Origin of the sequence: Actinoallomurus vinaceus (genome assembly GCF_039542055.1) — a bacterium.
GTDB lineage: Bacteria > Actinomycetota > Actinomycetes > Streptosporangiales > Streptosporangiaceae > Actinoallomurus > Actinoallomurus vinaceus.
On the sequence record NZ_BAABHK010000009.1, the window covers coordinates 396,900 to 449,588 of the forward strand.

The window sequence follows — 52,689 nt, forward strand, 5'->3', positions numbered from 1 at the left end:
AGCGCGACGACGCGGCGCCCGGCACCCGCCAGGGTCTGCAGCACCGCGATGAAATCCTCTTTGCTGCCGGTGAACCCGGGGACGAGCAGCGCCGGAGCCCGCTCACAGACGCCAGAGCCCGGAAGCGCCTCGAGAACGGCGAATGTGCCGCGCGACGTGTCGATCTCCGTGCGGCGGACGCCGGGAGGCAGGGTAAGGAACCGGGGCGTACTCACTGGCAGGAGCTTACTTGCCCATGGTGCTATCGACACCATCATAGCGATTTGGGTGGTACTTCGCTGGGTGTTGCAAAGGTACTCTCGTGGCATGACGGCTGCCGTCTCCGCCCACAAGGGCGGGTCCGAGGTCGCCCGGGCCGCCACCTGGGAAGCGTACGAGAGTGCCCTCACCACCGGTGCGGAGTACGTCGAGTTCGACATCCGCCGCACACGCGACGGCGAGTTCGTCGTATTCCACGACCCCCGGGTCGCGAACCACCCCGTGGCCGGACTGACCTATGACGAGCTGTGCGCCGTCGCCGGTCACCGCGTCCCCCGGGTCCGCGACGTGATGGCCCTGATCGCGGGCCGCGCGAAAGGCCATCTCGACCTGAAGGAGGTCGGCGACGAGGACGAGATCATCACGCTCGCCCTCGATCTCCTCGGTCCGGACGGTTTCGTCGCCACCACGCTCGAGGACTCCTCGATCGCCCGGATCAAACGGGAGTTCCCCCAGGTCACCGCCGCCCTCTCGCTGGGACGCAGCCTCCGCGAGGTCTCCTGGCTCTCGAAGGCGCCGACGCGGATCCAGGAGCTGTACCCGCTGCGCCGCATGCGCGAGTGCGGCGCCGACTGGCTCGCCGTGCACCGCAGGCTCGCCCGCGCGACCGTACTGCGCATGTGCGGCCGGCTCGGCGTCCCGGCCATGGTGTGGACGGTCAACGACGAGCCGCGCATGCGCCGCTTCCTCCGCGACGAACGGGTGACGGTCCTCATCACCGACCGCCCGCGCCACGCCCTGCGCCTGCGCCAGGCGGGCCAGGCAGGCCTCAACCCGGCCTGATTCGGCGGCCGGCGGCCGGTATCTCCACTAACCTGCATGATCGCAGGGTTCGGGGGATGCGGAGGACCGGAAGACCATGTCGCTCGACGACCGGATCGGCCCTCTACGCGCGAGTGAGCCGACGGAGCTGGGCCCGTATCGTCTCCTCGGGGTGATCGGCCGGGGCGGAATGGGCACGGTGTACCTCGCCGAGCCGGCCTCCGGCGAGCGGGTGGCCGTCAAGGTGATCAATGCCGACTTCGCGGACGACCCTTCCTTCCGCGACCGGTTCCGCCGCGAGGTCGCGGCGGCCCGGCGTGTCCGCAGGTTCTCCACCGCGCCCGTGCTGGACGCCCAGGTCGACGGCGAGCCGCTCTACATCGTCACCGAGTACGTGGCCGGGCCCGACCTCTCGGCGTTCGTACGGGAGTCCGGCCCGATGAGCGGATCGAGCCTCGACCACCTCGCCGTCGGGGTGGCGACCGCCCTGGGCGCGATCCACGGGGCGGGGATCGTGCACCGCGATCTGAAGCCCGCCAACGTGCTGCTGTCCCCGATGGGGCCCCGCGTGATCGACTTCGGGATCGCCCGTGCCCTCGACAGCCTGACCGAGGCCACCGGCACCGGCGAGATCATCGGCACTCCCGCGTACATGGCGCCCGAGGTGATCCAGGGCGAGCGGGCGACGACGGCGTCCGACGTGTTCGCCTGGGGCGCCGTCGTCGCCTTCGCCGGAACGGGCGCCGCGCCCTTCCCCGGCGCGATCCTGCCCGCGGTGCTCTACCGGATCACGCACGGAGAACCCCTCCTCGACGGCCTGGACGACGCCGTACGGCCGCTGGTGGAACAGGCCCTGGACAAGGACCCGGCCCGCCGCCCGACCGCACAGGAGCTCCTCGCCGGGCTCGTCGGCCCCGCGCGAACCCCGACCACGCAGCCGCGGCCCGGCTCGGGCGTCCGGGACACGGCCGGCGGTACCGGTCTCGACCTTCATCGCGCGGACCCGGCCGGTCGCGCCGGTGTGGCCGGCCTGTCGTCGGGCGGTCCCGGTTCAATGGGGGAGAGCGCGGACACGGCCGGTCCGGCCGCGGTGGCCGGCCGGTCGCCGGGTGATCCCGGTTCCGTCGCCGAGAGTGCGGAGACCGCCGTTCCCGTGAATGCGACCGGCCCGTCCCCGGGCGATCCCGGGGGCTCGGAGGCCGCCGGTTCGGCGGGTGCGACCCGCCCGTACCCGGGCGGCCCCGGGGGCTCGGAGGCCGCCGTTTCCGCCACGACGGCCCGTGCATCGGCGACGCTCATCGCGACCGACGCGACCGACGCGACCGACGCGACCGACGCGACCGACGCGGGCGACGCGGGCGACGCGGCCCGCACCGGACCGGCGGTTCCGGAAGCCGTACGGGGCCGGTCGGGGTCCCGGCGCCTCGCCTGGATCGGCGCGGCCGGTGTGGTGGTCGCTGCCGCCACGGTCGGGTCGGTCATCGCGCTCCGGGGGTCCTCCGACGATCCGCCCGAGGGAGGAGGCCGAAACGTCTTCGGTGTCTACAGCAGCGAGTTCGCGCCGAACGTGCGGACCTGGGACGTCGACAGGTACACCTCCTACGTCGGCGGCCGCTATCGCATGGAGGCCGAGGGCAAGGGCCGGACCGGCAACGATTCCAAGCCGGCGCCGTTCCAGACGGCGAACCTGCCCGACCACATGCAGGTGGACGCCGACGTGGCCGTGGTCTCCGGACCCCGCGACGGCATGATGGGCCTGTGGTGCCGGGGGCCGAACGACAAGATCCTTGACGGCTATGTGTTCCTCGTTCGGCGTGATGGACGCGGCGCGTTCATTCGCAAGCTGACCGCCGCGGGCTCCCAGACGCTCGCTCAGGTTCCGGTGGCTACAGGCCTCGACGCGAACGACGGCCCGGACGCCCGCCCACCAGGGGTGAACCACTTCACGATCCAGTGCGAGCCCGACGGGGCGAAGGTCCAGCTTCGGCTGTTGCTGAACGACAGGCTCACCGTCGAGGCCGTGGATGCTCACGACCCGTTGGCGCTCGGGCAGACGGGCCTGGTGGTGATGCGGGGCAGCGGGCCGCACGGCGGCCGGATGGTCGTGGACTTCGACAACTACGGGATATCGCGGCTCAGGAGCCCCCGCTGAGGGGAGCCGCAACCCGAATCGGTCCCGGCCGACTCCATCCGAGGCGCCCGGGTACGGTCGCGTCGGCGGCGCGCATGACCGGCCGGCCCCGTCGACGGGCACGAATAAGGGGCGTGACCGATGACCACGCCCCCTCTTCAACCGCACGTCAGGCGGACTCGCGCGCTCAGCCTGTCCGAGCGCGGCGCTTCTTCTTGGCGGCCGGCCGGACCGGCTCGGAGAACTCCGGCATGTCGTCGGCGTCGGCGAGCGGCGGCGGCGCCAGGAACTGCACCATCGGGATGCCCGCCGGGCTGATCAGTACCGGGGCCGACACCGGCTCGGGCCGCTGCACGGGTGCCTCGGCGACCTCGGGTGCCGGGACCGGCTCGAACGGCATCGCCGGGCTCGCCGGCGTCTCGGGAACGTCGGTGGACTCGTACTCCGCGGCCGGTGCGACGGGCGCCTCCGCGGCGCGCCGTCGAGTGCGGCGCGGGGCCGTGGCGACCTCGGCCGTCTCGAGCGAGCCCTGAACCGCGGGTGTCGCCACCTCGGCCACGGGCGTCGTCGTCTCGGCCACCGGAGTTGCCACCTCGGCCACCGGCGCCACGTCGGCCACCGGCGCCACGTCGGCCACCGGCGCCACGTCGGCCACCGGCGCCACGTCGGCCACCGGCGTCGGCTCGGCCACTGGGGCCACGTCGGCCACCGGCGTCGCCTCGGAGACCGGTGCCGTCACCTCGGCCGGGTGTGTGGTCGGCTCCGGCTGGCGGCGGGTGTGCCGCCGCGCGGTCTGGGCGGCCGTGGCCGCGTCGGCCTCGTGCCCCAGCGGACGGCCGTTGCGGGTGCGCTGGCGGGATCGGGTGCGTTCCCGGGTGGCGCGGCGCGGCTCCTCCTCCTGCCGCTGGTGCGACCGGGAGCGGCCGGTCTCGCCGATGTCCTCGACCTCTTCGGCCTCCAGCCCCGCACGCTCCCGCTGCGCCTTCGGCAGGACGCCGGTGATGTCGGACGGGATGTCGAGCATCTCGTACAGGTGCTCGGAGGTGGAGTAGGTCTCGGCCGGGTCGGCGAAGTCCAGGCCGAGCGCGCTGTTGATGAGCTTCCAGCGCTGCAGGTCCGCCCAGTCGACGAGCGTCACCGCGATGCCCTCTTTGCCCGCGCGGCCCGTGCGGCCGATGCGGTGGACGTACGTCTCAGCGGCGTCCGGGCACTCGTAGTTGACGACGTGGGTCACGTCGTCGACGTCGAGACCGCGGGCCGCCACGTCGGTGGCGACGAGCACGTCGATCTTGCCGGAACGGAAGGCACGCAGGGCGCGCTCACGCTGCCCCTGGCCGAGGTCGCCGTGCACGGCGGCGGCGGCGAACCCCCGCCTGGTGAGATCCTCGGCGACCCGGTCACAGGCGCGCTTGGTCTGGCAGAACACCATGGTCAGGCCGCGGCCGCGGGCCTGCAGGACGCGGGAGAGCAGCTCGGGCTTGTCCATCTGGTGCGCCTGGAAGACGTGCTGCACGACCTGCGGAGTGGTCTCGGACTCCTCGTGCGACTCGGCCCGTACGTTGGTCGGCCGGGTGAGGTACTTGCGCGACAGCGCGACGATCTCACCGGGCATGGTGGCCGAGAACAGCATCGTCTGGCGACGCTCGGGCACCTTGGCGACGAGACGCTCGATGTCGGGCAGGAAGCCCAGGTCGAGCATGCGGTCGGCCTCGTCGAGGACGAGGACCGAGACCTGGGACAGGTCGAGGTACTTCTGCTTGACCAGGTCGAGCAGCCGGCCCGGCGTGCCCACGACCGCCTCGACGCCGTTCTTGAGGGCATCGATCTGCGGCTCGTACGCGCGCCCGCCGTACACCGACAGCACACGGCTGCCGAGCTTGCCGCCGGCGACGATCAGATCGTCGGTGACCTGGATGGCCAGCTCACGCGTCGGAACGATGACCAGGGCCTGCGGCTTCTTCCCGCCGTGCTCGATACGCTGCAGCAGCGGAATGCCGAAGGCCAGGGTCTTACCGGTGCCGGTGCGCGCCTGGCCGATGATGTCGTGCCCGCCGAGGCCGATGGGCACGGCGAGCGACTGGATCGGGAACGGTTCGACAATGCCCTCTGTTTCGAGGGCGTCTGCTATTTCGGGGACAACCCCGAGATCATGAAAGGTCGTCAGGGCCTTCAGCCTCCCAGTGTGCGGGGTCCGCTCGACGCCGCGAGCGCACCGGTACGGTGGCGCGGCGAGCCATCTCGCGGTCGCGATCCATGCGCCGCCTCCGGCAGGGCTCTCGCGCACCCGCCGGTCGTCGCATTCGGTCGCGCCTTCGCGCGGGAGGGACCAGCCGTCAAATTCTTCCTCAGGAGTGACCGGGTATGGGGTCGCGCTCTGCAGCGACCGGTCACAGTTCGCCACGCAGTGTAGCTGGCTGGGGCCGAATTCAAAAGCCCCGCTGTAGTCGTCAACGCCGCCGCGTACGATTTCATTTCATGGTTTCGGCCGGAACGACGCCTCAATCCCGGTCGGTCGAGCTGTACGGCCTGCTGGCGTGCGTGCGGCTGACCGCGTTCGAGCAGCGTGCGGCGGACGCGGGGCGGGCGGCGTCGTACGAGGACACGGTGGTCCTCGCCGGCCTGGCGACCGGTGCCTTCGCGCAGTTCGAGCTGCTGCGGGACCGGCTCATCGAGGCGGGCGCCGATCCGTACGAGGCCATGCGGCCGTTCCAGGAGGCGATCACCGCGTTCCACGAGCGCACGCGTCCCGCCGACGCGATGGAGGCGCTGACCAAGGTGTACGTCGCCGACTCCGTCGTGGCCGACCTCTACCGCGAGGCCGTGGAGACGGCCGACTCCGCGACGCGGACGGTGGTCCGCGAGTCACTGGCCGATTCCGGCCATGCCGAGCTCCTGCGAGAGCGCCTGCGCGCCGCGGCGGAGAACGATCCGCGGCTGGCGTCCCGGCTGGGGCTGTGGGCCCGGAGGCTCGTGGGCGAGGCGCTCAGCCAGGCTCACGCGCTCGCGGAGGGGCACCCCGCGGTGGGCGCGCTCTTCGGCGAGGAGGACGTCGCGACGATGTTCGGCCGGATCGTCGACCGGCATCAGGCCCGGATGTGGGCGATCAACCTGCGCGACTGACCGCCGATCCGGTCACCGTGCGTGACCGGCGCCGGGGCTCGGTCGCCTGTTCACGGAGCGGCACCCGGCGTCGCTTGTTCGCGGGTGGGGTTCGGTGCGGAGCGTCGCGCGTTCGCGAGACGGCCCCGGCGCCGCGCGTCGCTCGTTCGTGGGCGGGATCCGGTGTCGGGCGCCGCCTGTTCGCGGGGCGGGGTCGGGCGCCACACGTCGCGCGTTCGCGAGACGGCGTCGGCGTCGCGGCGTTGCTTCGCGGATCGGTTGATGGAGCCGACCGCGTGGCGTTGCTTCCAGTCACGCTGTGTCTCCAGTACCTTCCCCCTCCTGACATAGGAGGACGAATTTGGGCGACTGGGCGCTTCCCGGCTATACGGAAGTGCGTGAGCTGGGGGAAGGCGGCTTCGGCCGTGTGGTGCTCGCGCGACACGAGGCCTCCGGGACTCACGTCGCGGTGAAGTACCTGACCGCGAACCTCCTCTCCGATCAGCGATTCCTCACCGGCTTCCGGGCCGAGGCACAGATACTCCGGCACCTGGACAGCCCGTACGTCGCGCGGCTGTACGACTTCGTCGAGTCCCCGCAGGGCGCGGCGATCGTGATGGAGGCGGTCGGCGGGGTCTCGCTGCGAGCGCTCCTGGAGGAGCACGGTCCGTTCGAGCCCGAGGTGGCCCTGACGGTGCTCAAAGGCTCCCTCCTCGGGCTGGGCGCGGCCCACGAGCGAGGCGTCGTCCACCGCGACTACAAGCCCCCGAACGTCCTCGTGCGCGACGACGGCCAGAGCAAACTGATCGATTTCGGGATCGCCCTGCGCTCCGGGGCGGTCGGCGACATCCTCGGCACGCCGCCGTACATGGCGCCCGAGCAGTGGCAGAGCGCACCCGCGACCCCCGCCACCGACGTGTACGCGGCGACGTGCGTCTTCTTCGAGTGCGTCACCGGCCATACGCCGTTCCGCGGCGGTAGCACGGAGGCGTATCGCGCCCAGCACACCAACGCCCAGGTGCCCCTGAACGACCTTCCGGAGGCGGTGCGCGGGCTGGTCGCCCAGGGGATGGCCAAGCATCCGGCCGAGCGCCCGGCGGGCGCGGCGGCGCTCGTGACGGAGCTGGAGCGGGCGGCCACGGCCGCGTACGGGTCCGAGTGGGAGTCCCACGGCCGGCGGCGCCTGGCCGAGGCGGCCGCCGGGCTGGCGGCGCTGGTCCCCTTCGCGGCGCTGCTTGCGAGCGGCTCGGGAGCACCGGCGGGCGGCGGTGCGATCGGCGGCGCGGCGGGCGGAAGCGGCGCGGGCGGTGCGGCCGGGGCGGGCGGAGGCGGTGCCGGGTCCACGGCCGGTGGGGGAGCGGCGGGTGCCGGCGGCGGCGCGGGTCACGCCACGGGCCTCCTCCAGGGCACGGGAAAGGCGCTGCTGTCGGGAACCGGGGCGAAGGTGGGCGTGGCGATCGCCGGCGCCGTCGTCGTCGGCTCGGCCGGGACCGCGGTCGTCGTCGCCTCGGGCGGGGGCCACCCGTCGGCGAGGCCGACGCGTCCCGCGGCCGTCGTCCAGCCGATCCGTGTGAACGTGGCGACTTCGACGACGACGTTCCGCCAGGGCCGCACCATGATCACGCGGTACGCCCAGGTGAGCGGGCTGAAGAGCGCCGCCGTCCAGGCGAAGGTCAACAAGGCGCTGAGGACGCAGGTCGACCGTACCCTGGCCGATTTCAAGACGGCGTTCGTCATGTCGACGGGCCAGGCCGACAGCGCGCCGACCGGCACGCTTCAGTCGGCCGCCACGGTGCGGCTGGGCGGTCCGAAGCTGCTGTCGGTGAGCTACACCTTCGAGGACACCAGCGGCGCCAACCGCATGATCCCCGTGAGCTCCCAGTTCACGCTCGTGTTCGACCTGTCGACGGGCAAGGAGCTGGGGGTCGGCGACCTGCTGCTCCCCGCTGCGCGGACGAACGCCGGCGCGCGGGCCCTCGCCCGGATCATCGACCCGGGCGGGCACGGAAAGGTCTGCCTTCCCGGCGAGCCCCTCACCGGACACGATCTGGACGCCGCGCTGGAGGTCGCGCCGGCGACGACCGGCATCACGTTCACGATCCGCAACTGGATCGACCTCGGCTGTGCGCACGCGGACGTTGGCCGGGACTTCGACGTGCCGTACGCGAAGTTGGGAGCGTACGTCCGCCCGGAGATCGTGGCGGCCGCCAAGGCGTCGAAGCCCGGGACGGGAACGAAGACGGCCGCGCCCACACCGACGCACTCCTGACCGTGCGACGAGGACGGCCGTGCCCAGGGACTCCTGACCGCGCGACGAGGTCCGCTGCCCATGAACTCCTGACCGCGCGTGGAGGACGGCCGTGTTCACACGCGCCTGGACGTACGACATGGAGGACGGCCGTGCTCACGTCCACCTGAGCGCGGCGTGGAGGGCGGCCGTGCTCACGCGCGCCTGGACGTACGACGAGGCCCCCGCGGGGGAGCGGGGGCCTCGATGGAGATGCGGTCGGCTGTGTTCGCCGAGGTCGGCTCGGAGCGGGTCGGTCAGGACACGCCGCGGCGCGAGCCCCAGCGGCCGCGTCCGCTGATCAGCGCCACGCCGGCGGCCGCCACCACGACCGAGATGATGAAGGCGATGATGCTTCCCGCCCCGAGTGCGTTGGCGATGAGGCCGCCGATGAGCGCCCCGGCGATGCCGATCAGGATCGTGAGGGCGATGCCCATGGGGTTGCGGCCGGGTACGACCAGACGCGCGAGAGCCCCGATGATGGCGCCGATAATGATGAACCAGATTATTGTCATCAGCATTTCTCAGACCACCTCCTGCCGGATGGAGTCCGGCGCTTCGGATTCGCGCGGTCTGTATGCCCTCGATCGAGGGACTCATTCCACTCTTTTTGGAAAGTCGGAACGAGCCCTTCGAACGATCAGTAGGAGCCGAAGCCCACGCTCCGCGTCTCCGACTCGTCGATCTCCACATAGGCGAGCTTGGCCGCCGGCACGACGACCCGGGCGCCGTTCTTGCTGCGCAGCGTGAAGACGCCGTCCTCCTCGGCGACCGCGTCGTTCACCGCGCGCTCCACCTCATCGGCGGACAGCGAGGTCTCGACGACCAGCTCCTTGGCCACCGACTGCACACCGATTCGTACCTGCACGTTGTTTCCTCCGTCGGGGGGCGAGGCCACGACCGCCCGTGGCGTACGTCTGGACCGATCCGGCCCACCGGCACTATCGCACGGCCGGAGAAGAGCCGACGCCCCGCCCGGGGCGCCGGGGAGCTCAGGTGGTGCGGGGGAAACCGCCGATGCCGCGCCACTGCAGCCGCGCGATGAGGTGCTCGGCCTGCGCCTTGGGGATCGTGTCGCGCACCGACAGCCAGTACCGCGCGCTGACCTCGGCCATGCCGACGAGCCCGACCCCGAGTAGGTGGGCCTCGTCGCTGGAGACGCCGGTGTCCTCCTGGATGACCTGGGCGATCATCTCGGCGCACTGCTGGTTGGTGCGGTCCACGCGGGCGCGTACGGGGGCGACGTTGCGCAGGTCGGACTCGAAGACCAGGCGGTAGGCCTCGCCCTCGCCGGCCACGAAGTCGTAGAAGGCCTCGGTGGCCCGCTGGACCCGCACCTTGTTGTCCGGCGTGGAGGCCAGTGCCTCGCGCAGGCGCTGGACGAGCCCTTCGGCGTGCTCGTCGAGCAGCGCGAGGTACAGCTCGAGCTTGCCGGGGAAGTGCTGGTACAGCACCGGCTTGCTGACGCCTGCCCGTTCGGCGATCTCGTCCATCGCGGCGGCGTGGTAGCCCTGCGCGACGAACACCTCCTGGGCGGCGCCCAGGAGCTGCCGGCGGCGGGCCAGCCGCGGGAGCCTCGTGCCCCGGGGGCGGGCGTCCGGGGTTGCGGTCACCTGAGTTCTCCGATCACCTGTCCGGGCGACGCCGGGGCGCCGCGCACGTTGAGGCCTACCATCCTACGACCGGGTAACGTCGGACCGGGGGAAAGCCGTCACCGGGTTCCACGGCGACGCCACGGGCCACCTCCGAGGCGGCGCCACCGCGTCTCTCCGGGGTCGTGCCGCCACCGGCTCCCCGGGCGGTCGTTCGCGCCGTCACCGGTAGTCGTCCTCGTCGAGCTCGACCTCGAACCCCTGCTCCGCGGCGTCGGCCTCGTCGACCTCGACCGGCAGCGTGGTGGGCCACCGGCGTTCGCCCTCCCGCAGCGCCACGTGCTGCTCGGCGGCGTCGGCCTCGGGAGCCTCGAGGCTCAGTTCGATCCCGTCTTCGGACATGGTCTTCCCCCAATGAGTCTCACAACTGCTCGGCGAGCTCGCGCAGGACCGGTTCGATGGCCTCACCGTACGTCGGGAAGGCGTGGACGACATCGGTCAGAATGCTCAGCGGTGTCTCGGCCCGGATGGCCAACGTGATCTCGCTCATCCACTCCTCGGCGTAGAGCCCGACGGCGGCGGCGCCCACGAGAACGCCCCGCGCCCGGTCGGCGTACAGCTCCACCCGGCCGCGGTCGTCGTCCTCGACGGCCGAGCGGGCGGTCCCGGCCAGGTCGTACCCCGCCGCGACGAGTTCCAGCCCACTCGCGGCCAGCGGGGAGACGCCCACGGCGTACACCGACGGCGTCGTGTAGACCGCGCGGGGGATCGCCCGGTAGTCCGCCTCCCGGCGCTTGCCGAGAACGTTCGAGACGACCACTCCGGCCTGGTAGTTGGCCGCGTGCGTGTAGGGCGCGACGCCGGTCACGTCGCCGGCCGCCCACACGGTCGTGCCGTCGCCGCCCGTCTCCTCGGTGGGGACGGCCTGGCAGGTGGCGTCGACGGCGATGCCGCGCTCCGGGTCGAACCGGACGCCGATCGTCTCCAGGCCGAGGTCGGCGACGCGCGGGCGGCGGCCCGCGGCGATGAGGATGCGGTCGGCGTCGATGTGGTTGCCGTCGGACAGCCGCAGCCGCAGGCCCGTCTCGGTGCGCTCCGCGTGCGTCGCCGCGACGCCGAGGCGCAGGTCGGCGCCCATCCGGCGGAGCGCGTCGGCGAGCACGTCGCCGACGAACGGGGCCTCGGCCGCCAGCAGCCGCTCGGCCTGCTCGACGAGCGTGACCTGCGAGCCGAACGCGGCGTAGATCTGGCTGAGCTCGGAACCGACCGGGCCGCCGCCGAGCACCACGAGCCGGCGCGGGAGGTCCGGCCGGGTCAGCGCCTCGTCGCTGGTCCACGTGGGCACGTCGTCGATGCCCTCGACCGGGGGCCGCACCGGCTCGCTGCCGGTCGCCACCACGAGGTCGGTGTAGCCGTACTCGGCGCCGTCGACCTCGACCACACCGGGACGTACGACCCTGCCGCGGCCGCGTACGACGGTCACCCCGGCCTCGGCCATCTGCGCGGCGGTGGCCGCGTCGTCGAGATGACGGGTCACCTCGTCGCGCCGCGCGACCGCGTGCTCCCAGGTCTCGCCGAGCCGGGCCGAGTGCAGCAGCGTCTTGGAAGGCATGCACGCGAAGTAGGGGCACTCCCCGCCGACCAGGCGGCTCTCCACCAGCGCGACCGACCGGCCCGCCCGAGCCAGCGCGGCGGCGATGTTCTTGCCGGAGCCTCCGCCCAGCACAACGACGTCGTAGCGCCTGTCCTGCGCGTCGTCCGTCACCTGATCATCCTTCCCATTCCACGCGGCATGCGCGTGTCACCATCCACCGGCGTCCACGGCTTTCCGGTGCCGTGGCCACCGCCCCACGATTGTGGACCCTCCGACCAATGGTGACGCACCGGGCACCTTCGTGTACGCACCATGAAGGTTCACCGCAGCTTTTGACGAAGCGTCAACAGCGGTTCGAGCAGGTCGCCGTGCCGGTCGGCCCGCTCGAGCACGTCATCGGGTCCGAACCGCAGCTCCGCGTCGGACTCGACCTCGTCCCACGTCACCGGCGTGGAGACGGAGGGCTCCTCGGCGGCTCGCAAAGAGTACGGCGCGACCGTGGTCTTGTGCCGGTTGTTCTGGCTCCAGTCGACGAAGACCTTGCCGGATCGAAGCCTCTTCTCCATCCGGCTGACGACGAGGCGCGGACGCTCCTTCTCGAGCCTGCGAGCCGCCTCCCTGGCGTACGCCGAGGTACGCGCGTCGGAGGTCTCCTCGATCGGCACGTACAGGTGCAGGCCCTTCTTGCCGCTCGTCTTCGGGAACGACCGCAGCCCGTCGGAGTCGAGGAGGTCGCGCAGCAGGCAGGCGACCTCGCGCGCCTCGTCGACGCCGGCCGGCGGGCCGGGATCGAGGTCGAAGACCAGAAGGTCCGGCTCGTGCGCGCCGCCGCGCGGGCCGACCCGCCACTGCGGGACGTGCAGTTCCAGGGCGGCCAGGTTCGCGCACCAGACCAGGGCGGGGAGGCCGTCGATGACCACGAAGTTCACCGCCTCACGGCTCCCGCCGGGCGTCGGCAGGCGGGCCGTGCGGACCCAGTCGGGGGTGTGCGAGGGCGCGTTCTTCTCGAAGAACGCCTGGCCCTTCACGCCGTCGGGGTAGCGCAGCCGGGTCGCCGGCCGGTCCTTCAGGTGAGGCAGGATGACCGGCCCGATCCGGGCGTAATAGTCGATGACCTCCCCCTTCGTGAAGCCATGCCGGGGGTAGAGGACCTTGTCGAGGTTGGACAGCGTCAGCCGCACGCCGTCGACCTGGACGCTCGTCTTCGTGCCGCTCACCAGCTCTCCTCGGGGCTCGCCGCGCAGCCTGTGTCCCGACCAACCAACCCCGACCGACCTCCCGGCTCTTTCCCGACCAACCGGCCCCGACCGACCTCCCGGCTCGTTCAGGGGCGACCTCCCCGACATCGTGGGTTTCAACCACGCCTCGGCGTGCGGCCGGTCTCCCGCGGATCTCTTCTCAGGGCTCCGGGTGGACCTCTTCGGGGTTCAGGTCGGGGCGCAGCCCGCGCCAGGACGCGTGGAGCAGCATTCCGTCCAGGGTCCAGCGGGAGAACTCCACCTCGCCCACGAGCCAGGGCTCCACCCAGTGCGCCGTGCGGGCGTACTCCCGGGGGACCTCGACGGCGTACGGGCTGGCGGACCGCTCCAGCGGGGTGAGGATCTTGTGCAGGTCGTCCAGCGCCGCGTCCGTGAACCCGGTGCCTACGTGCCCGACGAACCGCAGGCCGCCGTCCTCGTAGACGCCGAGCAGCAGGGACCCCACGCCGCCCTCTCGGCGGCCCTGGCCCTCCTTCCAGCCGCCGATGACGACGTCCTGGGTGCGGAAGTTCTTGATCTTCCGCCAGTAGTCCACCCGCCGGCCCGGGCGGTACGGCGAGTCGAGCCGCTTGGCGATCAGACCCTCCAGGCCCTGTTCCTTCGTGTAGTCGAGGAGCTCCTGGACCTGGTCGACGGCCGAGCCGGGCAGGTACGGCGGGGCCTCGATCGGCCCGGCGGCCAGTTCGAGCTCGTCGAGCAGGACGCGCCGGTCGCGGTACGGCACGTCGTACAGCAGATGACCGTCCAGATACGTCAGGTCGAAGGCGACGAAGTGGACCGGGACCCGGCGGATCAGCCGGGCGTCCGGGCGGTCGACGTGCATCCGGTGCTGCAGCCGCTGGAAGCTCGGCAGGCCGCGTTCGTCGAAGGCGACGACCTCGCCGTCGACGACGGCCGTCTGGCCGGGCAGGAGATCGGCGAGGGCCTGCAGCTCGGGGTAGCGGTGGGTCGCGTCGAGGCCGCGGCGGCCGACGGCGCGCACCCGCCCGCCGGATACGTACACCATCGCGCGTACGCCGTCCCACTTGAGCTCCAGGCCCCAGCGGTCGGCGTCGTCCGGCAGCTCGCCCGGGGACGCGAGCATCGGCTGGACATTGGAGGGCATGGGGTCACCCATACGATCTTTTCTGCCCATCCGGCCCGTCCCTGACGCCACGGGCGGCCCCGGATTCGCCGATCATTCATCGCCCGGCCGAGACCGGCCGTGTTCCTCCGGGAAGGGCTGTGGTTTCGTGGAGGAGACGCGACGGCAAGGTTTCACGACACGGACGGCGCGGAGCCGGACGTACATTCGGATCGATCGCATTTCGGGGCGTCGGTGCAGGTGGATCGACACGCCGGAGGGTAAGGACACCTCATGCGCAGCATCTGGAAGGGCGCGATCTCATTCGGGCTGGTCACGATCCCGGTGAAGCTCTATTCCGCCACCGAGCAGCGCGACGTGGCCTTCCACCAGGTCCACCGAGAGGACGCGGGCCGGATCCGGTACAAGCGCGTGTGCACCAAGGACGGCGAAGAGGTCCCGTACTCCGACATCGCCAAGGGGTACGAACTGGCGACCGGGGAGATCGTCGTCCTGACCGACGAGGACTTCGCCGAGCTTCCGCTGTCGACCAGCCGCCGCATCGACGTCCTGCAGTTCACGCCGGAGGAGCAGGTCGACCCCATCTACTTCAACAAGACCTACTACCTGGAGCCGGACGCGCAGGGCGTCAAGCCGTACATCCTGCTGCGCGACGCCCTGGAGGACTCCGGCAAGGTGGCCGTGGTCAAGGTGGCGCTCCGGCAGCGCGAGTCGCTCGCCACGCTGCGGGTACGGGACGGCGTGTTCGTGCTCGAGACGATGCTGTGGCCGGACGAGATCCGCGAGGCCGACTTCCCGTTCCTCGAGGAGGACGTCGACGTCCGCGCGCAGGAGCTCCAGATGGCCGCCTCGCTGATCGACACCATGACGGGCGACTTCGAGCCGGCCGACTACAACGACCGGTACCGCGAGGCCCTGGAGGCGGTCATCGAGGCGAAGGTCGAGGGCAGGGAGGTCGTCGCGCCCGAGGCCGAAGAGGAGGTCCCAGCGGCGGCCGACCTGCTCAGCGCGCTGCGGGCCAGTGTGGAGGCGGCGAAGAAGGGCCGCGCCGACAAGGGCGACGGCGAGCCGCGCAAGGCGGCCGCGAAGAGCGGACGCGGGACGGCCAAGACCGGCGCGGCGAAGACGGGCGCGGCGAAGAGCGGCGCGGCGGAGAAGACCGCCGACACCAAGTCCAAGCCCAAGGCGAAGACCGGCACCCGTAAGACCGCCTGACCCGAGAGGAGAAGCTGCAGGGTCGGGAATGAACCATCCCCGGGGCGTGTTGGGACCCCCTGTAAGCTCTGTGATTCCTGTTCAGGCGTGTTCTCGCGCCGACGGCCGGCTTGGAGTCCGCAATCCCCCACTTTGCGGAACCTCTCGAGGCGGGCCATTTCCGAGAGGTTCTTTCTTGACTGACGTTTCGTCGACCCTGCCCACTTTCGCCGAGCTCGGCCTGCCGGCACCTCTGGTGTCGGCGCTCGAACGCCGCGGCATCACCGCGCCGTTCCCCATCCAGGCCGCCTGTCTCCCCGACGCCATCGCCGGGCGGGACGTGCTCGGGCGCGGCCAGACCGGATCGGGCAAGACGCTCGCGTTCGGCCTGCCGGTGCTGGCCGGGATCGCCGGCGAGCAGGCCGCTCCCAAGCGGCCGCGCGCGCTCATCCTCGTCCCCACTCGTGAACTCGCCATGCAGGTCCAGGACGCCCTGGGCCCGCTCGGCCGCAGCCTCGGGCTGCACACCAAGACCGTCGTCGGCGGCATGTCGATGCCGAAGCAGATCCAGGCGCTGCAGCGCGGCGTCGACCTGCTGGTCGCCACGCCCGGACGGCTCACCGACCTCATCGAGCGCGGCGCCTGCTCCCTCGCGGACGTGCGGATCACCGTCCTCGACGAGGCCGACCACATGTGCGACCTCGGCTTCCTGCCGGCGGTCTCCAAACTGCTCGACATGATCCCGTCCGACGGGCAGCGGATGCTGTTCTCGGCCACCCTCGACGGCGACGTCGACAAGCTCGTGCGCCGTTACCTGCACGACCCGGTGACCCACTCGATCGCCCCGGCCGCCGCGCCGGTGGAGACCATGGACCACCACCTGTTCATCGTGGACCGCGCCGACAAGCAGGAGGTCATCGCCGAGGTCGCCGGCCGCGAGGGCCGTACGATCATGTTCGTCCGCACCAAGCACGGCGTGGACGCGCTGGCCAAGAAGCTGGCCCGCGTCGGCGTCCGCGCGGGCGCCCTGCACGGCGGCAAGACCCAGTCGGCCCGCACCCGCACCCTGGCGGACTTCCGTGAGGGCAAGGTCGGGGTGCTGATCGCCACCGACGTGGCCGCCCGCGGCATCCACGTCGACGACGTGAGCCTCGTCGTGCACGTCGACCCGGCCGCGGACCACAAGGACTACCTGCACCGCGCGGGCCGCACCGCCCGGGCCGGCGAGCGCGGCACCGTCGCCACGCTGGTGGCCCACAACGAGGTGCGCAACACCGAGCGCATGATGCGGCGGGCCGGCGTGCGCGCGCTGCGGTCCAAGGTCAGCGCCGGCGACGACGCGCTCGTCCGGATCACCGGGGCGCAGCCGCCGAGCGGCATCCCGGTCGAGCCCGACCCCGAGCCGCGGCCCCAGCGTCGCGGCTCGCGTCCGGGCGGCCGTCGCGAACGGCGCCCCGGCGGGCGGTTCGAGAGCCGCGGGAACTCCCGGCAGGGCGGCCGCTTCGATGGCGAGCACCGCGAGGCGCGCCAGGGCGAGCACCGCGACGGCGAACGCCGTGAGGCCCGCCACGGGGAGCGCCGCGACGGCGCCCGGCAGCGGCGGGACGCCCGTCCCGGGGGTGCCCGGAGCGGGGCCGTACGCCATGACGGGAGCCGTGCCGGCGCCTGACCGGCACGGCGACCTCCGTCCGCGCCCGGAGACGGCGCGCGGACCGGAGGCGTCCGCCGGCGAGGTCCCGCAGTGAGAATGCTCACGAGGCCCGGTCCCGAGGCCCCGTACTGAGGACGCTCACGAAGGCCGATACCGCAACGCGAACGAGGCCCCGCACCGAGCACGGTGCGGGGCCTCGTTCGCCAAGGTCCGGTCAACTCGGGCGAGGACCCCGATCGGCCGCGGGTATCGTTCAAAGTGATTTGACCTTCTCCCGCCACGCGGCGGGAGATTTCCACTCCTCGCGCAGGAGGGCAGCAGAGAGGAGGCAGCGGCGGCTCCTCTCCGACCTGACGGCCGGAGTCTCCACGCCGCGTGCAGGATGACCACACCGATCCCGCAGTGGCCGGGTGAGCTGCTCCGGCTGGGCGACCGCGAGGTGTTCGTGCGCACGGCGCCCTCCGGCCGCGCCGACGCCGAGCCGGGCCTGTTCGTGCACGGACTGGCGGGCTCCTCGGCCAACTGGACCGACCTCATGGGGCTGTTGTCCGACGAGGTCGCCGGAGACGCCGTCGACCTGCCCGGGTTCGGCCACTCGCCGCCGCCGCCCGACCGCGACTACTCCGTCGACGCCCACACCCTCGCCGTCGCGCGGCTGATCGAGAAACGCGGCCGGGGCCCGGTCCACCTGTTCGGCAACTCCCTCGGCGGGGCCATCGCGACCCGCCTCGCGGGCACCCGTCCCGACCTGGTGCGCACCATCACCCTGATCTCGCCCGCGCTGCCCGACCTGCGGCCGAGGTACGGTCCCGCGCGGATCCTGGCCGCCACCATGCCCGGAGTGGGGCCGTGGGCGATCCGGCGGCTGGCCGCGCTGCCCGTCGAAGAGCGGGTGCAGGACACGCTGGAGATGACCTTTGCCGACCCCACCAGCGTGCATCCCGACCGGGTGATGGAACTCGTCGAGGACATGCGCCGCCGGGACGAGCTGACCCACAACGCCGAGGCGCTGATCGCGTCGTCGCGCGCCATCGTCACCGCCTACATGCGGCGTTCGCTGTGGCGCTACGCCGCGCGCGTCATCGCGCCGACGCTGGTGATCTACGGCCGGCACGACCGGCTCGTCGACCCGCGCATGGCGGCACGCGCGGGCCGGGTGTTCAAGCGCTCCCGCGTGGTCGTGCTGCCCGACGTGGGCCACGTCGCGCAGCTGGAGCGGCCCGAGGCCGTGGCGCGGGAGTTCCGGGCGATGCTGGACGACGCCCACCTGCGCCTGCCCGACATCGCCGCGGGCTGATCCCGGGATCGGGCGTTCCGCGGGAATGCGGACGGGCATGACAGAGTTGTCATCAGTTCAGGACGACGGCGTCCGCACCGAAACCCAGCCACGCGCAGGAGACAACCGTGTCGTTGCCACCCCTGGTAGAGCCCGCGAGCGAGCTCTCCGTCGACGAGGTCCGGCGCTACTCGCGTCACCTGATCATCCCGGACGTCGGGATGGCCGGGCAGAAGCGGCTGAAGAACGCCAAGGTGCTGTGCGTGGGCGCGGGCGGTCTCGGCTCCCCGGCCCTGCTCTACCTCGCCGCCGCCGGCGTGGGCACCCTCGGCGTCATCGACTTCGACATCGTCGACGAGTCCAACCTGCAGCGCCAGATCATCCACGGGCAGTCCGACGTCGGCCGGCCCAAGGCCGAGTCGGCCGCCGCCTCGGTCCGCGAGATCAACCCGCTGATCAACGTGATCGTCCACAACGAGGCGCTGTCCAACGACAACGTCATGGACATCTTCAGCGGCTACGACCTGATCGTCGACGGCACCGACAACTTCGCCACGCGCTACATGGTCAACGACGCGGCCGTGCTGCTCGGCAAGCCGTACGTCTGGGGCTCGATCTACCGCTTCGACGGTCAGGCGTCGGTCTTCTGGGCCGAGCACGGCCCCTGCTACCGCTGCCTCTACCCCGAGCCGCCGCCTCCCGGCATGGTGCCGTCGTGCGCCGAGGGCGGCGTGCTGGGCGTGCTGTGCGCGTCGATCGGCTCGATCCAGGTGAACGAGGCGATCAAGCTGATCACCGGGATCGGCGAGCCGCTCGTCGGGCGCCTGATGATCTACGACGCCCTGGAGATGACCTACCGGAGCGTCAAGGTCCGCAAGGACCCCGAATGCCCGCTGTGCGGCAAGAACCCCACGATCACCGAGCTCCTCGAGGACTACGAGGCGTTCTGCGGCGCGATCTCCGACGAGGCCGCGGACGCGGTCAAGGACTCCACGATCACGGCGACCGAGCTGAAGGACCTGCTCGACACGGGCGACATCTTCCTGGTCGACGTCCGCGAGCCGAACGAGTACGAGATCGTCAACATCCCCGGCGCCACGCTCATCCCGAAGGGCGAGTTCCTGTCCGGCGCGGCCCTCGAGCGGCTGCCCCAGGACAAGCGGATCGTGCTGCACTGCAAGTCCGGTGCCCGCAGCGCCGAGTGCCTGGCGATCGTCAAGAACGCCGGTTTCTCCGACGCCGTTCACCTCGGCGGCGGGGTGCTGTCCTGGGTCAGCCAGATCGAGCCGGCCAAGCCGACGTACTGATCTCTGCGAGGCGGCGGCGCCGCCCGGAGACCGGGCCGATCTCCGGCCGATGGAACGCTCCGGCGGCGTCCCCGCCTCCCGGGGCGTTCCCTTACGTCTCACTGGGCCACCCACGTCTCGGTTCTGACCAGATGCGAGGGATGGCCCAGTAACCTTTTCAGATATGGCGCGAACCTCCGATCCGAGCTGGCCGACGACCGGGCCCGGCGGATGGGGGGCATGGCCCGCGCCGGACGAGCCCCCGCCCGAGCCGGTGCCCTGGTACGCCCGTCGCCGCCTGTGGCTGGTGGTGGCGGTGGTGACCACGGTCGGCTATCTCGTCGTCGGAGTCCTGTCCACCGCCCGGGTCTACTGGGAGTTCCACCGCAAGCCGACCCAGTGGGAGCTGTACCGCGCGGCCGGCGAGGAGGTCCAGAACCGCTGGCGCACCTGGCCGGCCGAGAAGATCTTCCCGGCCTCCGTCCCGTACACCTCCGAGCAGGGCGGGATCGAGCACGCGAGCCGGGTCGGCATCGCCCCCGAGAAGGGGTGCGCCACCGGCATCGACCCCGCCCCCGCCGCCGTCCTCGTCAAGTACGGCTGCCGCGCGCTGCTGCGGGCCACCTACGTCGACCAGATGCAGGGCATCGTCCTCACCGTGGGGATCGCCGCCCTGGACGACGAGCGGGCCGCCGGCCTGGCCGGCGAGGCCCTCGCGCCGCCGGACCCCGCCAAGCCGGGTCCGTTCCTGCACGCCCTGGCGTTCCCGCGGACGATCGCCGCCCGGTTCGCCGACCCGGCGCGGCAGTTCGCCGCCACGGGCCGGGCCGGGCCGTACGTCGTGCTCACGGTGGCCGGGCAGACCGACGGCCGGCCCGCCTCCGCCGTCGCCAAGCCGCACAGCGGCTGGTTCCTGCTCGCGCCGGAGGTCGGCCGCAACATCGCCGGTTCGCTGGCGCTGCCCGTGCAGCCCGACTGCTCCGAGAAGCGAGAGTGGAAGTGCTGAGGGCGGCGGTGGCGGCCGCCGCGGCGCTGACGGTGGCCCTGCTTCCCGCCACGGGGCGCGCCGACGCCGTACGCGACCGCGAGCAGTGGGTCCTCGACGCCGTGGGCGCGCCGCAGGCCTGGAACACGACCAAGGGCAAGGGCGTCACCGTCGCCGTCCTGGACACCGGTGTCGACGGATCCCATCGGGACCTCACCGGCACCGTGAGCGAGGGCCCCGACTTCATCAGCGCCGTGGCGCCCGACGCGGGCCGGCTCCACGGCACCTGGATGGCCTCCCTGATCGCCGGGCACGGGCACGGTTCGAACGCCGGGGTGATCGGGGTGGCCCCCGAGGCGCGCCTGCAGTCCCTGCGGGTGATCGCCGACCCGAGCGAGAAGGGGTACAAGTCGTTCCGCGACAGCCCGGAATACCGCTCGGCGCTGCCCAAGGCGGTCCGGTACGCGGCGGATCACGGCGCCGATGTGATCAACATGTCCCTCGGCGGGCCGAGCGCCGGCCGTGAGGAGCGCGCCGCCATCGCCTACGCGATCTCCAAGGGCGTCGTCGTGGTCGCCTCGGCCGGCAACGACGGCGACCGCAAGGTCGACAAGGACGGGTTCACCCGGTTGTCCTACCCTGCCGCCTTCCCGGGCGTGATCTCGGTCGCGGCGATGACGCGCCGCGGCACCCCGGCGAAGTTCTCCGACCGCAACGCGAGCGTCCAGGTCGCGGCGCCCGGCGCCGACGTCGTCGGCGCCGGTCCCGGCAACAGCTACTGGATCGGCGAGGGCACGAGCCAGGCGGGGGCGCTGGTCTCGGGCGTCGTCGCGCTGATCAGGTCCCGCTACCACGGCATGCCGCCCGCGCTCGTCGCCCAGGCGATCACCGCGAGCACCAAGGGCCGTCCGGCCGCCGGGTACGACGCGGAGGTCGGCTTCGGCGAGGTCAACGCCGCGGCCGCGCTGGCCGCCGCGGACCGGCTGCAGGGCTACCAGCTCACCGGAGGCGGCAAGAACGGCCGGTTCGACGACGGGCCGATGCAGCCGGTGCAGGTCGAGCGGCATCCCCCCGGCATGGTCATCCTGGGCGGCTGGATCGGCGTGGCCGCGATCTTCGGGTTCGCCGGGGCCCTGACGACCACCGTCCTGTACGTCCGGCGCGTCCGGGCCCGGCAGCAGTCGGAGGCCGACGACGCAGGGTGGCGATCAGAGACTGACGGTGCGGCGTGGCGGTCAGGGGGCGACGGTGCGGGGTGACCCCACGGACTTCGCCGAACGCGTCCTCGACGTCGTCGAGCGCATCCCGCCCGGCCGCGTCATGGCGTACGGCGACATCGCCGAGTTCCTGGGCGAGGGCGGGCCACGGCAGGTCGGCCGGGTGATGGCCCTGTGGGGCGGCGGCGTGCCCTGGTGGCGCGTCATCCGGGCCGACGGCTCATTCCTGCCCGGCCACGAACAGCGTGCCCTGCAGCACTACCGCGCCGAGGGCACGCCGCTGCGCGGCACCCGCGTCGACATGCGCCTCGCCCGCTGGACCGGCGACGCCGCCGAGGCCGGCTGACCGCCTGCGGGCCTGTTGATCAACGGGCGGGGGCCGCGGGCGAGAGGCCGTCGGCCTTCTCCGAGGGTTCGACGGCGCCGAACCATCGCTGCGCGGCGGCCCTCAGCGCGTTCATCTCCTCGGAGCCGAGATCGGCGGAATCCGACGCCCACGCCACATGGCAGTCCGGCCGCAGCAGCAGCACGGTGGCCCGGGAGCCCGAGGGGGAGCCGGTGACGACATCGATCCGGGTCCGCCGGTCTGCCAGCGTCCGGGCCGCCGACGCGTTCTCGGTCAGGTCCACCAGCAGGGGCCGCGCGGCTCTGGTCAGTTCGGCCGGCCGTACCGTCCCGTCGGGGGTGTGCAGGTCGAGGTCGGGAACGAGCCGGCCCACGAGCGGGTGGGATGCCGGACCGCCCATGTCATAAGCGACGTCGTCGCCGGCGATGAGACCGGCGATGCGGCCCACGGCGCCCGGATCGCGCAGCAGTTCGGCGAACAGTCCGCGCAGCGCGGTGACGTCATCGCCCGGGGCGGCCAGCGCGCCCTGGGCCTGACCCGCCATGATCATGCGCTCGCACGCGGGCCACCGCTCGCTCTCGTACGTGTCCAGCAGCCCCTCCGGGGCCTCGCCGCGGATCTCGGCGGCGAGCTTCCAGCCGAGGTTGACCGCGTCCTGCAGGCCGAGGTTGAGCCCCGAGCCTCCGGCGGTGTCGATGTGGGCGGCGTCGCCGACGAGGAAGACGCGGCGGTCGCGGAAACGGGTGGCGACGCGGTTGTGGCCGCCGTTCAACCGGCGCAGCACGTGCGGTCCCGGGCCGGCGGGCGCGCCGAGCGGCACGTCGACGCCCAGGACGCGGCGGATGCTCGCGCACAGCTCGTCCAGGCTCATCAGAGCGTCGGACTCGGGCCGGTCCCATTCCGCGGTGCTGACCAGAGGCGGGTGCCCGGGCAACGGCGCGTAGGAGAACGTCCCGTGGTCGGTCCGGTGGGCCAGGAACGGCGGGACCGCGCCGTAGCCGGGGATGTCGAGTCCGCCGGTCGCCGGGTCCACCCACGCGGCCGGAACGGTGGCGTGGGCCGTCCGGGTGGTCACCCGGTCGTAGGTGATGCCGGGGAAGTCGATGCCGGCCAGCTTGCGGATGGCGCTGTGCGCCCCGTCCGCGCCGACCAGATACCGCGCCCGCACCTGGTAGGCCCCGTCCGGGCCCGCCACGTCGGCGGTGACCGCGTCGTCGTCCTGAGCCAGCCCGACGAGCCGGTGCCCGCGCCGGACGTCCACGCCGAGTTCGGCGGCGCGCTCCTCGAGCACCTGCACGAGGCGGTGCTGCGTGACCGGCAGGCCGTAGACCGAGTGGCCCTCCAGCACGCTCAGGTCCAGGGGCAGCGCGGCGAACATGAAGGCGGGGTTCGGCCGCGGCGGTCCCGGCCGTCCCGACAGCGGCTCGTACAGGCCGCGGTGGTCGACCGTCCGCACCACCTGGCCGAGCAGCCCGTTCGCCTTCGGCTCCAGGCTCGCCTCCGGCAGGAGCTCCAGCACCATAGGGCGGACCCCGGCCAGACTCAGCTCACAGGCGGCCATCAGCCCGGTGGGACCGCCGCCGACGATGACGACTTCGATGGACATCCGGGTTCTCCTTCACGCGGGGAAAGCGGGCGGCCTTCGCCCATGACCCCGGTCCGGCGAAAGACCGGCGGCAGGCGAGGGATGCCCAAAAAGGTACGGTACGTACCGTACCTTATGGTGAACGAGAAAACGCCGGCCTCTCCTGTCGGAGGGCCGGCGGATGAGCCATCGGCGGGCGAAGGGCGGCGGGCGGCGCCGTGCTCAGTCGGCCTCGCTGCGGAGGGCGGCCGCCCGGGACCGGGCGGCCGCCATGGCCTCGTGGTAGCGCGTCTCCCAGTCGGGGGCGTCCGCCGGGATCTCGGCGACGACCTGACGGCCCAGCTCCCGCCCGCCGGCGACCTGCCGGACGAGGACGACGGTGACGCCGTCCCGCAGCTCCGTCGCGGCCTCCCAGCGCGGCCCCCGATCCGGATCGGGGCGGCGGAAGGCGGCCACGAGGAGCGCGGCCAGCAGGACCGCGAGCAGGAGTACGGCCGGGAGTGCCAGGACGCGCATCAAGAGCCTCCTATCGGGTCGGGATCGCCACCCGGTCGTTCCCCGGGGCGTACACCGTGATGCCCTTGGGCAGCGCCTTCAGCTTCTCGATGTCGGCGCACGTCGGGCACTTGTTGTAGCCCTCCTGGCGGGCCCGGTTGGCCGCCGCCTCGGCTTGGGCCTGCGCGACCTGCGCCTGCGACTCCGTCACCTTCGCGAACGCCGCCTGCGCGCTGTCCACGGCCTGCTGCACCGCGGCGGGCAGCGTGATGCGCGCCAGGTTGAAGTGCAGGTTCGTCAGGAAGGGGAACCCGAGCGTCTGCTCCAGGTCCTGCTCCAGGCTCGTGTTGATCGCCTGCTGCACCTTGGCGATGTTGGCGTTGTTGCTCTGCACCTTCAGGGACGTCTGCTGCTGTTTGCCGCCCGAGTTGTTCTGCACGAGCGCGCAGGAGGAGACCAGCTCCGCGCAGCGGAAGGTGTTCACCTGGGTGCGCAGGTCGTTCTCGATCACGGGCCGGACGATCTGGTCGAGGAACCCGGACCAGCCCGCGTCGCCGTCGTAGGCGTACCGGGCCTTCCCATCGGCGCCGGTGAACTTCCGGGTCCCGAACTTGTCGTCGAACCTCCGCAGCGTCGCGTGATCGAGGTTCAGGGAGAAGTAGAGCGTGCCCTCGATTCCCATGTTGACGCCGTCGCTGCTGGGCACCGTCACGACGTCCACGCCCGCCCGGTCCCCGCGCCCGGAGTCGGAGGTGATCGTGTAGAACCGCTGCTGCGCGGGGTACTTGTGCGTGTTCGACCACCACCCGATCCACGTCAGGCCCGACCCGGGGTCGATGATCTGGCGGATCTTGTTGTTGTCGAACATCCCGCCGTTGCGGACGACCGCCACCTCACCTCCGGAGGTGCGCTCGAACGACCCGAAGAAGCCGTTCAGCGTCGGCACCGCGACGACGAGGAGCACCACCACCGCGGCGATCGCCTTCGGACGGCTGACGCGTCCGGAGGGCCGTGGAATCTTCTTCGAACCGGCCACCGACACTCCTGCAAAGCTGGAAACGGAATAAACGCGCAACTAAGACGTGCCGCCCCAGAACGCGGTTCCGAAAGGAGCCCGCACGGCTCTGCGGCAGGCCGGGCTGCGGGACAAGGCAGACGACGGTGGCGATGGCGGCGAAGAGAGCTGTGACAACGGCGGGGTTCGCGACATCTACCCGGTAGACGGAGCTGACAGCGCTCCGGGCTACCGACGGGAGCTGGAGTTTGGACGATGAGCAGGCGTTCACCCGCATGTTCGAGGAGCACTACGAGTCGGTTCTCCGGTACGCGTGGCGGCGGGCCGGTCCCACATACGCCTCCGACATAGCGGCCGAGACGTTCAAGATCGCCTGGGAGAAGTACGACCGCCTCCCGCACGATCAGCCACTGCCCTGGCTCTACGCCACCGCCCGGAACCTGACGCGCAACCTCATCCGGGGGGACAGGCGACGGGCCGAAGTCATCGAGTCCCTCGGTGCGGAGATGGTGCGCGAGGGTATGGGGCGCGACCATGCCGCGGCCGTCGCCGCTCGCCATACGGCCTTGGCCGCGCTGAGCGACCTGAGCGAGACGGACCGGGAACTCGTCCTCCTCGTCTGCTGGGAAGGACTGGACGTCCGCCAGGCCGCCGCAGTGGCGGGCTGTTCCCGGCCCGCCGCCGCGATGCGGCTGCACCGCGCACGGAGACGACTACAGCGATCGCTCGGGACCGAGCTCCTCCCGGCTGCCGACCGCCGCCCGGCCCACCAGGAGAGGCTCGTATGAAGAACGACGTCCAGCAGTTGAAGGACCTCATCGCGCCGCACGACCCGGCCGCCCGCGTGCGCGTGGACCCGGTCGAGATGTTCACCACCTCACGGGCCATCGTCGACGGTGCCACCCGGCCCGCGCCGGCGGCGGAACGCCACCGGTCACCGAGACGGCGGTGGCTCGTCGGCGTTCCCGCCATCGCGGTGGCCGCGGTCCTCGCCCTGGCCGCCGTGCGGCCCGGTCACATCGGCCCCGTCCGCATCGGGCCGGCGGAGGCCCAGGCGTTGGCGTTCACCAGGCACGGCGATTTCGTCGACGTCCGGATCATCGACCCGAACGCCGATCCGCAGCGGTACCGCCGGGAGTTCGCCGCCCATCACATGGACGTCGATCTGCAGATGAGGTCGGCCTCGCCCAGCCTCGCCGGCACGATGATCTCCGTGGACGACGGCAGCAGAACGGGAACGTCGAAGATCACCGAGATCGACGGGGCCCGCGGCTGCGGGAACATGTGGTGCAAGGCGGGGGTGCGCATCCCGGTTGGCATGCGCGGTCGCGTGACCGTCATCTTCGGCCGGGCGGCCCGGCCCGGCGAGCCCTACGCCTTGGCCGGCGACCCGACGGCGTGGGGAGAGGCCCTTCAGGGCCTCTCTCTCCGGAACCACGCGGTCGCCGACGTACGGCGGATGGCCGGGCAACGGCACGTCACGATCCAGCGCTACTTCGGTGAAGCCCCCTGGAAGCGACCAGGTGTCGAGCCGCCACGGAACTTCGCCGGCTGGAGCTACGACGAACATGTCCTCGAGGCGGCGCGGGTCCCGGACGGCTGGTACGTCCACGACGCGTTCACCGGCCGCTTTCCGAACACCGTGGAACTCGTCGTCGCCCCGTGGCCGGACCGTGGAAGGTGACCTGCGCGACCGTGTAGCGCCCCGTCGCCGCAGGCGCGGCTCGATGCCGGTGGCGGGGCGGTTACAGGACCTTGGTGCCGTACATCTCGCCGAGGGGGTCGGCGAGCAGTTCGACGCGGGCGCTGTCGGGGTCGCGGAGGTACAGCGACGATCCGCTCTCGGCCTGGTACGGGACGCCGGCGGCCTCGAGCCTGCCGCGCAGGCGTTCCCAGGTGGGGCGGTCGACCGAGATGGCGATGTGGTGCAGGCCGCCCAGCACCTCGGCGTACGGGCCGAGGTCGAGGCCGGGGAAGTCGAAGAAGGCCAGCAGGTTGCCGTTGCCGACGTCGAAGAAGAAATGGGTCGAGCCTTGGTAGTCGCGGTTCTCGATGACCTCCGTCAGCGGGAACTCCAGGAGCTCCTGGTAGAAGCGGATGGTGCGTTCGACGTCCGAGGACAGCAGCGCGACGTGGTGCACGCCGGACGCCGAGCTGGCCGGCCGGTCGGCGCGCAGGTACGCCTCGCGGATCCGCGCCCGCTCCGCCTCGATCGCGGCCAGGTCGGCCATCGTCCACCTCACACGTTGAGAGCTTCCATTATCGAGCGATCTACCCGGAGTCGCCCATCGGACACCCCTCTAGAATCCGGCGTATGCGGCGGACGAGCAGCACCGTGGTCGTGGTCGCGGGGGAGGGCGCGGACAAGGTCGTGTCCGGGCTCGCGGCCCTGCACAACGTACGCGCCCTTGTCGCGGGGGACCGGGCACCCGCCGAGCTGACCAGGGCCATCGCCGGTGCCGGGACGACGTACGTCGTGCACGACGCCGATCCGCTCGCCGACGTCCGTGACGCGTGGGTGGACTTCTTCGATCAGGCCGCTCCGCACGGCGGTCTCGAAGTCGCCATCGAGTCCGCGGTGGGCGGGCTGGCCGCCGAGCGGCTGCTGCTGCCGGACTACTACGTCGTCCTGGACCCGGAGGGAATGTCGCCGACCCGGCGGCACTGGTGGCTGGGCGTGCTCGCCGGGACCGCGCCGAGCCGGGTCGTTCCCGCGGCCGCGTCCGTCGCCGCGGTGAGCGATGCGCTGGCGCATCTCTCCACGGGTCGCTGGTGGCCCGCGGATGTCACCGGGTGGCTGCGCGGCCTCCCGAAGGTCGTCCCCGACCGGGTGGGCCTGCCGTCCTCGCCGCGGATGTGACGGACCCGGTCGCCGCGGTGTCGGCAACGGCGATCACTCGGTGGTGACGCCGGCCGGCCCCGTCAGGCAGGGGCGTAGGTCGCGACGTGGCCTGACGCCTCCCAGGACCCGTGCGAGGGCGGCGACGAGGAGGCCGCACAGGGTGGCGAGCAGGTGACCCAGGGCCCAGATGGTGTGGTTGGAGATCACCGGCCAGACCACTCCGATGGCCAGGGCCGTGATGCCGGCGACGAGCCACCAGCGGCGCATCAGCAGCACTGCGGCGACGCAGCCCGCCACCATCATGTAGCTGACCCCCACGTCGGTGGTGTGGGCCAGCCGGTGCGGTGCCCGTCCCGACTCGATCGCGTGGAGCTCCACCAGGGCGGTGAGCAGCGTGCCGAGGACGTGGCCGGAGACGCAGATGAGGATGATGCGCGGCGGGCCGTACCGCCGTTCCGCCCAGGCGACCACCGTGGCGAACACCAGGACGTACAGCGAGAGGCCCGCGCCGCGGTTCGCGACCCACAGGGCGCTGTCGGCGAGCACCGCGATCGGGGTGTTGCGCAGCCGGGACAGGCTGGTGCTGTTCACGCGGGTGAGCACGTCGATCAGGCGCGGCGGCGTCGTCTGCTGGACGAGGGTGAACGCGGTGAAGATCGCGATGTAGGTGAACGTCGCGGGCGCCGACAGGATCCAGGCGTGCAGCCATCGCGTGTACGGGGACAGGCGGTCCACGATCCGGCGCGGGCCGTCTCCCAGCAGGCTCAGCCAGCACAGGAAGTACCAGGCCAGCACCAGGATCAGCGCGACCAAGAGGATCATCGGTGCCTCCCGCGAACGTCCGCCGGACCGCCGTGCCGCCGGCGGAACCCGTCTTCCGGCCCCAGGGTCTCGCAGGCGCGCGGCGTCCCGGGAGCGGGGTCGTCGGCGGGCCGCGAACGCGGCCACATCGGCGACATGCCGCAACCCTGTCACGACCACCCCCGATGATCTGCTGCAATCACATATGTGTCAGCAGCGTCCTATCGCCTCGTGCGGCGCGCGGGTCCCGCGCAGTCGCCGCCGCCGGTGCTCGACGAGCACCAGCGACAGGTCGTCGCGCACGCCGGCGGGCCGCTGCTCGTGCTGGCCGGGCCGGGCACCGGCAAGACGACCACGATCGTCGAGACCGTCGTCGACCGTATCGAGAACCGCGGGGTCGACCCGGAGCGGGTGCTCGTCCTGACGTTCGGCCGCAAGGCGGCGGGGGAGCTGCGGGAGCGCATGACGGGCCGGCTGCGGCGCACCACCCGGACGCCGCTGGCACTGACCTTCCACTCCTACGCGTACGCGCTGCTGCGCCGCGAGGCCGTCCTGGACGGCGACGAGGCGCCCCGGCTGCTGTCCGGCCCCGAGCATCTCCTCGAAGTCCGCCGGCTGCTCACCGGTGAGGTCGCCGACGGCGCGCGGGACTGGCCGTCGCGGCTGCACGAGACGCTGAAGACGCGGGGGTTCGCCGAGGAGCTGCGCGACTTCATCCTGCGCGCCGCCGAACGCGGCCTCGGGCCGTCGGACCTGGTCACCCTGGGGCGCGGCCACCACCGCGACGACTGGTACGCCGCCGGGCGGTTCCTGCACCGGTACGAACAGCGCTTCGACGTCGATCCGATCATCGCCTACGACTACGCGGAGCTGGTCCGGGCCGCCGCCGGGCTGCTCACCGACGAGGACGTACGACGGCGGGAGCGCGCGGCGTACGACGTCATCCTGGTCGACGAGTACCAGGACACCGACCCGGCGCAGGAGTACCTCCTCCAGCAACTGGCCGGAGGCGGGCGGGACCTGATCGCCGTCGGCGACCCCGACCAGTCGATCTACGGCTTCCGGGGTGCGGACGTGCGCGGCATCCTGGAGTTCCCCCAGCGGTTCCGTACGGTGACGGGCGAGGAGGCGCCGGTCGTCTCGCTGCGGACCTGCCGCCGGATGGGCCCGGTGATCCTGGAGGCGTCCCGGCGGATCGCCGGGCGGCTGCCGCTCGGCGCGCTCGCCGGGGAGCACCGCGAGCTGCTGCCGGTCGAGGCGGCCGACGACGAGGCCGCGGACGCGCGGGCGGTCCGGATGGTCGAGGCCGACAGCGCGAGCCAGGAGGCCGCGCTGGTCGCCGACGAACTGCGCCGCGCCCACCTGCTGGAGAACGTCCCCTGGTCGCGGATGGCCGTGCTCGTACGGTCGGCGGTGCGCCAGGTGCCGCCGCTGCGCCGTGCCCTGGCCGCCGCCGGCGTGCCCGTCGTCGTGGCCGGTGACGAGGTGCCGCTGATCAACGAGCCCGGCGCGCGGCCGTTCATCGTGCTGCTGCGGGCGGCCCTGCGGCCCGCGCTGCTCGACGAGGAGGCCGCCGAGGAACTCGCGCTCGGCCCGCTGGGCGGCGCGGACGCCCTCCGGCTGCGCCGGCTCCGCCGCGCCCTGCGCGACCTGGGCTCCCTGTCCGGTGAGGACGCGGGCGACGGGCTGCTCGTCCGGGCGCTGAACGACCCGCGCGAGCTGCTGCTCATCAACCCGAAGGTCCGTGAGCCGGCCGAGCGGGTCGCCCGGCTCATCGCCCTCGCCCGCGAGACGGTCCGGGGCGGCGGCGGGGCCGAGGACGTGCTGTGGGCGGTGTGGCAGGAGAGCGGCCTCGCCGACCGGCTCCTCGAGCAGAGCGTCCGGGGCGGGGCCCGGGGCGCGGCGGCCGACCGGGACCTCGACGCGGTGGTCGCGCTGTTCGACATGGCCGCGCGGTTCACCGACCGGCTGCCGGAGGCGGGTACGGAGGTCTTCCTCGACGACCTGGCCTCGCAGGAGATCCCCGGTGACAGCCTGTCCGAGCAGGCGCCCCAGGGCGAGGCGGTGCGCATCCTCACCGCGCACCGGTCCAAAGGGCTCGAATGGGACCTCGTCATCGTCGCCGGCGTACAGGAGGGCGTCTGGCCCGACCTGCGGCTGCGCGGCTCGCTGCTGGGCAGCGAGGAGCTCATCGAGGCCGCGACCGGCCTCGCCGACCCCGATGACACCGGGGCCTCGCTGGCCGCCAAGATGATGGAGGAGGAGCGGCGGCTGTTCTACGTCGCGGTGACCCGCGCCCGGCGCCGCCTCATCGTGACCGCCGTCGGCGGGGAGGACACCGAGGACCGGCCCTCGCGGTTCCTCCGCGAGCTGGTCCCGGACGCCACCGAGCACGCCCAGCTCGACGAACGCACGCGCTGGCTGTCCCTGCGCGCCCTCGTCGCGGACCTGCGCTCCGCGGTCGGCGACCCGAAGACGCCCGCGCCGCTGCGCCGGGCCGCGGCCGGGCACTTGGCCCGCCTGGCGCGCGCCGGGGTGCAGGGCGCCGACCCGCGCGACTGGTACGCCCTGACGGAGCTGTCCGATCCCGGCCCCGCCTTCCGCGAGGACGAGAAGCTCGTACTGTCGCCCTCGCAGGTCGAGACCTTCGAGAAGTGCGGGCTGCGCTGGCTGCTCGCCGCCTGCGTGGGCGCGGAGGACGGCGGCGCGGGGGAGTTCGCGACGATGGGCCGGGTCATCCACGCGGTCGCCGAACTGGTCGGCACCGACGAGAACGTGAACGACGTGGACATCGCCAAGCGGCTCGACGAGATCTGGGACGACCTGGACTTCCGCAGCGTCTGGTACTCCGAGAAACAGCGGAGACAGGCCGAGGAGATGGTCGCCAAGTTCATGGCCTGGCACGAGCGCGCCGACGCCCGTGAGCTGGTCTCGATCGAGGAGCCGTTCAGCCTCGACCTGGGCCGGGTCGAGATCCGCGGCCGGATCGACCGGGCCGAGCGCGACGGCGACGGCCGCGCCTGGATCGTCGACATCAAGACCTCCAGCGCCGTCGTACGCGAGGACGACCTGGCCCGCCACCCGCAGCTCGGCGTGTACCAACTGGCGGTCATGCTCGGCGCGTTCGCCGACAAGGGCCTGATCGAGCCGGGCGGGGCCGAGCTCATCCAGGTCGGCAAGGCGTCCTTCGCGGCCCGGGTGCGCGTCCAGACGCAGCAGCCGCCGTCGGCGGACGAGGACCCGCAGTGGCCGCGCAAGCTCGTCGACCGCGTCGCCGAGGGCATGGCGAGCCCGGTCTTCGAGGCCCGCCGCGACGACCACTGCCGCACCTGCCCCGTACGCGGCTCCTGCCCGGCCCACGACGACGGCGGCCAGGTGACGCCGTGACCGCCCCGGACGACGGGGGTGCCGCGCCCTCGCGTCACCGGGATGCTGTGACCGGCCCGTACGGCCGGGGTGCCGTGACCGGGCGTCGTCGGGATGTCGTGGCCGGCTTGGGCGACGGGGGTGCGGCGCCCTCGCGTCACCGGGATGCTGTGACCGGCCCGTACGGCCGGGGTGCCGTGACCGGGTGTCGCTGGGATGTCGTGGCCGGCTTGGGCGACGGGGGTGCGGCGCCCTCGCGTCACCGGGATGCTGTGACCGGCCCGTACGGCCGGGGTGCCGTGACCGGGTGTCGCTGGGATGTCGTGGCCGGCTCGGGCGACGGGGGTGCCGCGCCCTCGCGTCACCGAGATGTCGTGACCGGGCCGTACGGTGGCGGTGCCGCGACCCCGGGACGCCGGGTGCCGTGAACGGGCCGAGGGACGGGGGTGTGCCGTGATCAGTCCTCAGGAGCTGGCGCACCGGCTCGGGGTGCCGGAGCCGACTCCCGACCAGGCCGCCGTCATCGAGGCGCCGCTCGGCCCGATGGCGGTCATCGCCGGGGCCGGATCCGGCAAGAGCGAGACCATGGCGGCCCGCGTCGTCTGGCTGGTCGCCAACGGGCTCATCCGGCCCGAGCGCGTGCTCGGCCTGACGTTCACCCGCAAGGCCGCGGCCGAGCTCGCCGAGCGCGTACGCCGCCGGCTCGACCAGCTGCGCGAACACGAGGACCTCATCGACCCGCAGATCCTCGACGGCGAGCCGACCGTGTCGACCTACCACGCGTACGCCGCGCGGCTGTTCGGCGACCACGCGCTGCGCGCCGCGCTGGAGCCCACGATGCGCCTCGTCACCCCGGCGGTGGCCTGGCAGATCGCGGCGCGCGTCGTCGACGCGTACGACGGGCCGATGGACGCCGTCGAATGGGGGCCCGACACCGTCACCAAGGCGGTCATCGGGCTGTCCGGGGAGCTGTCGGAGCACCTGCGCACCCCCGATGACGTGCGGAGGCTGGGCGCCTGGCTGAGCGAACGCCTCGCTGAGGTCAAGAAGCCGACCAAGAAGCATCAGGGCTCGACCATGACCGCCCAGGCGGTGCGCGAGCAGCTCATGCCGCTCGTGGAGGCGTACCAGCGGGCCAAGGCCAAGCGGGAGGTGCTGGACCACGGCGACCAGATGGCGCTCGCCGCGCGGATCGCGGCCGAGCACCCCGAGGTCGGCCAGATCGAGCGGTCCCGCTACGCCGCCGTGCTGCTCGACGAGTACCAGGACACCAGCCACGCCCAGCTCGTGCTGCTGAAGTCGCTGTTCGGCGGCGGGCATCCGGTCACGGCCGTCGGTGACCCCTGCCAGTCGATCTACGGCTGGCGGGGTGCGAGCGCCGGCAACCTCCTCGGCTTCGTCCGTGACTTCCCGTACGGCGAGCGGCCCGCGCCGATGCGGCAGCTGTCGACCAGCTTCCGCAACGGTGAACGGGTCCTCGACGCGGCCGCCCGCATCCAGGGCGAGCTGCGCGAGGAGGCCAAGGACGTGCCCCGGCTGTGGCCCGGCGCGGCGCAGCAGGCGCGCGGGCGCGTCGAGTGCGGGCTGCTCGACACCGTCGAGGACGAGGCCGAGCGGCTGGCCGACCGCATCGTCCGCCTGCTGCGGCAGCCGAAGGACCTCGCCCCGGACGGCGACGTCTGGGAGAAGACGAGCCGGCACGGGCCCGGTCTCCAGCCGTCCGACATCGCCGTCCTGGCCCGCAAACGCGCGCAGTTCCCCCTGATCCGCGCGGCGCTGGAGGCCCGTGGCGTCCCCGTCGAGGTGGTCGGCCTCGGCGGGCTGCTCACCGTGCCGGAGGTGCAGGACGTCGTCGCCACCCTCAAGGTCGTGCACGACCCGACGGCCGGGGCGTCCCTGGCCCGGCTGCTCACCGGCCCGCGCTGGCGCCTCGGCCCGCACGACCTGGTCGCCCTCGGCCGCCGCTCCCGCGAACTCGCCCGCGAGGGCGCCCGCGACCTGGACCCCGACGCCGAGACCACGGCGGGCGCGTTGGGCGCGTCGGGCGACCGCGGACCGCGTTCGGACCAGGGAGCGCAGTTCGACACCGCCGACCCGCTCCGGCAGGTGGTCGAGGAGCTGAACGACGAGAACGGCAGTCTCGTCGACGCTCTCGACGACCCCGGCCCGGCCGAGAAGTACAGCGACGAGGGGTACGCCCGGCTCGAACGCCTCCGCGACGAGCTGCGGGTCCTGCGCCGCCACGTCGGCCTGCCGCTGCCCGACCTGGTGACCGAGGTCGAGCGCACTCTCGGGCTCGACATCGAGGTCGCCTCCCGGTCCGGCCTGGACCCGGTGACCGCCCGCGCCGACCTCGACGCGTTCGTCGACGCCGCCGCGTCCTTCGCCGGCGACGCGGAGGACCCGACGCTTGGAGCGTTCCTCGCCTACCTGAAGGCCGCCGAGTCCGAGGAGTTCGGCCTGGAGGCGGGACGCGTGGGCGAGACCAACAGCGTCAAGCTCCTGACCGTGCACGCCGCCAAGGGCCTGGAGTGGGACGTCGTCGCCATCCCCGGTCTCGTCTGGAACCCGACGAAGGACGGCGCGCCCGGCGCCGGATCGGTCTTCCCCGCCCGGCCGCAGAACTCCTCCCGGTGGACCACCAACGCCCGCGTCCTGCCGTACCCCCTCCGCGGCGACCGCGCCGACCTGCCGCCGCTGAACGGCCTGCAGAAGGACGACGTCGAGGAGTTCAACGTTGCCACCGCCGACCGCGACCTGCGCGAGGAACGCCGCCTCGGGTACGTCGCCGTGACCCGCGCCCGCCACCTGCTGATCGCGACGGGGTACCGCTGGGGCACCGCGAGCCGTCCGCTGCAGCCCTCGCCGTTCCTGGAGGAGATCCGGGAGGCGTGCGAGGCCGGTGCGGGCCAGGTCGGCTACTGGGCCGACGAGCCGGTCGGCGAGGAGAACCCGCTGCTCGCCGAGCAGGACACCGCCTCCTGGCCCGCCCTGCCGGAGGGCGAGCGGTACGACGCGGTCGCCGAGGGCGCCCGGATGGTTGACGACGCGATGCACGGCCGGCTCCGCCTCGGCTACCTGCCGCTGGCGCCGCGCGACCGCAGCCGCGCCTCCGCGTGGGCCCGCGACGTGGAGCTCCTGCTGGCCGAGCGCGACCGGGCGCGCGGCGTCGACGGCCTCGCCGTCGAACTGCCCGCCCACCTGTCGGTGTCGTCGCTGGTCACGCTGGCCCGCGACCCGGCGGCGCTGGCCCGCCAGATCCGGCGGCCGCTGCCCCGGCCCCCGGCCCCGTACGCCCGGCGCGGCACCGCCTTCCACCGCTGGCTGGAGTCCCGCTGGGGCCAGCAGCGGCTGCTGGACCTCGACGACCTGCCCGGTGCCTCCGACGACAGCGCCGGCGCCGACGGCGAGCTCGAGACGCTGCGGGCCGCGTTCGAGCGCAGCGCCTGGGCCGACCAGGAGCCGTACGACGTGGAGGTGCCGTTCGAGACCATGGTCGGCGACCGGCTGATCCGGGGCCGGATGGACGCGGTGTTCCGCACGGACGACGGCGGCTACGAGGTCGTCGACTGGAAGACCGGCCGCCCGCCCACCGGGGAGGAGGCCCGTGTCGTGTCCGTGCAGCTCGCGGCGTACCGCATCGCCTGGGCGCAGCTCGCGGACGTCCCGGTCGACAAGGTCAGCGCCGCGTTCCACTACGTCGCGGCCGACCGGACCATTCGCCCCGCCGACCTCCTCGACGCCGACGGCCTCGCCGCCCTCCTGGAGAAGATCCCCACGGTCTGACGAGATCTCTTCCGTCTCGCCTGTAGTCCGGGGTGACTCGCCGGACTACAGGCGGGGGACTGAGCCGTCGTCCCAGAACGGTCCCGCGCGGCTGGTGCGGCGAGCGGGTCGTCGGCCGGCTCCGGAACCTCTCAGGCGGCGCCGACCGGGCCGTCAGCGGAAGACGGGGCGCATGGCGTAGACCCGGTTCGGCTTGTTGTAGCCGAAGAAGACCCGGGTGCCCCGGGCGGCGGGCGCGACGGCGAGGCCCTCGCTCTCGCCGGTCAGCGGGATGTCGATCGTGTCGAGGATCCGGCCCCGCCGATTCAACACGGTGATCTTGTTGTTCGTGTAGTAGAGGATCTTGTCGCCGGCCATCTCGAGGCCCTGCGGCACACCCTGGTACGGCAGGCCGAAGCGCGATCGGACCCGGCCGCGCAGGTCGGTGAAGGCGAAGACGAAAGGCCCCTGGTCGCCCGGTCCTGCGTGGACGAGCAGACCGTCGCGCCGATTGTCGACGGCGACGAGCCCGGAGTTGCCCAGCGACGCGAAGTCGATCGTCCGGACGATCCTCGGGTCGCGGGCCGCGATGTTCACGACATTGACCTTGGTGGGATTGGTGCCGCCGCCGGTGGCGACGTACAGCATCCCGTCGGCATCGCGGAAGCTGATCTCCGCCGCGTGGCCGACGGCCAGCGGCCGGGTCTCCTTCAGCCTGGTCCCGGAGCGGTCGTACGCCCGGATCACCCCCATGCCGCCGCCGACGTCGAACCCGATGTAGAAGCGGCCGCGCCGGTAGGCGAGCCCCTGAATGTTGCCGGTGTCGGGCACGTTGAAGACGAGGTCGAACGCGTACGCGCGGGCGGACGCCGGCCCGGCCCCGGCGACGAGCGCCGCGGCGCCGGCCAGCCCGGCGCCTCCGGCGTTCGTGAGCAGCCTCCGGCGGGTCATGGATCCTTCGGGTCGCATGCTTCTCCTGTCCCCCCGATCTCTCGACGAGCGGGTTAATAACAGCTCTGTCTGATTAGTTAACAGAGCTTGTAACAGAAGGCTTTCCGCGTCAAGATCACGACGGCCCTGAGACCGTGGCCTGACCGGATCTCTTCTGTCCCACCTGTAGTCCGGGGTGACTTGCCGGACATGGGCGGGTGCGAGGCGATTCGACGCCTTGCGGAGGGAAGTGGTGATGGATCCGCATGACAGATTCGCCAGGGTCTACGACGAGCACTATCCGGCGATAGTGCGCTACGCGGCGCGTCGCGTCGACCCCGAGCGCGCTCGCGACGTCGCGATGGAGACGTTCCTCGTCGCCTGGCGTCGGCTGGACGACCTGCCGGACCCGCCCGAGGCGGTGCTGCCGTGGCTGTACGGGGTCGTCCGGAACGTGCTGGCGAACGAGCAGCGCCGCAACCGCCGATGGGGACGCTTGCTCACCAGATTGCAGACCGCCCGCGCGCCCGTCGCCGAGCCCGACCACGCGACCCTGACGGTCGAGGCGATGCGCGTGCGCGACGCCATGCGCAGGCTCTCACCGCGAGACCAGGAGGTGCTCCAGCTCATCGCCTGGGAAGGGCTCGACGTCGCGACGGCCGCCGAGGTCGTCGGCTGCTCGGCCAAGACCCTGTCCGTACGGCTGCTCCGCGCCCGCCGGCGCCTCGAGGCACTGCTCGCCGCCGATGACGCCCCGTCGTCGGCCGCATCATTCTCCGGACGCTACGCGACCACCGAAAGGAGCCGGTCATGACCAAGCTCGACGCGACCGATGCCGACCAGCCGATCAACGAGGCGGTGGCGTACGTCAGGAACGTCCTCGCGGCCGCCGACTCCGGGCACCGCACGGAGATCTCCGCCCACGACGAACGAGGACGGGCCGACTTCTACCGGATCCTGAACAGCGAGGAGCCCGCGAAGGGCCGCCGACGGCACCGGCGCTGGACGGTGGTCGCCGCGATGGTGCTGGGCCTGGCGTGCGCGACGGCGGCCGCCGACGCCACCGGTCTCATCCCCACGGGTGTCGTCCAGAACCTCCGGAAGGGCAGTGGGGGGAACCTCCACGCGTACGCGGGAAAGGCCAGGATGCGCGCCGAGACCCGGACCTCCGGCGGCGACGTCGTCCAGTACTGGGACGCGCCGAACCGAAGCGGCGGCAGATGCACCTACCTGCGGGTCCTGCCGCACGGCGGCAAGGAGGAGAAGGAGGGCGGTGGCGTCGGATGCGCCATGCGCGACGACACGCCGGACAAGGACAAGACGCCGTGGGACCGTGTCGCGTTCTTCTCCTGGGAGCCGACCCTCGACGGCGATCGGATGGTGGCGTACGGACACATCGAGCCACGGCTGAGGACCGCGACGCTCCGGGTGACGCTGACCGACGGCAGGCGCCTGGCCATCCCCGTCAAGGCGGATGGCTACTTCATCGGACTCCTTCCCGCCTGGGTGAACATCCAGCAGGCCCCGGCCGAGGTCGAGGCGCAAGGGGAGGCGGCCAGCGAGGCCTGGATGCGAACCCATCCCGGCGTGGACATGCGGACCGTCGAAGCCCTGAGCGCCGACGGAAGGGTCCTCGTCACCGACGACTTGGACCCGGGCTGGGACTGAGCCGCCGTCCCACGGAGACACGAACGGGGGCAACGGTGTCCCGTGCCGGCCGGCAGGGACACCGTTCCGCGAGCGGCCAGGTCACAGACCGAACCCGCCCGCGTCGTCGAGGCGGCGGCGGAGGTCCTCGTCGAGTTCCAGGTCGGCCGCGGCCAGGGCGTCGTCGAGCTGTTCGACGGAGCTGACGCCGATGACCGGGATGATCGGCGGGTCCCCGCCCATGAGCCAGGCGAGCACCACCTGGTTGACCGTCGCCCCGGTCTTGTCCGCCACCTCCTGGAGCGCGGCGAGCCGCGCCGGTGTCCCCGGGTGGTCGTACACCGGGTGCAGCGGCCGGTCCGGACGGGTGTAGGAGCCGCTCATCAGCGGGCTGTAGGCCCACAGGCTCATGTCCGGCTCGCTGCGGACGTAGTCGAGCGTCTCCTCGTCGACGTCCCCGAACACGTGGCGGTCCGCGTCGGCGACGTCGAGGCGGGGCCGCAGGTACGAGTGGCGGAGCTGGAGGCAGGTGTAGCCGGGACGGCCCTGGCCCCGCGCCGTCGCCCGGGCCCGCTCGACCTTCCACAGGGCGTGGTTGCTGGCCCCGACCACGCCGACCGTGCCGTCCTCGACCAGCGAGGCGAAGGCGTCGACGGTCTCCTCGAGCGGTACGGTCCGGTCCTCGACGTGGGCCCAGTACACGTCGACGTGGTCGGTGCCGAGCCGGCGCAGGCTGCCTTCGATCGCCGACCGGATCGCCGACGGCGACAGCCCTTCCCCGCTCTCCCGCCAGCTCGTTCCGGGGACGGTCGGCTGCGCCCCGACCTTGGTGCTGATCACCACCTCGTCGCGGACACCGCGGTCGGCCAGCCACCGGCCGAGCACCGTCTCGCTCTCCCCGCCCGCGCCGCCCTCCGCCCAGAAGGCGTAGTTGTCCGCGGTGTCGATGAGGGTGCCGCCGGCCTCGACGAAGCGGTCGAGGAGGGCGAACGCCGTCTTCTCGTCGGTCCGGGTGCCGAACCACATGGCGCCGAGGCACAGGGAGCCGGCGGCCGTGCCGTCGGCGAGGGTGAATCGTCGCATCGTCGCGTCCTCTCAAGGAGTCGTCAGGGGGACGCGTCCGACTCTGCATTCTGGAGCGCACTCCAGGTCAAGCCCGGAGCACCTGGAGCTTTACCTGGAGTGCGCTCCAGGTGTGATCATCGGAGCGTGATGTTCTACTCACCGGCCCAGGCGGCCGAGAAGACCGGCTTCAGTATCGACACGCTCCGCTACTACGAGAAGATCGGCCTGCTCGACCGCATCGACCGTACGGCCGCCGGCCGCCGCCGCTTCAGCAGCGACGACGTGGGTTTCCTCGGCGTCCTGCGCTGCCTGCGCGACACGGGCATGCCGATCGCGGAGATGCAGCGGTACGCCGAACTCGCGCGCGGCGGTGCGGAGACGGTCGGCGAGCGCGTCGCAGTACTGGAGACCCACGACGAGCGCATCGACCGGCAGATCGAGACGCTCCGCGCCCAGCAGCAGCACCTCCGGGACAAGATCCGCTACTACCGGGACTCCTTCGACGTGGAGTGACCGCTACCGGGCCCCGTCCGCGCGTTCGAGGGTCACCGTGCCGAGACCGCCGGTGCCGTCGTAGGACCAGACCGCGAGCGCGATCGTGTTGACGCCGTTCGTCCGGAGCACGCCGGGGGGGAGCACGAAGTCGCGCTGTGGGCCGATGTCGGCGACGTACTGGCCGAGGTTCCAGCCGTTGACGAAGATCAGCGCCCGGGCGGCCTGCCCTCCGGTGAACCGCAGGACGAGTGGGGTGTCCTGCCCCTTGGGCAGCGAGAGCCGGACCCGCGTGCGATACCACGCGATCCCCGGCGCGTGAGCCCCGCTCGGTGACGTCGCCCGCGGCCACGTACGGTCGGAGAAGGAGGGGAGCGTCCAGCCCGCGCGCTCGCCGTGCAGGCCGCCGTTGTTCAGCGGGCCGCGCACCGCGTCGTTCCCGCCGCCCTGGACCCGCCACGCGACGGCCGCGCCGGACCCGGTCAGGGAGGCCGCGAGCAGGCCGCGCGGGTTCTTCTGCGCGTCGTTGCTTCCGCCGTCCTCGTTGTGGCCCATGTTCCGGACCAGGACGGAGACGACGTTGTGCGCGCCGAGGGCCTCCGGTGGGAACGTGAAGTCGCGGCTGGAGTTCTGCCCGCCCGTCCCGGTCGACACCGTGCCGAGGAACGTCCCGTTGAGCCACACCGACCAGACGCCGGCCTTGCCGGTCCCGGCGGTCAGGGAGATGCCCGCCGCCGTGCCGTCGAAGTGCCCGCGGTACCAGACGTCGCCGTGGTGGAAGCCGTAGTCGTCGGCGTACAGGACGGGCAGCGTCTTCGGCTGCGTCGGGTTGTCCGTCGCCTGATGGTCGGCGGCCGTCCAGCCCGAGTCGTCGAATCCGGGAGCGGCCTCGGGGGTGTCCTCCTGGAGCCGCCACGAGTCCAGGGCGGGCAGGCTCACGGCGCGCGGCCCGGACACGGTGCCCAGCAGTGACCCGGACGCCGTACGGGCGGCGCGCACCGGCCGGCCGTTCCAGAGAACCGTGCGCACGCCGGGATCCGCGAACACCTCGAGCGGACCGGCCTGCTCGGTCTCGCCCGTGAGCCGCAGCGTGGCGCCGTCGCGCTCGGCCGTCTTCACGAGGTACGGCCCGCGTACGAGGACCTTCCCGCCGGGCCGCCAGAACGTCGACGCGGTGTCGTCGTCGGCCAGCAGCAGGTCGAGCGGGGCGCGCCCGCCGCCGCTGATCCGTACCCGGGCGAGCCCGTCGTGCGCGTAGTTCAGCCGCAGGTCGGACCCGGACCACGTCGCCCGTACGTCGCCCGCCAGGACGTCGACGCGCGGCTGCGAGGCGTACCGCAGGACGGTCTCGCCCGCCTCTCCCTTGCGGCCGTGCAGCAGCGCGACGTCCCGGTCGCCGAGATCCTCGTGGGTCATGATCTCGGACGTGGAGTAGACGAGGCGCTGGCGGTCCATCGTGTACCCGGCGGTCAGGATCTTGTAGTCCGGCCCGTTCACGTGGATGGCCGTGCCCGGCTGCTGCGGCACCGTGTACGTCCCGTCGGAGGTCTCGACGCGCAGCGTGGTCGCCTCGTCGGTGGTCTGCTTGATGTCCTCGTGCCGGAGGAAGTAGAACGTCGTGCCGTCGTCGGGGTTGCGGTCGGCGTCCACGTGGACCGCCGCGGCGGAGTGCTCCGGCTGCCCGGGCAGGTCGTCGGTCTTGCGCAGCGGCTCGACGGACTGCACGAAGTAGCCCTGCTGCTTGAGCACCGGGATCTTGGCGGTGAGCCGCCGCGACTCGTCGAACGCCGCGCCGTAGTCGTACGAGGTGTAGACGACGTTCGGGTCGGCCTGCCAGCCCCAGTTCGTCCCGCCGTACAGCATGTAGAGGTTCTGCAGCGTGAAGTGATTGTCGATGTTGTTGCCGTACGTGATGCGCTCGAACGACGGGCCGTACTTCGTCCGGTTCTCCTCGTACGACCCGCCGCCCCACGGCTGGAACCAGCCGCCCTGGAACTCCGCCCAGAACAGCGGCCGGTCCGGCCCCGTGAAGCTCCGCATGAAGGAGTAGTCGGTCACCGACGTGCCGGGGTAGGTGTCGGAGGCGTACAGGTCGGGCGCGCCCGCCCCGGAGGCCCACTTGCCCTGGCGTTTCTTGTCGTTGTGGAAGATCGGCACCGTGATGCCGTCCGCCCTGGCCTGCTCGGCGAGCTGGGTCATGTACGTCGCGTCCGAGCCGTCGTACTCGTTCTCGACCTGGTAGAGGATGACGGACCCGGTCCCGTTCGTCAGCTGGTGCCGGGCGATGATCGGGTCGATGTGCGCGAGCCACTCGCGGTAGGCCGCCGTGTAGTCCGCGGCGGCGCTGCGCGCCCGGCCCTTCTGTGTCAGCAGCCAGCCCGGGTACCCGCCGGCGTCCAGTTCCCCGTTGACGTACGGGCCCGGCCGGGCGATGACGTACAGCCCGGCCTGCTCGGCCATCCGCAGCAGCCGGTCCACGTCCCGGACGCCGGTGAAGTCGTACGCTCCCGGGGCGGGGGAGTTGTACGCCCAGCTGAAGTAGAGGGAGACGGTGTTGAAGCCGGACGCCTTGATCTTCTGCAGCATGTCCCGCCACAGCTCGGGGCTCGGCAGCCGGAAGTAGTGGAACTCACCGGACCAGATGTACTGCCGCTTCCCGTCGATGAGCAGCGAGTAGTGGTCGTAAGTGATCGTGTGCCGGGCCGGCGCGGAGACGGTGGTGACCGCTGCCGGCTTGATGGCCGATGCGGGCGCGGTACCTGCGGCCGTGGCCGACAGCACCGTGGTCAGGAGGGCGGCGAGGAGCGCCAGGGGTCTTCCGCGCATGGAGATCTCCGCGGTCTCGGGGGCTGGCACGGAACCTAAATTGGAAAACCTTTTCCGTCAATGGAGCGAGCAGTGATTGCGGTAAGTGACGTACCGCTTACAAAATGCCGTACGTCGGCGTAGCATGACGTACATGACTGCAGCACCGATCGAGCCGGGACCGCACGTTCGCCAGGTCGGAATCCGTGACCTGCAGAAGAACACCGCGGCGGTGATCCGGCAACTGACCGAGGCCGGCGAGACCGCCGAGATCACCAACCGCGGCGAGGTCGTCGCGCGCCTGACGCCCGTTTCTCCGGACGAGGCACTGATCCGCGCGATGGTCGCACGCGGCGAGATGATCCCCGCTCCCCTGAACGAGAGCGTGGCCGATGTCGAGCCTCTTCCCGCCCTTGCGGACGGCCGTTCGCTCGGTGACGTGTTCGCGGCCATGAGAGAAGAGGAACGCTGGTGATCTATCTCGATACCTGCGCGCTGCTCAAACTCGTACGGGAAGCCCCCGAGACCTCGGCCCTGCGCTCATTCCTTCGCGCTCATCCCGACGACGCGCACGTGAGTTCCGAACTAGCGCGAACCGAGATCGTGCGGGCCAACTGGCGCCTCAGCCATGATGATCAGGGTCGGCTCTTCGACGTCGAGCAGACCCAAGAGGCGATCGGCAAGATCGGCGAGGCGATGGAGCGGGTGAGTGTCCTGCCTGTCAGCTCCGAGATCCTGATGAGTGCGGCAGCGAGGAAGGAGCCCTTCCTCCGGACGCTCGATGCGATCCATCTCGCGACGGCGTCACGGGTCGGCAGCAGACTGACCGCGTTCGTCACCTATGACCAGAGGCTCGCGGCGGCGGCGGCCGACGCGGGCCTCCTGGTCGCCTCGCCGGCCTGACGCTCGCCGCTATTCCGCCGCGACTACGCCTGGTACGTCCTGCGCAGGGCCGTGACCGCCATGTTCGGCAGACGGCCGCGGGCCGACGGGTTCAGCTGCTCACAGGTGCGGCAGGATGTGCGGCATCAGGTCCTGGAAGGTGCGGCCGTTGGCCGGCTCGCCGACGGCCTTCATCTGCCAGCCAGAGCCGGCGCGCTGCACCTTGGCCATGATCTGCGCGGTGTACTGCCCGCCGCCGGTGAGGGTGTAGCGGGCCAGCTCCTGGCCGTTGGTCTCGTCCACCAGCCGGCAGAACGCGTTCTGCACCTCGGCGAAGGTCTGGCCGGTGAAGGAGTTCACCGTGAAGATGATCTGGTTGATGTGCACCGGCACCCGCTGCAGGTCGACCAGGATGGCCTCGTCGTCGCCCACCAGGTTGTCGCCCGTGTGGCGCACCGAGCCGTCGTCGCTGACCAGGTGGCGGAAGAAGACGACGTCCACCGGCTGCTTGCCGGCGAACAGGACAGCCGAGGCGTCGAGGTCGATCTCCCGTGTGCGGGAACCGAACGGTCCGCGGCGAGGAACCGCCTGCCAGCCAAATACCATCCGCACCGCGGTCAGGGTGCCCCCGTCGCCCTTCTGCAGACTGGTGGCCTGTCCCTTGGACATGGTGACCGTGTCGCCAAGGCGTGCTGGGGTATTCCTGGATGCCGGGGGGATGCTGCCAGGACCGAGGGTGGAGACCGCGGGCGGGAGCGGCGCCGTGCCTGGCATTGTAAGGGGCCGGGTTCGGTCGTCTGCTTGGGATGCGGGCTCGGGTGCGCGGTCGAGTTGTCGCAGTGCCTGGGAGAGGTCGGCGGCGTTCGGATACCGCTGGGTGGGGTCTTTGCGGAGCAGGGTGAGCACGAGGTCGTCCCAGGCGGGTGGGATGCCCGTGGACACCGAGCTGGGGGCGGGGGGTTCCTGGGTGAGGTGTGCCGAGAGGTAGCCCACGGTGTCGGGCGCCTGGAACGGCAGCCGGCCAGTGATCAGCTCGAAGAGAAGGCAGCCGAGTGCGTACAGGTCGCTGCGCGGTTCCGGGAAGCCACGTGCCTGTTCCGGAGCCATGTACGAGGGCGTGCCCACGATGAAGCCGGTCTGGGTGAGGCGGTCCGCGGTCGCGTAGGGGTCGGCCGCCCGCGCGACGCCGAAATCGAGGACCTTCACGATGCCGGAAGGCGTGATGAGGATGTTGGACGGCTTGATATCCCGGTGAATGATTCCGGCGTTGTGCGCGTCGGCAAGCGCGTCGCATATCTGCGCGCCCCATCGGGCAGCGTCAGGCAAGGTGACGGCACGTCGGCGCAGCATCGCGTCCAGGCCCTCGCCTCGGACCAACTCCATCACCAGGAACGGAACCCTGCTGCCCTCGGTGCCGGTCTCGCCGAGGTCGTGGACGGTCACGATGTTGGGGTGTTGCAACTGGGCGGTGATCCGTGCCTCGCGCAGGAACCTGGCGCGTGCCTCGTCGCCGCGGCTTCCGCCGCCGGCGAGCAGGGAGATCACCTTGACCGCGACGGGCCGACCCAGCGTTTCGTCCTGCGCCTCCCATACTTGCCCCATTCCACCCTCACCGAGCTGCCGCACCATCCGGTAACGGCCCCCGAGAAGCTGGTCTCGCACTGCTACGCCTCCCCTGGTTCGGACATTCCTGACCCTAGTTCCAGCGCGCCATGGGAGCGGACGTGCGGCTGGGCCGATCACTCCCGCCGTGTCGAGGGATGAAGGCCGCGTTCCCGGCCCTCCATCAGTGACGGAGATCACTCCACCGATCGCGACCACGGCGACGGTTTCTCACCCGGCGGCCGGTCTTGATGCGGACCGAACCCGACCACCACTCCGGGAGTGTCCGATGTCCGATTCCTTCCAGACCGCCGTCGTCACCGGTGCCGGCCGCGGCTTCGGGCGTGCGATCGCCGCCGCGCTCGTCGCCACCGGAACCCGCGTCGTCGGCATCGCCCGCGACGAGCAGGAGCTGCGGACCGTGCACGGCGAACTCGGCGAGGGCTTCGTTCCCGTCGCCGCCGATGCCACCGACGAAGCGCTCGCGCGGGAGGTGATCCGCGAACACCGTCCCAGCCTGCTCGTCCTCAACGCCGGGGTCATGCCGCACATGGCACCCGTGCACGAGCAGACCTGGGAGACCTTCAGCCGTAACTGGCACGCCGACACCCGGCACGTCTTCGCGTGGACCCGGGCGGCGTTGCGGGAGCCGCTGGCACCCGGCAGCGTGGTCGTCGCGATGTCCAGCGGAGCGGTGCTGGCCGGATCCCCGCTCAGCGGCGGTTACGCCAGCGCCAAGGCCGCCATCCGGTACATCAGCGGATACGCGGCCGACGAGGCGAAGCGCGCCGGACTGGACATCCGGTTCGTGACGCTGCTTCCGCAGCTGACCCCGACCGGCGTCGGCTCGGCCGGGGTCGCGGGTTACGCCGCGCGCCAGGGCGTCGACCGGGACACCTTCGTCGACGGCATGCAGCCGGTTCTCACCCCGGAACAGGTCGCCAAGGCCGTCGTGGAAGTCGCCGCGGATCCGGGCAGCGCTCCGGAGTACCAGGTCGGCGGCGCCGGACTGCGCCCGGTCGGCTGAGCAGCCGCCTACAGTGGACCGCGCCGCCCCTCGGGAGAAGCCGTGATGCCGTCGGACACCGAGTTCGCCGCCCTGACCGAGCCGTTCCGGCCGGAGCTGCTCGCGCACTGCTACCGGATCCTCGGTTCGATCCATGACGCCGAGGATCTGGTGCAGGAGACCTACCTGAGGGCCTGGCGCGCGTTCGGCCGGTTCGAGGGCCGCTCCTCGGTGCGGCGATGGCTGTACAAGATCGCGACCATGGCCTGCCTGACGGCGTTGGAAACGCGGTCCCGGCGGCCGCTTCCGTCAGGGCTGGGGGCGCCCTCGGACGATCACCGGGTGGCCGTCGCTCCTCGCGAGCCGTCGGTGGCCTGGCTCCAGCCGGCGCCCGATGCGCTGTTCGGCGCCGCCGACCCGGCGGCGATCGTGGCGGGCAGGACCGGAGTGCGGCTCGCCTTCATCGCGGCACTCCAGTTCCTGCCCGCCCGGCAGCGGGCCGTGCTGACATTGCGCGACGTGCTGGCGTTCCGGACGGCCGAGGTCGCCGAGATGCTGGACACGACGACCGCGGCGGTCGACAGCGCGCTGCGCCGCGCCCGGGCCCACCTGGCCGAGGCCGGACCGGTCGAGGAGGACCTGGCCGAGCCGGACGAGGAGATCCGGCGGACACTCCTCGACGGCTACGTCGACGCGTTCACGCGGGCCGACGCCGACGCGCTGGTGAAACTGCTGCGGGCCGACGTCGAGATGGAGATGCCGCCGATCCCGACCTGGTTCACCGGCCGGCAGGCCGTCGTCGGATTCCTGGCCGGCCGGGTGCTGGGCCGGGACCGGTGGCGGATGGTGCCGACCGGCGCCAACGGACAGCCCGCTCTCGTCGTCTACGCACGCACCCGCGAAGGCCGGTACGAGGCGTACGGCGTGCAGGTCCTGACCCTGATCGGGCCGCGGATCGCCCGTATAACCGCGTTCAACGAACCGAGCCTGCTGCCGACGTTCGGCCTCGCCCCGGCACTCGTGACCTGAACCGGGCGGCCACAGCGGCGGGCAGGGCACGTACGTGATCGTCCGCGGAGGAGGGTCGGGATCGGAGACCCGGCGCCGGAGTGGACGCGGGGCGTCCGGTGGACGTCCCTCAGACGCTCGGCGCCCGGCCGAAGGCGATCAGGTGCGAACTCGCGGCCAGGAGAGCAGGGTCGGACTCGGCGATCCGCGCCGCCGTGACGGCGGAGGCGACGTTCGCCGACCCGGTGAGGGGCGCGCCGGTGTTCACCGTGATTCCCCGGAGAGCCGCCCACGCCGGGCCCTCCACCCCGAAGAGGCCGACGTCCGTGAAACCGGCCTCGGCCACCTCGGCCCGGAGTCCGTCCGCCGTGTGAAAGTAGGCGGTCGTGAAGCCGAGCTCGCCGCTGTGATACCCGGTGTCGAGCGACTGCCGGACGACCGGCACGGAGGCCTGCGTGAGGCGGGCCGATGCCGCCATGTCGATCAGCGCCGCGTGCCGGCTGATCGCGGCGGCCGCCATCAGGGCGCCGGGCCGCAGGACCCGGCGTGCCTCCCGTAGTGCCTGGACGCGGTCGGCCCGCCGCACCAGGTGGTAGAGCGGACCGAGCAGGAGGACCACGTCGTAGGACCCGTCCTCGGTGCGCAGGGCGCGGGCGTCCCCGAGGTCGGTGGTGCAGTCGCACGCGGCGCGTGCCTGCCGCAGGTGCCGTTCGACCGGGTCGACCAGGTGGACGTCGTAGCCGTCGGCCACCAGCCAGCGCGCGTGGGTCCCCGGGCCGCCGCCGACATCGAGCACCGAGGCCGGGGGCGCGGGCAGATGCCGCCGGAGCAGCTCCTGCGTCCGGATGAACTCCAGCTCGCCCTGTCCCGTCGAGGACAGGCGGGCGGATTCGTCGTACATCGATGAGTAGAAGTCGATGATCTCCGGTGCGACCTGATGTCCCTCCATAACCGGATTCTGTGAGGCTCGCCGGCCGACCGCACGCGAATTTCCGTCCGGCCTGGGCGCGCTGCGGTGTTCTCCGGCGCTTCCAGGCGCACGGGAAATGAGGTGCGTGCGGCGGGCGCGCTTCGGTAGAACGGCGGGCATGCCGATACTCGTCGCGCCCACGGAGCGGGTCCACGCCTCCTTCCTCGCCGCGATGGCCGAGTTCCGGGCCGAGGGGCGCGGCGCCCCGGACGATGCCAGCATGGTCGGCCGCGAGATCCGGGAGTTCGGTGGCGGGTGGGAGGCGCCTGCGGAATTCGCGGAGTACACGCGCAGGCTCCGCGAGCAGGCGCTGGAGGACGCGCCGCGGCCGCCCGGGTTCGTGCCCTGCACGACGCTGTGGTGGGTCGACGGCGCGGAATACCTCGGGCGACTGGCGATCCGCCGCCGGCTCACGCCGGGGCTGCGCGAGGCAGGCGGCCACATCGGCTACGACGTCCGCCGGACGGCCCGCGGGCGCGGACACGCGACGCGGATGCTGCGGGCCGCGCTCCCGGTCGCGTACGGCCTGGGCATCGACTCGGCGCTGGTCACCTGCGACCACGACAACGTCGCGTCCCGCAAGGTGATCGAGAAGAACGGCGGGGTGCTCGAGGACCGGCGGGGCGTCGTGCTGCGGTTCTGGGTGCCGACGCGTCCCGCTGCGGGCGACCGCCCGCGGGAGGCCTCCGGCAGAATGGAGTAGGCGGCGCCAGGGTCAGGAGGCCCCCGGCTGGGCCGTGTAGGCGGCGATCGTCCGGGCCGCTGCGGCGCGGGCCTCGGCCTCGCCGGCGCCCGCCGCGATGTACGCCTCGCACCATTTCTCGTTGCTGAGCGTCATGAACCGCCGGCCCTCCTCGGAACCGGCCCACGCCATGGCCTCCTGCGGGTCGACGGCCCGCCCGGACGACAGGTGCAGGGTGAGCCCGATCACGCCCATGTCCCAGCCGATGCCGACGGCTCCGGGGCCGAACTGCTCCCAGTGGTCGTCGACGTGTGCGATGTGCTCCAGTTCGAAGCGCGTCCTGTCATCGGACTCGGCCGTCAGGCGGACCTCGATCCAGCTGACCTGCCCGCCGTACTCCCAGGTCGCGGCGAAGCTCTTGGGCGGGTCGCAGCGTTCGATGGTGCCGCCGGCGTTGCCCTCCAGTTGGTAGCGGCCGCCGAGGCGCAGGTCGCCCGAGACGGGCAGGAACCAGCGGGGGATGCGCTCGGGGTTCGTGCAGGCGTCCCACACGTCGTCAAGGGAGGCGTCGTAGGTCTGGCCGATGGTGACGGTACGCGCCTCGCCGGCCTCCAACGTGCGGCTGCCGACCTTCCGGCGGACCGAGTTGATCTGATGGGTGACGTCGATCATGGTGATTCGTCCTTCTCCTCGGAGTCGCGGAGGCGGCGCTCGCGCTTGCCGCGGGCGAGCTCGGTCGCGAGCGCGTCGAGCGGCGGCGCCCAGAACCGCCGGAACCGGTCGAGCCAGGCGTCGACCTCCTGAAGGGGGTCGGAGTTCACCGTGTAGAGGCGGCGGGCGCCGTCCGGGCGCACGGCGGCGAAGCCGGCGTCTCGCAGCACCTTGAGGTGCTGGGAGACGGCCGGCTGCGAGATGCCGAACTCCGCCTGGATCACCGCGCAGACCGCGCCGGAGGTCATCTCACCATCGGCGAGCAGCTCGAGGATCCTGCGGCGCACCGGGTCGCCCAACACATCGAACGCGTGCACGGCGGTGAGCTTATCGGCATACGCTTATATAAGTCAAACCTTAAATCTTCCTTGCCGTCAGGCGCCTTGACGCTCGTACCCGGCGAGGTTCGACGGCCGAGACGTCGAACCCTGCGCTGAGGTTCCCCCCGTCGCACGGACGCCTGACCTGAGGTCACCTGTGATCATCAGGAAGGATGTCCCGTATGCCCGCACCACACCCTTGGCGGAAGACACCGTCTTTGGCCAGGGAGATCATCCGTCCGCCGAAGTGCGCGTGCTCGTCACACGCTCATCTGAGCGATGCGGCGGAGCGCGAATTCACGGTTGGCGCGGGTCTGTTTCCGGTGGGCGTCAGGGACGTCCTCCATGGTGAGGAGGCGGTCGCATGCCTCCAGTGAGGCCCTTACGTCACCGACCCAGTATGCGGTGATGGAGTATTCGAACAGGATGCCCCAGCGGTACACCCACGGCTGGACGAACAGCCAGTCGTCGGGCTGACTGCGGTTAAGGCCGGCGCGTGCGAAGATGTGCGCCGTCTGGTGGCGGCCCATTTCGCGGAGGCGTGAGGCCAACTCGTAGCACGCCTCCAGCCGCTGGGGTCTGACCTCCCATGCGCGCAGCAGCGCGTCCATGCCTGCGGGCCAGTCGTCGATCTCGGCCCGCAGCACTCCGACCTGGAGCTGCGCGTAATAGACCTCTTCGGCCCAGCCGCCCATCCGCGTCCGCCGGTCGTACAGGTCGATGGCCTCCTGGGTGTTTCCCAGATCCCGCATGGTCTGAGCGAGGTAGAACACCGTCCGGGTGTTGTCGGGATCGCGCTCGAGGTCCTCGCTGAGCAGGCGTGCGTCGCGCTCGAACTTGTCGCCGCGCGAACCACCATCGGCGAAATGGTCGATCACCAGAGCGTCGAGGTTGGCGGTGTGGTCGGCGTCGTCGGTCGTGAGGTATTCATGTGTCGCGCCGACGTAGCGCCACTTGATGTCTCCTCTGACGAGCCGCTTGATGCGGTATTCCATCCCGCCGGCATGCCGCAGCATGTAGGAGTCGGCGGTCAGCGGAGGAAGGGTGCCTTCCTGCTGTACGACCATGTCGGCATCGATGAGGAGAAGGTAGTCGGCCTTGCCGAACGCGTTCTCGATGTTGAGTGTGCGGTTGTGCCCGAAGTTGACCCAGTGCTCCTCGTGGAGTTCGCCGGGAATTCCGTCGAGCGTCTTTCGGATCAGCTCTTGTGTGCCGTCCGTCGATCCCGTGTCGGAGATGACCCAGAAGTCGATGATATCCCGTACAGACCCGAGGCAGCGCTCGATGACCTGTGCCTCATCCTTCACGATCATACATAGGCAGATCGACGGCTTTCCGTTATCTGCCGCCTTCTGTTCCAGCGAATCAATGCGTTGTTGTGTCATTTTGCCCCCATGTGACACCGGCGAAGAAGGCGTAAAGGCCGGTGTCGGTCGCTGCTGAAGAAACGCGCGCGTCTTCGATAATAGATCGCGTTCCGGTCGTGGGGTATGGTGGTGTGCGGCGCGTCATTTTTCGTTGGCGGTATGCCGGTGGCGAGAATGTAATAATTCGTTCCTAGGAATGCCGACCTGCGTCAATGGAATTCCCGTGCTCATGGGGCAAAGATGGGCATTGCCGCTGAAATCACTCCGCACGCGGGCGCTGTCGTGTCGAGACCGCAGCGTCTCCTGGAGGCGGCGGGCGCGCTGGGCCGGCCTCGCGTTCGTTCCGCCATATTCGGCCTCGACGTGGGTGGCGGTCGCACGGACGGAGACAGATCTCCGGCCGCTGCGGGGCAAGGCCTGGCGATGGCGCACACCGCGGGCGGCCGGGGTCCGGTGTGGACCGACGCTCACATGTCCCTCTCCGGCATGCTCACCCTCCGGTGACCGCGGGCGCCGTGGTCGGTCAGCGGCGGGTCTCTGTATTCCCGCTTGCTTGATCAAGAGATTTTCAGGCTATTCCCCATACCGCTCGTTGGGTATCAGGGCGCTGCCGTATCTGCGACCACCCAAGAATTCCGATTCGGTCGGGATGTGAGTAGACGTAAGGAAGCGTGTTGAAATCTCGCGAAAGCAAAGGGGCTTCGGGCTGGTGTGTCAGGGGGCGTCCCTGGCTGTTTTCGGCTGCGATAGTCAGTGGCCTATCGATTCTTTATCGGCCGGCGCTGGCCAACACTGAGCAGCCTCTCAAAGTCCTCCCCGATGGTCGGTTGGTGCCCAGCGTGAAAGTCCTCGATGGCCTCGAATGTCTGCCTCATCACCTTCACCGCCGTCACCACCATCTCTTTCGCTGCCACCGCCACCTGTTCTGTCCAGACGGCTCCTGCTTCCGCGGTTTTCGGGGACCGGAAGGACCAGAAGGACCAGAAGGAGAGCAAGGGCCTATGGGGCCGCCGGGAGAATCGCGGGCGAGAGGTCTACAAGGGGAACCGGGAGAGATAGGCCCGCAAGGAGAGCGGGGGGCGAAGGGCGACACCGGCGCAGCCGGTGCGCAGGGACCAACTGGCGCGACGGGGCAGAAGGGAGATACCGGCGCGACCGGCGCCACTGGCGCGACGGGTTCTACGGGTCCGACGGGTCCGACGGGTGGTACTGGTCCGACGGGGCCCACTGGTGACGTCGGCGCGACCGGCGCGACTGGAGCCAGCGGTGCCACAGGTCCTACTGGTCCCACGGGTCCGACGGGTGGTACTGG

46 protein-coding genes (1 of these 46 cut by a window edge) are annotated in these 52,689 nt (G+C 71.7%); 24 read left to right on the forward strand and 22 right to left on the reverse strand.

Annotated features, from left to right (window positions below):
• Positions 1–215: the start of an alpha/beta fold hydrolase gene (locus tag ABEA24_RS30765; RefSeq protein ID WP_345434713.1), read on the reverse strand. The gene continues 655 nt to the left of window position 1, outside the view; the window shows 215 of its 870 coding nt (coding positions 1–215); the start codon lies at positions 213–215; its stop codon lies beyond the left edge, outside the window.
• Between the two features lie 91 nt (positions 216–306).
• Here ABEA24_RS30765 and ABEA24_RS30770 point away from each other — a divergent pair, with 91 nt between their 5' ends.
• Both ABEA24_RS30770 and ABEA24_RS30775 read left to right on the forward strand, forming a co-directional pair.
• Positions 307–1,041 carry a glycerophosphodiester phosphodiesterase gene (locus ABEA24_RS30770; protein ID WP_345434715.1) on the forward strand — a complete coding sequence of 245 codons (735 nt, stop codon included), beginning with the start codon at positions 307–309 and terminating at the stop codon, positions 1,039–1,041.
• 76 nt (positions 1,042–1,117) lie between these two features.
• Positions 1,118–3,172: a serine/threonine-protein kinase gene (locus ABEA24_RS30775; protein WP_345434717.1), complete on the forward strand. Its 2,055-nt coding sequence runs from the start codon at positions 1,118–1,120 to the stop codon at positions 3,170–3,172.
• 166 nt (positions 3,173–3,338) lie between these two features.
• Here the strand turns inward: ABEA24_RS30775 and ABEA24_RS30780 are convergent, their stop codons facing one another.
• Positions 3,339–5,219: a DEAD/DEAH box helicase gene (locus ABEA24_RS30780; protein WP_425551250.1), complete on the reverse strand. Its 1,881-nt coding sequence runs from the start codon at positions 5,217–5,219 to the stop codon at positions 3,339–3,341.
• Between the two features lie 407 nt (positions 5,220–5,626).
• On the opposite strand from ABEA24_RS30780, the gene ABEA24_RS30785 reads away from it, so the two are divergent.
• Positions 5,627–6,271 carry a ferritin-like fold-containing protein gene (locus ABEA24_RS30785; RefSeq protein WP_345434719.1) on the forward strand — a complete coding sequence of 215 codons (645 nt, stop codon included), beginning with the start codon at positions 5,627–5,629 and terminating at the stop codon, positions 6,269–6,271.
• Positions 6,272–6,611: 340 nt separating this feature from the next.
• Complete coding sequence (locus ABEA24_RS30790) at positions 6,612–8,519, forward strand: serine/threonine-protein kinase (RefSeq protein WP_345434721.1); 1,908 nt, start codon at positions 6,612–6,614, stop codon at positions 8,517–8,519.
• A gap of 275 nt (positions 8,520–8,794) precedes the next feature.
• Here ABEA24_RS30790 and ABEA24_RS30795 read toward each other — a convergent pair whose 3' ends face one another.
• The 7 genes from ABEA24_RS30795 to ligD (ABEA24_RS30825) all read right to left on the reverse strand — a co-directional run bounded on the left by ABEA24_RS30795 (position 8,795) and on the right by ligD (ABEA24_RS30825) (position 14,087).
• A complete protein-coding gene (locus ABEA24_RS30795) occupies positions 8,795–9,058 on the reverse strand; it encodes a hypothetical protein (protein ID WP_345434723.1) in 264 nt (87 codons plus the stop codon).
• Between the two features lie 119 nt (positions 9,059–9,177).
• Positions 9,178–9,405: a DUF3107 domain-containing protein gene (locus ABEA24_RS30800; RefSeq protein WP_345434725.1), complete on the reverse strand. Its 228-nt coding sequence runs from the start codon at positions 9,403–9,405 to the stop codon at positions 9,178–9,180.
• A gap of 124 nt (positions 9,406–9,529) precedes the next feature.
• Positions 9,530–10,150, reverse strand: a complete 621-nt coding sequence (locus tag ABEA24_RS30805) for a TetR/AcrR family transcriptional regulator (protein WP_345434727.1) — start codon at positions 10,148–10,150, stop codon at positions 9,530–9,532.
• Between the two features lie 201 nt (positions 10,151–10,351).
• Positions 10,352–10,531: a hypothetical protein gene (locus tag ABEA24_RS30810; protein ID WP_345434728.1), complete on the reverse strand. Its 180-nt coding sequence runs from the start codon at positions 10,529–10,531 to the stop codon at positions 10,352–10,354.
• Between the two features lie 19 nt (positions 10,532–10,550).
• Positions 10,551–11,894 (reverse strand): dihydrolipoyl dehydrogenase family protein, encoded by a 1,344-nt coding sequence (locus ABEA24_RS30815; RefSeq protein WP_345434730.1) that lies wholly within the window; start codon positions 11,892–11,894, stop codon positions 10,551–10,553.
• Between the two features lie 149 nt (positions 11,895–12,043).
• Positions 12,044–12,940: a non-homologous end-joining DNA ligase gene (gene ligD / locus ABEA24_RS30820; protein WP_345434732.1), complete on the reverse strand. Its 897-nt coding sequence runs from the start codon at positions 12,938–12,940 to the stop codon at positions 12,044–12,046.
• Between the two features lie 181 nt (positions 12,941–13,121).
• Entirely contained in the window at positions 13,122–14,087 is a 966-nt protein-coding gene (gene ligD, locus ABEA24_RS30825) for a non-homologous end-joining DNA ligase (RefSeq protein ID WP_345434734.1), read from the reverse strand.
• Between the two features lie 252 nt (positions 14,088–14,339).
• Between ligD (ABEA24_RS30825) and ku the strand changes: the two genes are divergently transcribed.
• The 7 genes from ku to ABEA24_RS30860 all read left to right on the forward strand — a co-directional run bounded on the left by ku (position 14,340) and on the right by ABEA24_RS30860 (position 22,021).
• Positions 14,340–15,281 (forward strand): non-homologous end joining protein Ku, encoded by a 942-nt coding sequence (gene ku / locus ABEA24_RS30830; protein WP_345434736.1) that lies wholly within the window; start codon positions 14,340–14,342, stop codon positions 15,279–15,281.
• Between the two features lie 175 nt (positions 15,282–15,456).
• Complete coding sequence (locus ABEA24_RS30835; protein WP_345434738.1) at positions 15,457–16,929, forward strand: DEAD/DEAH box helicase; 1,473 nt, start codon at positions 15,457–15,459, stop codon at positions 16,927–16,929.
• Positions 16,930–17,293: 364 nt separating this feature from the next.
• Positions 17,294–18,208, forward strand: a complete 915-nt coding sequence (locus ABEA24_RS30840) for an alpha/beta fold hydrolase (protein ID WP_345434740.1) — start codon at positions 17,294–17,296, stop codon at positions 18,206–18,208.
• Between the two features lie 107 nt (positions 18,209–18,315).
• Complete coding sequence (moeZ, locus tag ABEA24_RS30845; RefSeq protein WP_345434742.1) at positions 18,316–19,494, forward strand: adenylyltransferase/sulfurtransferase MoeZ; 1,179 nt, start codon at positions 18,316–18,318, stop codon at positions 19,492–19,494.
• 163 nt (positions 19,495–19,657) lie between these two features.
• A complete protein-coding gene (locus tag ABEA24_RS30850; RefSeq protein WP_345434744.1) occupies positions 19,658–20,479 on the forward strand; it encodes a hypothetical protein in 822 nt (273 codons plus the stop codon).
• On the forward strand, positions 20,467–21,717 hold the full coding sequence (locus tag ABEA24_RS30855; protein WP_345434746.1) for a S8 family peptidase: 1,251 nt from the start codon (positions 20,467–20,469) through the stop codon (positions 21,715–21,717). Before ABEA24_RS30850 ends, ABEA24_RS30855 begins: the two co-directional genes overlap by 13 nt.
• Positions 21,707–22,021: an MGMT family protein gene (locus ABEA24_RS30860; protein WP_345434748.1), complete on the forward strand. Its 315-nt coding sequence runs from the start codon at positions 21,707–21,709 to the stop codon at positions 22,019–22,021. The genes ABEA24_RS30855 and ABEA24_RS30860 overlap by 11 nt, the downstream gene beginning before the upstream one ends.
• A gap of 19 nt (positions 22,022–22,040) precedes the next feature.
• Here the strand turns inward: ABEA24_RS30860 and ABEA24_RS30865 are convergent, their stop codons facing one another.
• From ABEA24_RS30865 to ABEA24_RS30875, 3 genes are all read right to left on the reverse strand, one after another.
• Positions 22,041–23,627, reverse strand: coding sequence for an FAD-dependent monooxygenase (locus ABEA24_RS30865; RefSeq protein ID WP_345434750.1), 1,587 nt, complete (start codon positions 23,625–23,627; stop codon positions 22,041–22,043).
• 201 nt (positions 23,628–23,828) lie between these two features.
• Positions 23,829–24,122, reverse strand: coding sequence for a hypothetical protein (locus ABEA24_RS30870; protein WP_345434752.1), 294 nt, complete (start codon positions 24,120–24,122; stop codon positions 23,829–23,831).
• 10 nt (positions 24,123–24,132) lie between these two features.
• The gene (locus tag ABEA24_RS30875) at positions 24,133–25,137 is read right to left on the reverse strand and encodes an SPFH domain-containing protein (protein ID WP_345434754.1); all 1,005 of its coding nucleotides are present in this window, start codon (positions 25,135–25,137) and stop codon (positions 24,133–24,135) included.
• Positions 25,138–25,364: 227 nt separating this feature from the next.
• On the opposite strand from ABEA24_RS30875, the gene ABEA24_RS30880 reads away from it, so the two are divergent.
• Positions 25,365–25,904, forward strand: a complete 540-nt coding sequence (locus tag ABEA24_RS30880; protein WP_345434756.1) for an RNA polymerase sigma factor — start codon at positions 25,365–25,367, stop codon at positions 25,902–25,904.
• Positions 25,901–26,800, forward strand: a complete 900-nt coding sequence (locus ABEA24_RS30885) for a hypothetical protein (protein WP_345434758.1) — start codon at positions 25,901–25,903, stop codon at positions 26,798–26,800. Before ABEA24_RS30880 ends, ABEA24_RS30885 begins: the two co-directional genes overlap by 4 nt.
• Before the next feature lie 61 nt (positions 26,801–26,861).
• Here the strand turns inward: ABEA24_RS30885 and ABEA24_RS30890 are convergent, their stop codons facing one another.
• On the reverse strand, positions 26,862–27,347 hold the full coding sequence (locus ABEA24_RS30890; protein WP_345434760.1) for a VOC family protein: 486 nt from the start codon (positions 27,345–27,347) through the stop codon (positions 26,862–26,864).
• 83 nt (positions 27,348–27,430) lie between these two features.
• Between ABEA24_RS30890 and ABEA24_RS30895 the strand changes: the two genes are divergently transcribed.
• On the forward strand, positions 27,431–27,976 hold the full coding sequence (locus ABEA24_RS30895; RefSeq protein ID WP_345434762.1) for a hypothetical protein: 546 nt from the start codon (positions 27,431–27,433) through the stop codon (positions 27,974–27,976).
• A 33-nt stretch (positions 27,977–28,009) separates the two neighbouring features.
• Here ABEA24_RS30895 and ABEA24_RS30900 read toward each other — a convergent pair whose 3' ends face one another.
• Positions 28,010–28,780, reverse strand: a complete 771-nt coding sequence (locus tag ABEA24_RS30900) for a rhomboid-like protein (RefSeq protein WP_345434764.1) — start codon at positions 28,778–28,780, stop codon at positions 28,010–28,012.
• A 210-nt stretch (positions 28,781–28,990) separates the two neighbouring features.
• Here ABEA24_RS30900 and ABEA24_RS30905 point away from each other — a divergent pair, with 210 nt between their 5' ends.
• Together ABEA24_RS30905 and ABEA24_RS30910 are read left to right on the forward strand one after the other, a co-directional pair.
• Positions 28,991–32,146 carry an ATP-dependent helicase gene (locus ABEA24_RS30905; RefSeq protein WP_345434766.1) on the forward strand — a complete coding sequence of 1,052 codons (3,156 nt, stop codon included), beginning with the start codon at positions 28,991–28,993 and terminating at the stop codon, positions 32,144–32,146.
• Between the two features lie 432 nt (positions 32,147–32,578).
• Positions 32,579–35,911, forward strand: coding sequence for an ATP-dependent helicase (locus ABEA24_RS30910; protein ID WP_345434768.1), 3,333 nt, complete (start codon positions 32,579–32,581; stop codon positions 35,909–35,911).
• A gap of 153 nt (positions 35,912–36,064) precedes the next feature.
• Here ABEA24_RS30910 and ABEA24_RS30915 read toward each other — a convergent pair whose 3' ends face one another.
• Positions 36,065–36,859 (reverse strand): hypothetical protein, encoded by a 795-nt coding sequence (locus ABEA24_RS30915; protein ID WP_345434770.1) that lies wholly within the window; start codon positions 36,857–36,859, stop codon positions 36,065–36,067.
• A 217-nt stretch (positions 36,860–37,076) separates the two neighbouring features.
• Here ABEA24_RS30915 and ABEA24_RS30920 point away from each other — a divergent pair, with 217 nt between their 5' ends.
• Both ABEA24_RS30920 and ABEA24_RS30925 read left to right on the forward strand, forming a co-directional pair.
• On the forward strand, positions 37,077–37,634 hold the full coding sequence (locus tag ABEA24_RS30920; RefSeq protein WP_345434772.1) for an RNA polymerase sigma factor: 558 nt from the start codon (positions 37,077–37,079) through the stop codon (positions 37,632–37,634).
• Positions 37,631–38,488, forward strand: a complete 858-nt coding sequence (locus tag ABEA24_RS30925) for a hypothetical protein (protein WP_345434774.1) — start codon at positions 37,631–37,633, stop codon at positions 38,486–38,488. The genes ABEA24_RS30920 and ABEA24_RS30925 overlap by 4 nt, the downstream gene beginning before the upstream one ends.
• Before the next feature lie 81 nt (positions 38,489–38,569).
• On the opposite strand, the gene ABEA24_RS30930 is transcribed toward ABEA24_RS30925, so the two are convergent.
• Entirely contained in the window at positions 38,570–39,550 is a 981-nt protein-coding gene (locus ABEA24_RS30930) for an aldo/keto reductase (protein WP_345434776.1), read from the reverse strand.
• A 129-nt stretch (positions 39,551–39,679) separates the two neighbouring features.
• Here ABEA24_RS30930 and ABEA24_RS30935 point away from each other — a divergent pair, with 129 nt between their 5' ends.
• The gene (locus ABEA24_RS30935; RefSeq protein WP_345434813.1) at positions 39,680–40,045 is read left to right on the forward strand and encodes a MerR family transcriptional regulator; all 366 of its coding nucleotides are present in this window, start codon (positions 39,680–39,682) and stop codon (positions 40,043–40,045) included.
• A gap of 3 nt (positions 40,046–40,048) precedes the next feature.
• Here ABEA24_RS30935 and ABEA24_RS30940 read toward each other — a convergent pair whose 3' ends face one another.
• Positions 40,049–42,850: a glycoside hydrolase family 35 protein gene (locus tag ABEA24_RS30940; RefSeq protein ID WP_345434778.1), complete on the reverse strand. Its 2,802-nt coding sequence runs from the start codon at positions 42,848–42,850 to the stop codon at positions 40,049–40,051.
• A gap of 133 nt (positions 42,851–42,983) precedes the next feature.
• On the opposite strand from ABEA24_RS30940, the gene ABEA24_RS30945 reads away from it, so the two are divergent.
• The gene (locus tag ABEA24_RS30945; protein ID WP_345434780.1) at positions 42,984–43,304 is read left to right on the forward strand and encodes a type II toxin-antitoxin system Phd/YefM family antitoxin; all 321 of its coding nucleotides are present in this window, start codon (positions 42,984–42,986) and stop codon (positions 43,302–43,304) included.
• Complete coding sequence (locus tag ABEA24_RS30950) at positions 43,301–43,732, forward strand: type II toxin-antitoxin system VapC family toxin (protein WP_345434782.1); 432 nt, start codon at positions 43,301–43,303, stop codon at positions 43,730–43,732. The genes ABEA24_RS30945 and ABEA24_RS30950 overlap by 4 nt, the downstream gene beginning before the upstream one ends.
• Before the next feature lie 99 nt (positions 43,733–43,831).
• Here the strand turns inward: ABEA24_RS30950 and ABEA24_RS30955 are convergent, their stop codons facing one another.
• Positions 43,832–45,340, reverse strand: coding sequence for a protein kinase domain-containing protein (locus ABEA24_RS30955; RefSeq protein ID WP_345434815.1), 1,509 nt, complete (start codon positions 45,338–45,340; stop codon positions 43,832–43,834).
• A gap of 262 nt (positions 45,341–45,602) precedes the next feature.
• Between ABEA24_RS30955 and ABEA24_RS30960 the strand changes: the two genes are divergently transcribed.
• Positions 45,603–46,340, forward strand: coding sequence for an SDR family oxidoreductase (locus tag ABEA24_RS30960; protein WP_345434784.1), 738 nt, complete (start codon positions 45,603–45,605; stop codon positions 46,338–46,340).
• Positions 46,341–46,385: 45 nt separating this feature from the next.
• Positions 46,386–47,348 carry a sigma-70 family RNA polymerase sigma factor gene (locus ABEA24_RS30965; RefSeq protein WP_345434786.1) on the forward strand — a complete coding sequence of 321 codons (963 nt, stop codon included), beginning with the start codon at positions 46,386–46,388 and terminating at the stop codon, positions 47,346–47,348.
• Between the two features lie 109 nt (positions 47,349–47,457).
• On the opposite strand, the gene ABEA24_RS30970 is transcribed toward ABEA24_RS30965, so the two are convergent.
• The gene (locus tag ABEA24_RS30970) at positions 47,458–48,276 is read right to left on the reverse strand and encodes a class I SAM-dependent methyltransferase (protein ID WP_345434789.1); all 819 of its coding nucleotides are present in this window, start codon (positions 48,274–48,276) and stop codon (positions 47,458–47,460) included.
• Between the two features lie 139 nt (positions 48,277–48,415).
• Here ABEA24_RS30970 and ABEA24_RS30975 point away from each other — a divergent pair, with 139 nt between their 5' ends.
• On the forward strand, positions 48,416–49,000 hold the full coding sequence (locus tag ABEA24_RS30975) for a GNAT family N-acetyltransferase (RefSeq protein WP_345434791.1): 585 nt from the start codon (positions 48,416–48,418) through the stop codon (positions 48,998–49,000).
• 12 nt (positions 49,001–49,012) lie between these two features.
• Here the strand turns inward: ABEA24_RS30975 and ABEA24_RS30980 are convergent, their stop codons facing one another.
• The 3 genes from ABEA24_RS30980 to ABEA24_RS30990 all read right to left on the reverse strand — a co-directional run bounded on the left by ABEA24_RS30980 (position 49,013) and on the right by ABEA24_RS30990 (position 51,395).
• On the reverse strand, positions 49,013–49,651 hold the full coding sequence (locus ABEA24_RS30980) for an SRPBCC family protein (protein WP_345434793.1): 639 nt from the start codon (positions 49,649–49,651) through the stop codon (positions 49,013–49,015).
• Positions 49,648–50,007, reverse strand: a complete 360-nt coding sequence (locus tag ABEA24_RS30985) for an ArsR/SmtB family transcription factor (RefSeq protein ID WP_345434795.1) — start codon at positions 50,005–50,007, stop codon at positions 49,648–49,650. Before ABEA24_RS30985 ends, ABEA24_RS30980 begins: the two co-directional genes overlap by 4 nt.
• 263 nt (positions 50,008–50,270) lie before the next feature.
• On the reverse strand, positions 50,271–51,395 hold the full coding sequence (locus ABEA24_RS30990; protein WP_345434797.1) for a glycosyltransferase: 1,125 nt from the start codon (positions 51,393–51,395) through the stop codon (positions 50,271–50,273).
• Between the last annotated feature and the right edge of the window lie 1,294 nt (positions 51,396–52,689).

Excerpts from the sequence above, each read along its gene's own strand:
- ABEA24_RS30900 (WP_345434764.1), bottom strand. The coding sequence starts at position 28,780 with ATGATCCTCTTGGTCGCGCTGATCCTGGTGCTGGCCTGGTACTTCCTG.
- ABEA24_RS30990 (WP_345434797.1), bottom strand. The coding sequence starts at position 51,395 with ATGACACAACAACGCATTGATTCGCTGGAACAGAAGGCGGCAGATAAC.
- ABEA24_RS30935 (WP_345434813.1), top strand. The coding sequence starts at position 39,680 with ATGTTCTACTCACCGGCCCAGGCGGCCGAGAAGACCGGCTTCAGTATC.
- ABEA24_RS30970 (WP_345434789.1), bottom strand. The coding sequence starts at position 48,276 with ATGGAGGGACATCAGGTCGCACCGGAGATCATCGACTTCTACTCATCG.
- ABEA24_RS30925 (WP_345434774.1), top strand. The coding sequence starts at position 37,631 with ATGACCAAGCTCGACGCGACCGATGCCGACCAGCCGATCAACGAGGCG.
- ABEA24_RS30885 (WP_345434758.1), top strand. The coding sequence starts at position 25,901 with ATGAAGAACGACGTCCAGCAGTTGAAGGACCTCATCGCGCCGCACGAC.
- ABEA24_RS30795 (WP_345434723.1), bottom strand. The coding sequence starts at position 9,058 with ATGCTGATGACAATAATCTGGTTCATCATTATCGGCGCCATCATCGGG.
- ABEA24_RS30945 (WP_345434780.1), top strand. The coding sequence starts at position 42,984 with ATGACTGCAGCACCGATCGAGCCGGGACCGCACGTTCGCCAGGTCGGA.
- ABEA24_RS30870 (WP_345434752.1), bottom strand. The coding sequence starts at position 24,122 with ATGCGCGTCCTGGCACTCCCGGCCGTACTCCTGCTCGCGGTCCTGCTG.
- ABEA24_RS30810 (WP_345434728.1), bottom strand. The coding sequence starts at position 10,531 with ATGTCCGAAGACGGGATCGAACTGAGCCTCGAGGCTCCCGAGGCCGAC.
- ABEA24_RS30895 (WP_345434762.1), top strand. The coding sequence starts at position 27,431 with ATGCGGCGGACGAGCAGCACCGTGGTCGTGGTCGCGGGGGAGGGCGCG.
- ABEA24_RS30920 (WP_345434772.1), top strand. The coding sequence starts at position 37,077 with ATGGATCCGCATGACAGATTCGCCAGGGTCTACGACGAGCACTATCCG.
- ABEA24_RS30865 (WP_345434750.1), bottom strand. The coding sequence starts at position 23,627 with ATGTCCATCGAAGTCGTCATCGTCGGCGGCGGTCCCACCGGGCTGATG.
- ABEA24_RS30850 (WP_345434744.1), top strand. The coding sequence starts at position 19,658 with ATGGCGCGAACCTCCGATCCGAGCTGGCCGACGACCGGGCCCGGCGGA.
- ABEA24_RS30785 (WP_345434719.1), top strand. The coding sequence starts at position 5,627 with ATGGTTTCGGCCGGAACGACGCCTCAATCCCGGTCGGTCGAGCTGTAC.
- ABEA24_RS30770 (WP_345434715.1), top strand. The coding sequence starts at position 307 with ATGACGGCTGCCGTCTCCGCCCACAAGGGCGGGTCCGAGGTCGCCCGG.
- ABEA24_RS30915 (WP_345434770.1), bottom strand. The coding sequence starts at position 36,859 with ATGCGACCCGAAGGATCCATGACCCGCCGGAGGCTGCTCACGAACGCC.
- ligD (WP_345434734.1), bottom strand. The coding sequence starts at position 14,087 with ATGCCCTCCAATGTCCAGCCGATGCTCGCGTCCCCGGGCGAGCTGCCG.
- ABEA24_RS30775 (WP_345434717.1), top strand. The coding sequence starts at position 1,118 with ATGTCGCTCGACGACCGGATCGGCCCTCTACGCGCGAGTGAGCCGACG.
- ABEA24_RS30890 (WP_345434760.1), bottom strand. The coding sequence starts at position 27,347 with ATGGCCGACCTGGCCGCGATCGAGGCGGAGCGGGCGCGGATCCGCGAG.
- ku (WP_345434736.1), top strand. The coding sequence starts at position 14,340 with ATGCGCAGCATCTGGAAGGGCGCGATCTCATTCGGGCTGGTCACGATC.
- ABEA24_RS30940 (WP_345434778.1), bottom strand. The coding sequence starts at position 42,850 with ATGCGCGGAAGACCCCTGGCGCTCCTCGCCGCCCTCCTGACCACGGTG.
- ABEA24_RS30960 (WP_345434784.1), top strand. The coding sequence starts at position 45,603 with ATGTCCGATTCCTTCCAGACCGCCGTCGTCACCGGTGCCGGCCGCGGC.
- ABEA24_RS30975 (WP_345434791.1), top strand. The coding sequence starts at position 48,416 with ATGCCGATACTCGTCGCGCCCACGGAGCGGGTCCACGCCTCCTTCCTC.
- ABEA24_RS30965 (WP_345434786.1), top strand. The coding sequence starts at position 46,386 with ATGCCGTCGGACACCGAGTTCGCCGCCCTGACCGAGCCGTTCCGGCCG.
- ABEA24_RS30840 (WP_345434740.1), top strand. The coding sequence starts at position 17,294 with ATGACCACACCGATCCCGCAGTGGCCGGGTGAGCTGCTCCGGCTGGGC.
- ABEA24_RS30930 (WP_345434776.1), bottom strand. The coding sequence starts at position 39,550 with ATGCGACGATTCACCCTCGCCGACGGCACGGCCGCCGGCTCCCTGTGC.
- ABEA24_RS30980 (WP_345434793.1), bottom strand. The coding sequence starts at position 49,651 with ATGATCGACGTCACCCATCAGATCAACTCGGTCCGCCGGAAGGTCGGC.
- ABEA24_RS30955 (WP_345434815.1), bottom strand. The coding sequence starts at position 45,340 with ATGGTGCGGCAGCTCGGTGAGGGTGGAATGGGGCAAGTATGGGAGGCG.